This window comes from Helicobacter turcicus, from assembly GCF_019711685.1.
GTDB lineage: Bacteria > Campylobacterota > Campylobacteria > Campylobacterales > Helicobacteraceae > Helicobacter_D > Helicobacter_D turcicus.
This window is the reverse complement of sequence record NZ_JAIGYQ010000007.1, coordinates 1-57,671: the sequence shown is the minus strand read 5'-3', so window position 1 is coordinate 57,671 and position 57,671 is coordinate 1. Positions and strand designations below refer to the sequence as shown.

Below are 57,671 nucleotides of genomic sequence, written 5' to 3'. Positions count from 1 at the left end.
CTCATTCTCAATTAAATCTAAAATTTTTGATTTGATTTGTAAAGGTGCTGCAAGCAACACATTAAGTTTAGATTTATGAGAAAATCCAGAGAGATTATGGAAGAACTTTGTAGCATCTTGCGTAAATGCACGCTTAGAGGTCATAAAACTAATATCTGTATAAATTTTGGCTGTGCTAGGATTGTAATTTCCTGTGCTTAAATGCACATATTCGCGCAATTCCTTGCCTATGCTCTTAATCACCAAAGCAATTTTTGCATGTACTTTAAGCCCGGGCACACCATAAATCACATGCGCTCCAGCAGATTCCAATGCTCTAGCCCAATGCAAGTTATTTTCTTCATCAAATCTTGCTTTTAATTCCACTAATGCTGTAACTTGTTTGCCATTTTCTGCTGCTTCAATAAGTGCTTTTACAATGGGCGAGTTTTTACCTACACGATAGAGAGTCATACGGATAGAAAACACATCGGGATCTTTTGCTGCACTTTGGATAAAATTCACCACAGGGTCAAAACTCTCATAAGGTTGAAAGCTTAAAATGTCTTGACTATCTAGCACAGAAAAAATATTCGCATTAGAATCTAGTGGGGGCAGAATCTTGGAAGTATAATTTGGGAATGTAAGTTTTGCAAAATTTTTATTTCCCACAATCTCCCAAAGAATATTAGAATTCATAGGCACTTCACATTCATAAATATCCTCTGGAGTAACTTGAATGTATTGCGTGATAAAGTTTTTTAGCTCCTCATCATCAGTTTTTCCAATTTCTAAGCGGATAATCTCTCCTTTTCGACGTGATTTTAGCCCCTCTGTCATTAAAGCCATAAAATCATCACCCTCTTCTTCTTCAATCTCCATATCTGCATTTCTTGTAACCCTAAATGCAGTCCAACTTAACACTTTGAAGCTCGGAAACAGCTCATTTGTAAATTCTGCCACAATAGAATCGGTGTAAAAATAAGTATCGCCTAAGCGCACAAAACCCGGAAGCATTCTTGAAATGCGTGTCATTCCAAACTTAATTTCACTAGGATTGTCTAAATTTTGAAGTTTTAATGCTAAAACATAACTAAGGTTATTTAAGTGTGGAAAAGGGTGTGTCGCATCCACAGCAATTGGCACGACAATAGGATAAAGATGGTTTAAAAAATACTGCTGCAATTCTTGCTTTTCTTGCTTATTGCCTTGTGCATAAGTTTTAATGTGTAGCCCAAGCTTACCAAGCTCTCCTTTAATCTCAAAATAACAAGCCTCCAAGCACTTTTTTTCAGCTTTTAAATAACTTCTAATCTGCTCTAGCTGGTCTTTTGGAGTAAGCCTATCAGGACCACTCTCTGTAATATATGCGCTATAAAGACGTTTTAATCCTGCAACACGAACCATATAAAATTCATCTAGATTTGTGCCATAAATTGCGATAAATTTAAGGCGCTCTAAAAGCGGATTATTAGAATCTTGCGCCTCACTTAAAACACGCGTATTAAAGCGCAACCAAGACAATTCGCGGTTAATAAAATTAGTAGCTTTATTTAAAGTCGCTTGTGACATTTCAACCCCTTGTGTTTAATGTAGATTCGCTTCATTATATAGAGAATTGCGTTAAATTTGCCTTGAAAAATTACAGAATCACTAGAATTTGTAAGCTTTAAGTTGCTTTTGTGTATTATTGCACTAGAAATTTGTGCGGGATTAAAGATGGATAAACTAAATTATGAAGATTCTGGCGTAAATATTGCTGAAGGGAACGCTCTTGTAGAGGATTTAAAAGGACTTGTGAAGCAGACTTTTACCCCAAATGTGTTAGGTGGGCTTGGCTCTTTTAGTGGCGCATTTTTACTTCCTAGTGGTTACAAAGAACCTGTAATTTTAGCCGCTACTGACGGCGTTGGCACAAAACTAAAACTCGCTATTGATAGCGGAATCCTAAACTCTGTTGGAATAGATCTTGTTGCAATGTGTGTTAATGACTTAATCTGCAACTTTGCTACGCCAATGTTTTTTCTAGACTATTATGCCACAGGAAAACTTGATAGAAATGTGGCACTGCAAGTTATTAGCGGAATCACAAAAGGTTGTTTAGAGGCACAATGCGCTTTAATTGGTGGAGAGAGTGCTGAAATGCCCGGAATGTATAGGGACAAGGACTTTGATTTAGCAGGATTTGCAGTAGGGGTTGCAGAACGTGCTGTTGTAGAACGCCCTTTTCAAACAAATGTAGGCGATGTGCTAATTGCGCTTCCAAGTAGTGGAATCCATTCTAATGGCTATTCTTTAGTGCGCAAAATCCTAAAAAAACACAATATCACTTTAGATTCCAACTTTGAGGGCAAACCACTCATTGAAACGTTACTTACGCCCACAAGGATATATGTCCAAACCTTTAAAAAACTCCAAAACAAAATTAAAGCTCTAGCCCATATCACAGGAGGCGGATTGATTGAGAATTTACCGCGTGTGCTACCAGAGGGCGTATGTGCAAAAATCATAGAAAAAAACATTCAACAATTGCCTATTTTTGAAATGCTCTGTTATTACATCCAAGATACAGAGAGATACAGAACTTTTAATATGGGCGTTGGAATGGTGCTTATCACAGACTCTAAAGATGCAGATTTTGTCGCTAAAGAATCTAAGGGTTATATCTTAGGCACACTTGAACATGGCAAAAAAAGTGTCGCGTTTGTGTAAAATTACGATTTTTTGCTATAATCCGATTTCAAAATATTAAATAAAGAGAAATTAAGAAATACCAAAATGCTTGAAAGCTTCAAAAAAATTCTAAAAGTTTATCCTTTACCCGTTTTTGTATTATTGCTAACCTTTGTAGTGTATTACTCTGCTTTTGAATTACTAAAGAAAAAAGAATCCACGCAAAACCCTATATCTCTAGAAGAGTCCATGCAAAACATTGCAAATGTAGAGAATCCACAAGAGGCAGAAGCAGAGAGAGAAGCGCAAACACAAACCCCTCAAATTACCACAGAAGCACCACTAACAACGCCCCAACAACTTCCAGAAGCTAAGCCCATTGTTTATCTAACAAGTGCTGTAAAATCCCTAAATATCCGCAAGGATACAAGCACACAATCCCCCATTGTCGGCAAATTCACACCCACACAAATGGCTATAATCCTTGAAGAAAAAGAGGATTGGATTTTGCTTGCGGATTCTAATACTAGAGAGCCTATTGGTTGGGTGTTAAAGCATTTTGTTAAAGAAGTAGAAAACCCTGAAAATATAGAATCTAATGCGAATTACAACATTGCAGAATCTAAAGCACTAGAAACAGAAATTCCACTAAAAGTAGAAAATTCACAGCAAAGAGCACTCTATACTTCTAGAGTGTCAAGTTTAAATATCAGAGAAACCCCTAGCACAGAGGCTAAAATCCTAAACAAGCTCACACCAAATGATGCAGTTAGCATTGTAGAAGAGAGTGGAATTTGGGTAAGAATTCAAGATTTCAATGCTAGTGGTAAGGACGGATGGGTTGTCCGTCGCTCTTTAATCTTACGCAATTAAACTATGCAATTTGCAGTCATCGGCAATCCTATCGCCCACTCACTCTCGCCCATTTTACACAACCATGCATTTAGCTCCTTAGGAATAGCGGGATTTTATGGGCGCTACTTACTTCAAGAAAACCAATCTTTCTACCATCTAAGAAGTTTGCACTTAAAAGGAGCAAATATTACTGTGCCTTTTAAAGAAATCGCCTTTAACTCCTGTGATGAAGCTTTTGGGATTGCATACGAAATTCGCGCAATAAACACCATTGTTTTTGAAAAAGGCAAAATGCTAGGCTACAACACCGATGCACTAGGATTCTATCTTTGCATAGAAAATTTAGCATTAAAAAACGCATTAATTATCGGTGCTGGAGGCTCTGCAAAAGCCGTTGCACATATCCTAAAACAAAAAGGAATCTCTGTTACGCTAATTAACCGCTCTAAAGAGCGACTAAGGGATTTTTGTGATTTTGAATGTGCCACATTTGATACATTTACCCCAAAAAATACCTATGACCTCATTATTAATACTACACCAGCTGGACTTACAAACAATGATCTTCCCCTAAAAAAAGAATTCTTAAGCCCTCTACTTAAAAGTGCGAGCTTGGCTTTTGATTTAATCTATGGCAGAGAAACACCCTTTTTAACACTTGCAAAATCCCTAGACATAGCAACTTCTGATGGAAAAGCTATGCTAATTAACCAAGCAATTTTAGCCTTTGAAATTTTTATGGAATCCCAAAATATCGCATTTGATCCAAAAATTTTACGCCAAAGCATGCAAAATATCCTCTAATATACAAACAACGTCTATAAGGAGAGCAGATTGCACACAATCATTACTTCCCGTCACTTTGAGCTAACCGAAGCAATGAAGAACTACATTTTAAGCCTCACACAAAGCCTTGAAAAATATCAACTTGATATTCTAAACACACGCATTGTTGTAACCTACCAAGAAAAAAAGGGCAGCAAAAAGGGTGAAAAAAAGAAAAAACGTTCCTTTAGTATTAACATTACACTTTCTCTAGCGCACTCTAACACACCTGTAATCAACCAAACAGATAAGGATTTTTATGTTGCTGTGGATTTAGCTATTAGACGTATGCACAAGATTTTGCGCCGCTACCACGATAAACAAAACAAAAAATTTGCCACTCCAACAGAAGACTTAGTTACAATAACAATCTTACGCAAAGAAGACATGGCAAACAAAGGTAAAGATGGAATGCTAATGCATTAACCTTTAGATTAAAGATGCTCTAAAATGCTTAAAAGCAGCTTCAATTAGAAACTGCCAATAAACGATGGTCAAGAAATAACTTCTATCAAGCAAGACAAATACCATATAATTTTTACTTAAAGGGTCTAAAAATTGAAAATGTCTTTTAAAGGCTTTTTCATTGTCTATAAGCAATTTCTCCATGCAAAGATTGGTCTAATCCATTTTCTTCTTGAGTTTCTTCTACGCGTAAAGCAACAAAACAACACATTACTTTTAAGATAACATAACTCACGATTGCAGAGAGCAGAAAACATGCTAAAACCGCTACTAATTGCACAAAAAGTAAATTAAAATCTCCACTATAAAATAATCCCTCTCCTATGGCTTCTTCACGAACAATCGCATTAACAGAGCTTGTAGCAAAAAGTCCTGTAGCAATACCTCCCCAAATTCCACCTATTCCGTGCAACCCAAAGGCATCCAATGTATCATCATAACCAAATTTACTCTTTAAAAAACTGATAGCAAAAAAACAAATGGGCGAAGCCAAAAAACCTATAACAATACTTGCAAAAGGTGTTACAAATCCTGCTGCAGGGGTAATGGCAACGAGTCCTGCTACAATGCCAGTGATACTCCCTAAAAGTGTTGGTTTGCCATATTTTGTCCATTCTATAATCATCCAAGATAGCATTGCTCCTACCACAGAAAAGTTTGTTGTAATAAAAGCATTAACAGCAACAGAATTCACACTTAAAGCACTCCCTGTATTAAATCCTAACCAGCCCATCCAAAGCAAAATCGCCCCAATAAATGAAAGAGGCAAACTATGCGGCAAAAGACCTCTTTTAAATTTCCTCTTTCCTAGCATAATACAACCTATAAGTCCAGCAACTCCAGCGGCAATATGGACGACTCCTCCCCCTGCAAAATCCAAAGAACCAATCTTCATAAGCCAACCTCCTCCCCATACCCAATGCGCTAAAATATCATAAGCTAAACTGCTCCAACATAAAATAAAAACCAAAAGCACACCAAATCGCATACGCTCCACTAATGAACCTGTAATAATTGCCGCTCCAATAACCGCAAAAAGCATTTGAAAGAAGACAAAAAGTCTCTCGGGTATGTTTCCTACATAAGAATAATTCGTATCAGTTAAAAAGATATGGTTTAAACCCCCAATAATCCACCCCTTATCATCGCCAAAGGCTAAAGTATAGCCTAGTATAATCCACTGCAACGCAATCAAAGCATAAAGCATTGTGCTATTTAATATCGTATTTAAGGTATTATTGCGATTTACCATACCTGCATAAAACAAACCCAAAGCTGGCGTCATTAACAAAACTAAAGCCGATGAAGCAATTACAAAGAGAGTATCCACTGCAGAAATTTCTCCTTCTGCTCCAAAAGCAAAGCCACCACTTAATAAAATAATCCATAAACTTTTCACCTTTTCTCCTTATATAGCATCAATTCCCTCTTGTTCTGTGCGAATCCTAATAACATTTTCTAAAGGATAAAGAAGAATTTTTCCATCTCCTGTATTACCTGTATTAAGAGTTTTTTTAGCAATATCTATAATATTATTCACAAGAGTTTCCTTAGCAATAATTTCTACACGAATCTTTGGAAGCAAATCAATAGTCATCTCACTTCCTCTATACACTTCGGTTTTACCCTTTTGATTCCCTGCTCCCATAACATTACTAACGGTCATTCCCTTAATTCCTTTTTGCGCCAAAGCATCTTTTAAAATATTAAGCTTTTCAGGGCGCGTAATAATTTCAACCTTAAAAATTTTTTCCATAGAATCTCCTTTCTTGGAATGCAAAATTATAAATAATTAAAACTTAACTTAAAATAAATAATTATTTTTTATATTTAAGTTTTTAATTATAAAATAACCACAATAAAACTATCACCCCCATATTCCTAACTTTTTAAATTTCTTAGAAAATCACGATACAAACAAATTGATATTCTTTATAAACAAAATCTTTTAGCGCTAAACACTGGACGAGAATACATTACTTTTTTGAATAATTAAAAATCTTTGAAAGAATAATTTTAAAGGAATTTGTAGATTTATAAATGCTACTTTTGTAATTTCTTAGTAAATATTATTTTATTTAAAGAATATTTACTTTTAAAATTGGTAATATTTAGGCACACTTTTTGCTTGATATTTAACAAAATGATACTTAGGGGTATTGAATGCATATTAATAATCAAGCAAATATTTATTCTGATTATAGAAACTCTAGTGTTTTATTAAACAGAAGCGCAAATTCAACAATAAAAAACAAAGAGCAAAAAGTAGAGCTTTCTGATGCTGAGCTTTTAAAGCAAGTGCGTGAGTATAATAATTATCCTGTGCTTTATTCCTTTTATGATAATTATGGGCTCCGGCAACCATGTCTTGTTTCTCAGACATTTGTGATGACGATATATGCTTCAAGCACACATATATTAATACAAGAAATAGAAACAAAAGCAGCAGAATTGTCAAAGACAGCAACGCCAACTAAATATAAATACGAACAATCTTTGAGATTTTTAGAGCAACAAATGGATAAGATAATGGCAGAAATTGCAAGAGAAAATTATGATGTAATCCAATTAGCAAAACGAATTCTAAAGGTTGAATTTGCCGCAGGACAAGCACCAATATACTCACAAGAAGAAGAGGACTTCATATCTAGCAGATGCACGGTGAACTATGCGAGTTTGCTATACATTATGGGCGCATATCATTTCAGGGAGTTTAGAGAATCCACCAGCTATGAAACTCTCACAAGAACAAGCAGATCGCCTAGCTCTTAGTCATTGGAGTTATTCATCTCCAGAACATACTTATAGTCTATTCTTCTCGCATGTAGATGACATCAATAGACTTTCACCACAACAAAAAGAAGAGATTATAGAAGCTATAGCAAAAATGCAAGTCTATGAATATGAAAATGGGGTGCAAATTTATAATGCTGTGTTAAAGAAACATGCATTTAGAGATTGGAAAGTTTTGTCGCTCATAGACCAACCATTTGATGCTCAATCTTTTATAATGCTAAATTTTGCTTCCAACTTTGATTCCACCCAAAGCATTTTTGAAATCCTAGAACAAAAAGACAAACTAGAAAGAGAAAATCAAGAACTAAAAGAAGAATCAAAAAAGCAACAAGCCTTAAAAGATTCTGGAATCTCTAATACGACTTTTATTAAAACAGATTCTAAAAGTGATTCTATAATGCAAATATTGCTTAAGGATTCTAAAGATTTAAAAGAGGCTAAATCTATTTAAAAACCTCTCACTAGGAAACTCCAAATCTTTTATACTGGGTTTAGAGTTTTCTTTATCTGTAATAATTAAAGCAAATCCCCCTTCATGATTCCTATCCCAGATAGAATAAAACTCTTTCTTTGTTGCAATGTATTCTCCAAAGTTTGGGTCAAGAACTTTAATGAAATCTCCTTGATAATTTATAATCACTACAAAATGCGGAAATCTAGGGTCATTTTCTATTCTAACTAGTAAAGGATAAGAAGTTTGCTCTAAAACTTCTCTTTTGAGTTGGAATCCTTTTGTCCTATATCCTAGAGTATTTGCTGTTTGTTGTAATTCTTTAAAGCTTAACATATCTGTTTTTTGGTTTAAGAGATTTAATATATCTTGTTCTGCGTATTGCTTAAAGGTAAAAAGATTTAATAATGTCGCTAAAGCAGAAGCCCCGCAAGATTCTTCATATTGTTGTCTAATAACATTTTGATTATGTAGCTCTTGGAGAGATTTAACAGAGAAGGAGAAGCAAAAATTGATTGAGCATAGAACAATAAAAATAGCTTTATTCATCAAAAATCTTTGGGAGCAATTTTTAGATTAAACTTCTTTTTGTTACCTTCAGAATCCCTAAACATATCATTGTAGTCTAAGTTTTAAGCATCAATTTTTAAGATTTCTGCAGATTCTAGGGTAGTTTGTCTGCTTTCTAAGTTTTGTGCTAACTCTTGCACGATAGCAATAATATCATCTTCAAAGTTTGGATTCTTGAACAAATTATCTTTTAGTATTGTTTCATCAAGTTTTGTAAGTTTATGAATTGCTTGAAATGTGGAATCTTGGGCTATATCTCGTGTAGAAGTAGAATCTGTTTTTGTTAAAGATTTCTCATTGAAGTGTTTTTCTGTTTGCTCTCCATTAAATTTTTCTTGAATTTTTTCTTGAATTTCGCCTAAGACTTCTTCTTTTTTAGGAGATTCCATAATTTTTTTGAAAACTGCTTCTATGGAATCGTTAGCTTTTACATCACCTATTAGCAGATCGGTCTCATTAAGCATTTCATTTAGAATTTCTTTAAGCTGCTTGTCCCATTCCTTGAAAAAATCCATAATCGTGTCAAGGACTAATGAGGGGTCATAACCACCACTTCCAGATTCAGTGAATTCTTTTAAATACTCAAGAACATCTTTCGTTGATGCGATGTCTCCCCACTTGATACGACCATCCATATTTTTATCATATTGCAAAGTTTGATTAAGTTCATCGGCGATAGTATCTCCCATTTTGAATCTACTACCTTTATCGGAATTACTAAACTCATTAGTTGTTTTATACCGCAAAAATTCTGTTGGATAGATAGAATTTCCCGAAACAAACCCGCCTATACCAAAAAAAGAAGTTGTGTTTTTCTTCTCTTCCGCACTTAGGATTCCATTAAAATCAGCATCAGCTTTCAAATAGCCTCTTTTATAGGCAATATCTCCATACCAACCGCTTACAAACTCCTCTGCTTTACCATTTAAAATAGACTTGCCATTACCGATGCTTTCTACTGCGCTATCACCAAAGATATTCTGTATTTTTTTAAGGTTCTCCTCTGTGAGCTTCGCCCCGATAATCTCACCACTTATTATGTCTCTAAAATAAATATTAGAGATGTCTCCATCAACTTTTGGAATAGACCGTTCTTGTAATTTTGTCTCATTAAAAGATATTTTAGGAGACTGATAAACAGTTAAATTTCTTAATTTCGTAGCAACACTGTTGAGATTCCCATTGCCAAAATCATACATTATTTCCCTTATTTTAATAATTAATGGTAAGGTGGTTTATACCATTTCATAAACGCATTTGAATAAATTGCTTGATTATTTGTCTGTGGTCTTATATTTGCATTGTAATTATTACTAAGTGGCATAGTAACATAGGTGTAACCATAATTTGTGCCAAGATATCGAATTCCCCCCACAACCTTACGCATCTCCTCATCGTTTAAAACCCTAACCCCTAAAGAGCTTTCATTTAACTTACCATGTGTTGCAAGAGAGATTAAATCTAACTCTTCTGCATAGGAGATACTTATAAATCCAAAGCTTAAAAAGACTCCTAAAATCAGCTTTTTCATTGTTACCCCTTTTTTCTTAACCCTAATTTTTAAATTATAATCTGCCAAAACTTAAAAATAAAATGCAAAATATTTTTAACTTTTGCTTTTTTTAAAAAGTGTTACACAATCACTCAAAGAATCTTTTATGTATCCTTGCTTTTTTGAGAATCCTTAAGCAATGTTTGCATTATAGAATCACTTTTAGAATCTGTTTTAATAAAAGTTGTATTAGAGATTCCAGAATCTTTTAAGGCTTGTTGTTTTTTTGACTCTTCTTTTAGTTCTTGATTTTTTCTTTCTAGTCTGTCTTTTTGTTCTAGGATTTCAAAAATGCTTTGGGTGGAATCAAAGTTGGAGGAGAGAAAAGCAAGGAGTTCATCGGGCTTTTGATAAGAAATAGAGAAGCCAATGCCATCTAAAAATATATTCATTAGCATAGGGCATTCGTTAAAGGTGATAACATAATTTCCTACTTTAAAGGAAGTGTCTATGCTGCCACTTTGATTATACAAATATCTTTGCGCTACTTGTAAAGATTCTTGAATCTTAGCTTTGCTAGATTCTGAAATCGTTCCACATATCTCTGTAATATCAAAAAATTCCTTTAAAGAATGGGCAATAGATAAATTAGAGGCACTATACTCATTTAAAATTCCATCGCGGACTTTCTCTCCTTTTCTAACTTCCCCTGCAAACTCATCTGTGCATGCTTCTCCTACTAATTGTTGCAATAAATCTTGATTTGGATTGTTTTTTATCTGCGATAATAGCCCTAACAATTCCTGTTTGGTATTTTCTCTATTTTTTAAGTTTCTATTAATTGTGGCACCAAAATCTAATAAACATTTATTAATTTTCCATCTCTTGTATTAAATCATTTATCACTTCATTATATTTGTATTCTATTGGCAATGGAATGTCTTTTAGATTAGTTAATTTTGCATAAACGATTCTAATTGCGCTATGCTATCGCCTTGCACACTTGCTAACTCTCTATAATAAGAATACTCAAGGTAAAGTTTGATTTGCTCTGTTGTTTGATTGAGCAAATCTTGGACTACCTCTTTTGAATCTTTTTGTGCGGAATCGCAATTTGCTTGATTACTCCTTAATTCATTGATAAAGAGCAAACAAAATTTGTGCTAAATCTATTACCTGCGATAATTGGTATAGCAATAGCATTAATTTTATTTTTATTTTTGCTAAGTTATATGGGATTTAACCATCTTGAAAATATCTATATTATAGGTTTTAATTGTAAGAGTGTTTGCTTAGGCTATTTTAATTAATTTGGAATGAAATTTGCTAAGGATTGCATAGGAGGTTACTATGCAGCTTAACACAATTTCACATTATAAACCCCTAGAAATACAAAGTGATTATTCTGTTTCTAATGCTCGTAGAGAAATTTATATACAATCCTTGCAAAATGAATTAAAAAAGTCGGGGGTGGCTACGCAGAGTAGTATCCCTCTCCCAAATCTTAATATACAAACGCATTCCTATTTGACTTCAAATACTACTAACCTCCTTAGCTTCAAAAACACATTGGAGCAAGAACAAACTCTAGCTACAAAGGCAATAAGCCAAATGCAAGATTTTTTAACATTGCCAAATTTATCGGAGATAAACAAGAATCTTAATGCAAAAGATTCTAAAAATACTTTTGAGGGATATAGTGTAGATAAAAATGGCTTTATGGGAGAAGATTTTAATAAAGCAGCGGGCTTACCAAGTGATTATAAAATTCATAAAGAGACACTAGATAAAATGTATGCAAAATATGTAAAACCAAATACAATGCTTATCCCAAGCGAAGCAAGTAAGCATTTTACTCTTAAAAATGGTGTGTATTATTCTAGAAACTTACCACTTGCCAATGGACAAAGCCACTTTGACAAGCTTGATATTGCAAGCGTCTTTAAATGGGCTTACTCTCAATTAGAACCTTTAGCTAAAGATTTCACAAAAGATTTCTATACCATTAAAGAGTTAAACCAATATTTTCCAGCAGGTATCGCCTATGATAGCCAAAACAATGCAACAGGAGAAGTTACATTAAAACAGGTTTATCACTCTCAAAAAGAATTGGAATCTGCTTTAGAGAAAAATAAATCTTTATCTACATTTGCACTGGATAATGGGGCTAAAAATTTGTTTTGCTCCCTTGATAAAAGCAGTCCTATTCATAAAAATGATTTTTATCTGTGTGACGAAACCTATAGTATTTCAAAATATATTAATGATGACAAAATCTCAAAAGAGGGACTATTGATAGCCTTTATAGCGCAACAGGGGGCAGTATTCAAGGCACAATCCCCTGAAACAATAAAAAGTGAATATCAAAAAAGCTGGGAAAAGTTTGAGCAGTTTTATTATGGTGGAGATAGCATAAAAAATTATAGTGCAATAAAAGAAGGTATTTTAAGCACCAATGATTTTATACAATCTAGCATTGAATGCAATATGTGGCTTTATTACTATTTTATGAAAGGCAATAAAGAACCACATTTATTGCCTGACAATATTGATATAAGCAATTTTTTAGAATGGGAATATAAGACTCCTAATGCTATGCAATTAGCCTTACAAGACAAAGCTTTTATGGAATATGCAAACAGCACTATCTCATCTATCATATAGATTTTTATAGATTATAAGCTTGTTGTGTCATCTGTAATATTTTGTATAACCATAAGTCCGCTCAAATTTCTTTATAAATGGTTGCCTAATAACCCTATTTGTGCGATTATCTCTCACTTCTAGCCAACTCTTTTGATATTTTCCCGAATAAGACCAAGGATACTTCAAGTGGTATCTATGCACTAGATAAAGCGACTCTACATTTGGATTAATTGCCTTAATATAATCACTATACAATGGGCTACCAAAAGATTCGGTAATTAAATAATAATTATTTGAATACAAATTATATATTCTCTCGGTTTTAACATACGAAATTGCTCCCCCCACAACCTTACGCATCTCCTCATCATTTAAAACTCTAACCCCTAAAGAGTTTTCATTTAATTTACCATGTGTTGCAAGGGAGATTAAATCTAACTCTTCTGCATAGGAGATACTTATAAATCCTAAACTTAAAAATAAAATGCAAAATATTTTTAACTTTTGCTTTTTTTAAAAAGTGTTACACAATCACTCAAAGAATCTTTTATGTATCCTTGCTTTTTTGAGAATCCTTAAGCAATGTTTGCATTATAGAATCACTTTTAGAATCTGTTTTAATAAAAGTTGTATTAGAGATTCCAGAATCTTTTAAGGCTTGTTGTTTTTTTGACTCTTCTTTTAGTTCTTGATTTTTTCTTTCTAGTCTGTCTTTTTGTTCTAGGATTTCAAAAATGCTTTGGGTGGAATCAAAGTTGGAGACAAGAGGATTGTCAGGTTTTAGGAATGTTATTTGGACTGCTACATTGGAGTAAGGTTCAAATGGCTCCCCTCCATCCCAAGAAATAACCGCATTCCCTAGTTTAAAAGATTTATTGCCTAAAAATCCACCTTGATTTAGGGCATAGACTTGCATATTCTCTAAAGCACTTCCAATCTTGCTTTTTTGCTCCTGACTTAGCATACCCAATCCATCTGCAAAATGAAAAAAAGCGCTGACATTGAATGCCAATAATGAGGATTCAATCATGTAATTAAACATAATGTCATCAAAATCATTTAGCTTTGTTCCATTCTCCAAACTAGAAAGAGCTTCTAAGGCTGCACTTCTTTTTTGCATATATATATCCGTTGGTGCACGAAAGTTTTCTTTATCTCTGCCAATCATTAAATAATATGCAAGTAGATTCTTTAACTCTTGATTGTTTTCATCTTGCTTAATCCCTTGTATCAAGATTGTATCCATTTGCTTAGATAGGAAATCCAAATCTTGCAAAAATTCATCTTCACTTGGCATAGGTTTGTTTGCAAGTTTTTTTTCAATTTTATCAAATAAAAAAGTTCCCTCTACAGCTAAGTCAGTATTAACAATAAGACTATGATCAATAAGATTTTCCCTAAGGGCACGGGGATAATCACTTGTTATGTAATTTAATTTTTGCCTTGCTTCATCATCACTTAAAGTTTGCTGTTTTGAATTTTGTGTTGCATTTGCTACGCTACCTTGCATATACAAATGGGCATTTGTAACAGATGAGACCAACATTCATTTTCTCCTTATTAAATCCTATCTGAAATATTTAATATTACTTTTATCTGATTTTATCCAATCTCTTACTTGATTGAAATTTTTAATTTTACTTATGACATTGTTTTGAAAATTAATTGTTTTGACATCACTTGAATTATTGTTGTTAATTTTTACAACTTCAGTTGTGATTCTATTTGTTCTAAAATCATAAGTGGTTGCGACCGCTGCATAGTAATTTGAGCCAAGATTAAAATAGGGAGAATCTCTTGCATCTAATTCAACTTCATAATAAGCTGTATAATAGATATTCTGTCCAAAATTGCTAACTATGCCATAATCCTTTGGGATTCTACCGCTTAAATAAGCTCCCCCCACAACCTTACGCATCTCCTCATCGTTTAAAACCCTAACCCCTAAAGAGTTTTCATTTAACTTACCATGTGTTGCAAGAGAGATTAAATCTAACTCTTCTGCATAGGAGATACTTATAAATCCTAAACTTAAAAAGATTCCTAAAATTAGCTTTTTCATTGTTACCCCTTTTTTTAACCTTAATTCTTAAATTATAATCTGCCAAAACTTAAAGATAAAATGCAATCATAGCAATCTATAATGTCAGTTAACAAAGCATTTTTAAAACTTCCATAAACTTAAAACTTCTTCCACAAACTTATTGTAAAAACGCTATCAGGAGCAGATGAGCTTCCACCAGCAGTGCCAGATACGGAAATAGCAGTATCAGAATTTATACTATAAGTTGCGCCTAAAGAAAATGTAGGAATGGAATAGGAATTTGAAGTTTTTCTGCCTTCAAATTTAGAACTTGTTTGGTATCTTTGCCCTAATCCCGCATCTAAAGAAATCTTAGGACTTAGAATAACAGACATATCAAATCCAAAATTAATACTATTGCCATATTCTAATTCTCCATAATCAAAGTTTCTATTTGCATTATAAATTCCACCAATATAGATAGAGGATACAACAGGATCAGAATAGTTTTTTAATGCAAATTGTGCAGAAAAAGATTTAAAAGTAAAGTTTTTATTCTCGTTAAAGTGTTTTTCTCTTTGAAGTATTCCACTTTGTAATGTAACTTGTGGGACAAATACACCACCAATAGAATCTCCTGTATAAATCCCACCAATCCATAAAGAATCAAAATCAAAACTTCTTTCAGTATTGTAAGAAAACCCAAAATTACTTACATATTCATTTTGTTTATAGCTTCCATTACCAGCTATAAGAATATCAAATTTAGGTGCAATGGTATAGATAAAAGTTTGATTAATAGAGAGTTGTTTAGTATCTGTCCAAGTTTTTGTATCAGGTTGTGCTAGAAGTGTTGGATACATATTATAAATATAAGCATTACCACTACTTAAATAGCTGATACTTGTAATACTTCTTAAACCAATTTGTTTTTTAAAAAGTGAATCTAAAGTAATAGGATCAGAGGCAAAGCTAAGTGAAAATAAAATAAAAATAGAGAGTAAAATCCTTTTAAACATAGTGTTCCTTTTTGTAAAGTTTATCAAAGTATTATCCATACAAACTAGCAATAAATATTCCACTTTTATTAATTCTTTTGTTATAATCCATATAGAATATTTTAATAAGTAGGGTTACAACTATGATGAAAAGTTATTATTAACTTTATTGTTTAGTTTAGGATTTATAAGTATCTCCTATGCAGAAGAGTTAGATTTAATCTCCCTTGTAACACATGGTAAATTAAATGAAAACTCTTTAGGGGTTAGGGTTTTAAATGATGAGGAGATGCGTAAGGTTGTGGGGGGATTGTATGAAATTGGCAATCGTGTTATAACTCCAACTTTAGTATCAAAATATTATATTGTGCAAAATAGTGATTTAAATAATGATGGTGGATTAATTAGAGAAGCTAAGAGATTTATCCCTTATTGCTGCTTCTAGCAGGACACTTAAAGTGTTAAATCACAAATATAAATTAGGAGATTTTATGGAGAACATTAACTCAAATATCACTCCACTCAATCATACTCTATTTACATTATCTAGTGATTTTATTGTTCCAAGCAACTCCGAGAGCTTTGCAGATATGTTAAGCAAAGGCGGAGAGGAACTAAAAAGCCCAATGCCACTTCTAGGGGACAAACTAGATCCAAATGATTACCAAGAAGGTTTAAAGAATCTAGCACTAGCACAAATGAGAGATTTACAGAGGCTCTAAATACAACGCAAAGGAATGCTTTTTGCTTGCAAGGGATTGCAAATAAGGAGAATATTATGCTATCTAATGTAAAAACATTTCTTACAAACCCCTAGCAAACCCCTAGAAATACAAAGTGATTATTCTGTTTCTAAACCTCTTAGCAGAAGATTTTCTAATCCTCTTAGTCTTGTAAAAGTATGTTTGAAAACTTTGAGTTCAGGTTGAATTCCTCAAATATTACAAAATCCTAGATGTTTTGTTAATTTTGGATTCCAAAAATGTGAAATCCAAAATTACAAGAAGCAAAAGGTTGTATGCTAAAACGCGAAATCTAGAATATAAAAGCTACAAAAGGGGATTCCAACTTCTAAAGCCCTCTAGCGATTATCAATTTTCTCTGGATATAAGTCGTGGTTTAGTAAGCGGTATTCTGCCATTTGTGCGTATTTGGTGTTTGGAGTTCCATAGTTCGCATAAGGGTCAATGCTAAGCCCACCGCGCGGAGTAAATTTCCCCCATACTTCTAAATAACGTGGCTGCATAAGCTCCACTAAATCGTTTAGAATCGTATTGACGCAGTCCTCGTGGAATCCACCGTGGTTGCGGAAGCTAAAAAGATAGAGTTTTAGGGATTTGGATTCCACCATTTTAAGCGCAGGAATATAACTAATGTAGATTGTCGCAAAATCTGGTTGTCCTGTGATTGGGCAAAGGCTTGTGAACTCTGGGCAATTAAACTTTACAAAATAATCACGCTCTTTATGTTTGTTTTCAAAAGTCTCCAAAATGCTTTTGTTGTAGTTAAATGTATATTGTGTGTCTGCACCCAAATGTTTTAGAGATTCCATTTGCGCTCCAAGATTTAACCAAAAAATGGCAGTTTTAGCGAAGCACTAATTACGATTGCATTGATAAGGTCAATGAAAAATGCCCCAACAAGTGGAACAACAATGAATGCTGTGTGGCTTGGTCCATAGTGTTGTGTAACGGTTTGCATATTAACCATCGCTGTTGGTGTAGCCCCTAGTCCAAATCCACAATGCCCTGCGGCAAGAACAGCTGCATCATAATCTCTTCCGCAGAATCTAAAAGTAACAAACACTGCATAAAGCACCATCATTACAACTTGACAAGCAAGAATAATTAACATAGGAAGAGCTAAAGAGACGAGTTGCCAAAGGTTAATTGTCATTAGCGCAAAGCTAAGGAATAACGACAAGCTGACATTTCCAATCACTGAAACTTCTCTATCAAAAACTTGATGCACTTTTGTTGCTTGTAAAACATTGCGTAAAATTACCCCAACAAATAAGCACCAAACAAATGTCGGCAATGTGAAGCTCTCACCCTGAAAGAGTTTTTGGGCTTCTGTTCCAACAAAAAGCGCAATGACAATGAGCGCGAGAGATTCTATAAAAGAAGTCGCCGTAATTAAGCGCTCTTTTTCTGGTTTTTCAAAGCCTGTTGGCGCTTCTTCTTGCACACTTGCTTGAGGAAGCGTTAGGTTATGTTTTTGGATTAAGTAGTGTGCCACTGGTCCGCCTATGATTCCACCCATTACAAGTCCAAATGTCGCACTTGCTATGGCTACTTCTGTTGCTGCGCCAAAGCTATAAGGTGGATTTTTGAAAATATCCGCCCAAGCAGCACCTGTTCCATGTCCGCCACTCATTGTAACAGAACCACCTAATAGTCCAATTGCTGGATCGACTCCTAAAAGTGTCGCTACACTGATACCTACAATATTTTGTAGGAATAATAACCCTGTTACAATAAATAAAAATCCTATTAAAAGTTTCCCCCCTTTTTTTAAGGAAGCAAAATCTGCGCTTAGTCCAATGCTCGTGAAAAATGCAAGCAATAAAGGATCTTTCAAAGAGCCATCAAATTTTAATTCAATGCCTCCATAAGCGTAAAGAATAAAAATCAAAATTGCCACAATGATTCCACCAATTACGGGTTCTGGAATATTATAATCACGCAAAAACTTACTGCGATTAATGATAAATCTCCCTAGAAGCAGAACAAAAACCATCATAAGTAAAGTTGCATAAAAATTAAATGTCAATGCCATAAAATTACCTTCTTGTGTAAATGAATAGGTGTTATTTTAGAGTAGTATTTATTAGAATAGTATAAGGAGTTAAAGATTCTGTGTGTTTTTGTATCAAGTGAGACAAAATGAGAAAAAAAGCAACATTTTAAAATCCCAAAAAGGATTCTAAAATTTATAAGTTGTATTTATGCAAGTTGTGCCTTTAGCATCCAAATTGCTTTTTCTAGCTCTGCTACTTTTTCATCAGCGAGGGCAATTGTCGCTTTGTCATTAGCTTCGCCTGCAATGTCTGAAAGCTCCCTAAAAGCTTGTAAAAAATATTCATAATCTGGCAGAATTTTTGTCAAAATTGTTTTAGAATCAAAACTTGTCGCACTATCCTCTTGAATTTTACTTGTCGCTAACATATCTTTTAGTGTAACATAAGGCTTCTCTCCAAGCTGTAACACGCGCTCTGCTACGGAATCCATTTGTTCTGTTACCTCTTCATACATTTCTTCTAATGCCTTATGCACAGGGTGAAAATCCGCACCTTTAACATTCCAATGGTAATTATGTAGTTTGATGTAGAACACTGCAGAATCTGCTTGGATTTGTTTTAAGTTTTGAATAACTTTACTCATAGTCTCTCCTTAAATAAATTTAGTTTGTAAAATCATATTATAAAGAATCTTAAAAGAAAATTATTATTATTTAGAAACTGATTTTATTCTTGTATGCTTGTGCCATTGCAATTAGCCACCTGTCTGGTAAAAGGCGCGTTTGGAAATAGAATCTTCATTCCAATCGTTTTTTTCTGGTTTAGTTTGAATGCAGAGTTTTAGGCGCTCTAAAATTTCTTGCGTATTGCCTTGCAGCATTGCTTCTTTAATGTCAATTGCATTTTCATGATAAAGGCAAGGGATAAGCTTACCCTCACTGCTTAAGCGAATGCGATTACAAGTTTTGCAAAAGTCGTCATTATGAGGCGCAATCACCCCAAAAACATAATCTCTCTCTAAAATACAATCAAGCTTCTCTTTAAGGGATTGTTTTGGAATCTTAAAAAGAGTAGCGGGTCCAAAAATTTCTTTTTCAAAAAGACTTATTGGATATTTTTTACGGATATGTTCTAGGATTTCAGGGAGTTTTAATCCTACGATTCCACTTTTTGCATACGTGTTTTCCATAAATTCAATATAGCGCACCATTACGTCTAGTCGTATTGCATATTCTAAGATTTCTACTATCTCATATTCGTTGATTCCACGCAGTGGCACCATATTGAGTTTAATTTTTAATCCTACTTTGTGTGCTGCTTGTATGCCTAGCAGAATTTTATCTAACCCATCACGTTTAGAGATACACTTAATGTTATCTCTCCTTAGAGAATCTAAAGAAATATTAATGCGTTTTAATCCCGCATCTTTTAAGTTCTGCGCAAGAGGGGCTAATAAAAAGGCGTTTGTGGTTAGGGCAATGTCAATTTCTGGAGCAATTTTGCAAATATTAGCAATAAATTCCACGATTTTAGAACGCAAAAGTGGTTCTCCTCCCGTGATTCTGATTTTTTTTACACCTTCACTTATAGCAACTTTGATGAAGTTTAACACAGAATCTAAAGGCACATCTTGGCTTTCATCGCCAATATCCATTGGAGTATTTGGCATACAATATGCACAGCGGAAATTACAACGTTCCGTCACGCTAATGCGCATATAATCAATGGTTCGCCCAAAGCTATCAACTAGCACACGCTCTCCTAAATATAAAATGCGTAATCATACTAAAGCATACAAAAAAAAGCTATAATTTTACGAAAATTTTGTGCGCTTTGGAGGGATTTTGACAAAATTTACAATGCCTTGTGTGGTGTTAAGTGGTGGGATGGGGGAGAGAATGGGTGGTTTTAAACAAAATCTTCCTTTTTTAGACTCCACATTAGCAAATTTTCAAGCAAAACGTCTAAAAAATTGCTTTGAGTATGTGTATTTCTCTGCTAAAGTGCCAATTGTAAATGTCTTTGGTGTGGAGACAATTTTGGATTCTAATTGCGCATTTCAAAAAGATTCCACAGCGCCTATTTTTGGGCTATATAGTGCGCTAAAGGCATTGCAAAGTGATATATTTGTGTTAAGCATTGATGCGCCCTTTTTTGCTTGTGATTCTGTAACATTGCTAATGGAACAAGCCTCTAAAATCAAAAGTGTGTTTGCTAAAAACACCAAAATCCACCCACTTTTAGGGATTTATCGCTTTAGTGCGTTAGATTCCATTGAAGCGCAAATTTTAAAGCGCAATTTTAAATTAATGGATTTATTGAAGCTAATAGGAGCAGAGTTTATTGAGGTTTCAGTAGAGCAAACGCGAAATCTTAACACAAAGCAAGATTATGAAGAAGCTTGTAGGGTTGTAGGGTTTAAAGGATAGTTATGGCAGATGACGCAGAGAAGACCGAAGAACCCACCGCGCGGAAGATAGAGAAGGCGCGAGAAGAGGGTAATGTCTTAAAGAGTCCTGATGTTAATGCGTTTTTAGGGCTTGTTGTGGGGTTAGCACTTGTGTTTTTATGTTTTAACTTTTGGGTGCGTGGGCTTGGAGGTTTATTTGAGCAAATTTATCAAGGCTTTAATCAAGATTTTACGCGCTCTAATGCAATGACAATTGCGATTTCTTTGGTTCTTCAAGTGCTGTATTTGTTAGCACCTATTTTCGCAACTTTAATGGTAATAGGAATAGTTGCAAATGTTTCTCAAAGCGGGTTTTTATTAACAGGAAAAGCAATCCAACCAAAACTTCAAAAGTTAAACTTTATCACAGGAATGAAGAATCTAATCTCCCTTAAAAAGCTCCTTGATGGCTTTTTAATCACTTTTAAAGTGCTCACTGCTTTTATCATTGCCTTTTTTGTCTTTATCGGTTTTATGCATGAACTAACAACTGTGGCACTCTTTCCGCTTGGTGAGCAAATGCTGTGGTTTAGGGATAAGGCAATTATTCTAATTGGAATCCTTTTAGCATTTTTCTTAGTGATGGCAAGCGTGGATTATATGATTAAACGTTATCAATATTTTAAATCCTTGCGTATGAGTAAGCAAGAAGTTAAAGATGAATTTAAAAATCAAGAAGGGGACCAACAGGTTAAAGGAAAAATCCGCTCTTTAATGTTTCAAGCAGCTAGAAAAAGAATGATGCAAAATATTCCAAGTGCCGATGTGGTGGTTACAAACCCAACGCATTATGCTGTGGCTTTGCGCTATGATGGTAAAAAAGAGAACGCACCGCGTGTGCTTGCTAAGGGAGTGGATTTCTTAGCCCAACGTATTAAAGAAATTGCTAATGAACATGAGATTCCAATTATTGAAAATCCTCCTCTTGCAAGGGCATTGTATAAAGATGTTGAGCTTGACAAAGAGATTCCAGAATCCCTCTATAAAGCAATGGTAAGTGTGCTTCTTGAAGTGCAACGTATTAACGAAAGACGCAAAAGAGCATAGATTACAAAAAAGTTAGAATCTAAGAATTGTATAATGTTTCTGCAATATAAAACACGTTAGAATTGCGCTAATTTTTATCTAGCAAAAGGGGCTAAAATGAGTGCTTATGAAACGATTATCGGGCTTGAAGTGCATGTCCAACTCAATACAAAAACAAAAATCTTTTGTGCGTGTGCGACAAGTTTTGGAGAGGAGCCTAATAAAAATGTCTGTCCCACTTGTTTAGGCTTACCCGGGGCTTTGCCTGTGTTAAATCGTGAAGTGGTGAAAAAAGCAATTTCCTTTGGGAGCGCAATTAATGCAGAGATTAACCAAAATTCTGTGTTTGCACGCAAAAACTATTTTTATCCAGATTTACCAAAAGCTTATCAGATTAGTCAATTTGAGATTCCAATTGTTGGGCGTGGAAATATTGAGATTGAAGTTAATGGTGAGAAAAAAATCATTGGCGTAACACGAGCACACATGGAAGAAGATGCGGGTAAAAATATCCATGAGGGGAATCATTCTAAAGTGGATTTAAATCGTGCTTGCACCCCACTGCTAGAGATTGTAAGTGAACCAGATATGCGTAGTAGCGATGAAGCAATTGCTTATCTTAAAAAGCTTCACTCTATCGTGCGCTTTCTAGGAATTAGTGATGCAAATATGCAAGAAGGTAGCTTCCGTTGTGATGCAAATGTTTCTATCCGCCCAAAAGGAGATTCCAAACTTTATACTAGAGTAGAAATTAAGAATCTAAATTCCTTTAAATTTATCCAAAAAGCCATTGAATATGAAGTGGAACGACAAATTGAAGCATGGGAAGATGGAAATTATGAAAGCGAAGTTGTGCAAGAAACAAGGCTTTTTGATACCACAAAAGGCACAACGCGTTCAATGCGTGGTAAAGAAGAAGCTGCAGACTATCGCTATTTTCCGGATCCAGACTTGCTCCCTGTATTTATTGATGAAGTGCTAATGCAAGAGGGCAGGGAGATTCCAGAAATGCCTGATGAAAAAAGAGAGAGATACATTCGTGATTTTGGAATCAAGGCAAGTGATGCAAGTGTGCTAACAAGTGAGCTTGAAATGGCACTGTATTTTGAGTCTATGCTAAGTCTTGGGGCAAGTGCAAAAGGTTCTGTAACTTGGCTAACAACAGAGCTTTTAGGACGATTAAAGGGTGAAAATACTCTCCAAAATTGTGGAATAGATTCTAGTGTGCTAGCAATTTTAGTCAAACGCATAGATGAGGGTAAAATTAGTGGAAAAAGCGCAAAAGAAATCTTAGATGTGCTTGTACAAAAGCGCGGAGGAGATGTGGATGCGCTAATTTTAGAAATGGGATTGGAGCAAGTCAATGACGATGGAGTGATTTTAAATGCAATTGATTCTGTATTAAATGCAAATGCTAATAAGGTTGCTGAATATAAAAGCGGAAAAGACAAGCTTTTTGGATTCTTTGTTGGGCAAGTAATGAAGAGTGCAAAAGGAGTGAATCCTGCAAGAGTTAATGAACTTTTAAAAGAGAAGTTACAATAACAAGGACTAGTAGTGGAGAGTGTGCAAGTAGATTCTAGGTTAAGGAATGTGCAAGAGTATTTTGAGCTTGGAGGGCATGATTTTTTCACTCCGTATTTGCTAGGACTTGCATTTTTGCCTTTGTTGCTTGCTTTTGTTTTATTATGTGGAATCCTTTATGCCTTTGGTGTAGATTGGTATGCAGCTTTGTATGCGACTTTGCGTGTGGATTTTGGCTTTAGCAGTGCGTGGCTAACTTGGGTGCAATCCCTTTTTGATTATGTAATAAAAACTTCTGTGATTGTATTGTTTGCCTTTGGAGTGTTTGCTGGTTCGTTGTTAATCTCACTGCTTGTGTGTGCTTTTGTTACGCCTTATGTAGTGCGTTATATCCGTGATTTACATTATCAAAAGTGTAGTATTGAGGGAAATATGAGCTCTATTATGTCTTTGTTATGGCTTGTTAGCGTGTATCTGTGTTATGGGCTGTTTTTGCTTATGTTGCTGCCTTTTTACTTTGTCCCTTTTATTGGCGGTTTTGTGATGTTACTCCCAAGCTACTGGCTCTTTTCTAAGACAATGATTACAGATGTTGGCACAACAATTTTTAAAAAAGACACGTTTAAGAGTGTAAAAACCATACAAAAAGGCAAAATTAGAAGTGTTGTTCTACCTCTTTTTGGGATAAGTCTAATTCCTATTCTTGGCTTTTTCTCACCCGTATATGCTCTAAGTGTGCTTACACATTTATTTTTTGATATTAAGTTGAAGGAAAATTATGGAAATGCAAATCCAAATTGAACGTGCAGTTTTAAGTTCGATTCTCTTTGATTCTGAACGTTTAGACACATTGGCTGAATTGCTAACTCCGGAGGATTTTTCTTACACTCCACATAAAAATATTTTCTTTGCGATGTTGGAGTTACATCGCACCGATAGACCTATTGATGAAGAATTTATCCTAAAGCTCTCCACAAAAGCGCGTCCTATCACACAAGAAGAGCTTTTAAATGTGCTAACAACAAGTCCAATTGGAGATGTGAAAGCTTATGCTAATGAGATTCGTGATGCCTCTATTAAGCGCAAACTGCATTCTTTTGCTACAAAGATTCAAGAATCTACAAACGATGGAAACTCTAGTGTACAGGAGATCATGGATTATCTCCAAAGTGAGCTTTATAAAATCACAAATGTGCATGAAAGTCGTGAGTTTAGGAATGCAAAAGAAGTCTCGGAAGCCACAATGGAATATATTAATAAAATGAAAGCACGTGGAAATCACTTGCTAATTGGTGTGGATACAGGATTTGTAAGCCTAAATAAAATGACAACGGGTTTTGGCAATGGGGATTTAATTATCATTGCCGCTCGTCCTGCAATGGGAAAAACAACGCTTGTGTTAAATATGGTGCAAAAAGCACTTGATACCGGGCGTGGAGTTGCGTTTTTTAGTCTTGAAATGCCAGCAGAACAACTTATGTTAAGAATGCTATCAGCTAAAACTTCTATTGCCTTGCAAGTCTTGCGCGTGGGGAATTTACAAGATGATGAGTGGAGTAATCTCTCTCACGCGGTAGATGTGATGAGTAAAGCACCACTTTTTATTGATGATAATAGTATTTTGACCATTCACCAACTCCGCACAAAACTGCGTAAAATTAAGTCAAAACACCCAGAAATAGGACTTGCCGTGATTGATTATTTGCAGTTAATGAGCGGGGCAAGCAACAAAGATAGACACCAAGAGGTGAGCGAAATTAGTCGTGGTCTCAAAATGATTGCTAGAGAACTTGAGATTCCTATTATTGCACTCTCTCAATTAAATAGAAGTTTGGAGCAAAGAAGTGATAGGCGACCCATTCTATCGGATTTAAGAGAATCTGGCTCTATTGAACAAGACGCAGATATTATTTTATTTGTGTATCGTGATGCAGTGTATAAGCAAAAAGATGAAAAAGAAAAAGAGGAGGCTGCTAAGAAGGAGGGTAAGGAGTATAAAAGCACTTTTGTCCTAAAAAACGAAGAAGAAGCAGAGATTATCATTGGCAAACAACGTAATGGTCCAATTGGTGCAGTAAAACTCATGTTTCAAAAGCATTGCACACGTTTTATGGATATAAGTGAAGCAAATCCATCTATGCAAATTGTGTATGAAAATCTCTCTGAAAATACGCAGACCAAATTCATACCACCGCAAAATGACAAGGTAGAAGCACCAATTATTTAGATATTTTGTTTTTTTCTATACTTTTAGATTGACAATCGCAATTGCCACAACCGCAATTATTACCTTTTTTGGGATAGAGTTTGTAGGCTAAATAACCACTAGATAGTATAAAAATTACGGCAAGTAAAATAGAATCACTCATTATTGTTCCTTAATTCCATTAGCATAGCTAGCAATTCTGTGTTTTAAGATTTGCTAAGGCAGGAGGTATTTCTAACTAAAATTGCCATTAGTTTAGCTTAAAGTAAAAATAGCAATAAATAAAAAACAAAAAATAGAATCAAAATACAAAGAATAATGGAGAATCAAACAAATGTTGTGCTTGAAATGAAGTTAAATTAGAGTAAAAATAATTTCTTGCTCTTTAATGTCTTTTATTACTAATGAACGCGGTATAGATTTTATAACGAGGATTTTCTAGATTTTAGCGTTAAGCCATACCCAAAAGGCTAAATTTTTCTGCTAATTTTCTTTAGGGCTTTGCGCAGTGTTTTAATTTGTCTGCGCGGAATCACAATGGATTCTTCAGTCTGTTCAATGCCTTTTATATTATCATCAACTTTGACCTTAATGCAAACCCCGCCTTGATTATCCTTTTTCTCATCAACGTTTGGAATATCAAAAGTGGAAACCTCAATATAGCCACTCTCAATAAGGCTACTTTTTAAGGGGATTTTGTAAGAGAATTTTTTAATTTTTTGCTTCATTATTTTGCTTTGTAGATTTTTTCGGCTTTTTTGCTGCAACCTTGGCAAGTTTTTGCGCTTTTTTGCTTTCTTTTTTAAGCTTTTTATATGCCACTTTGGATTCTTTTAGTGCCTTGCGAATAGCCTTAATTTGCTTAAGTGGCAAATGAATTTTCCATGACTGCGCATCACCGATAGAGGCACAAATGCTAACTACGGCTTGACTATCTTCACCATAAGGCTCTTCAATAATTGCAAAATCTAGCCTTCCGTTTTCACTACCATTTAAAGGAAGTCTTTTGTAGATTCTCGTCTCCTTCATAACTGCCTCCGTTGTTTGGGATTTCTTTTCTCTTTATTAATGTAGAATATAATATGATAACTTAAATTACTCTTATAAATTAGAGACTAAGACTTTCTTAACATTTTCTTTAAGAGTGCTTGGAGCTTTAGCCAATCTTGAATCGGCAAGAGCGGATGTCCAGAGAATTTTCCATTTGCCGGTAAGCTTTTTGAAATTGCGCCACGCGCACCCACTTGCGTAAAATCACCGATATGCAAATGCCCAGCACTTCCGCACTGCCCACCAAGGACAACATTGCGTCCTGTTGAGGTAGATCCTGATATCCCAGCTTGTGAGACGATAATAGAAAACTCACCGATGTTACAATTGTGCCCAATTTGAACAAGATTATCAATTTTTGTGCCTTGTTTAATACGTGTTTCTCCAAATACAGCCCTATCAATGGTTGTGTTTGCGCCAATTTCCACATCATTTTCAAGCACAACTTTTCCATTGTGATAAATTTTAACATGGCGTCCGTCTTTTGTGTGTGCATAGCCAAAGCCATCACTTCCAATGACGCTATTTGCGTGAATTCTAACATTATCTCCAATCACGCAATCATTGTAAATGCAAACTCCGGGAAATAACACACAATTTGTGCCAATTTTGACATTCTCACCAATGGTTACATTAGCTAAAATTACGCAGTTTTCGCCAATCTCACTCCCCTTACCAATGCTAACATTGCTAGCAATTTGCGCACTTTCTGCAATCTTTGGTGATGTCTTTGCGCTAAAGAGCGGAATGGCAAAATATTCTGTTAAATACGCCATTGCAAGATAAGGATTTTCACATACTAATGCAAACGCAGATTTTGGAAGTGTATCCACATGGTTTTTGCGTGTCAAAATTGCTCTTGCCTTACTAGTTTTTATTTGTTCAATATAGCTGTCTTTTTCTAAAAAAGTAATGGAATCGCTAGTAGCGTTTTGGGGGGATTCTAGATTGAAAATAGGAGTAGAATCAAAAAAACTAGAATGCACTTCCCAGCCATTTTTATAGTGCATTACACACTCTAAAGCACTCTTGTTTTTCAAAATCGTAACAATTTCTTTTAGCTCCATATCTATCCTTTAGTTGTTGGATTCAATTGCTAGGATTCCACTGCGAGTAATATCCTTAGGTTTGTGGATTCTTAGCGCATTTAAAAGCGTATTAATGCGTGTGGGTGTATCACAGGCAACAAAAATCGCATATTTGTCATTTGCTTCCAAAAGCCTTCCATTAAAAGCATTAAAGAGTGTGCTAATTGCGCTTAAATTTCCTTCAATGTTAAATTTTGCAAGTAGGGATTCTTGTTCTATAATTTGCTCATCTTCAAGCACTTTTAACACAGGAATAAGTTTATGGAGCTGTTTAATGATTTGCTCTAGCACTTTATTATCCCCTTTTGTAGCAATAGTGATACGTGAGAGATTGGAATCTAAAATAGGTGCAACGGTTAAGGATTCTATATTATAGCCACGTCCAGCAAATAGCCCACTAATACGCGATAAAACGCCATGTTCATTAAGAACGGTCACCGTAATTGTGCGTTTAATTTCCATCGCCTACTCCTTATGTTCTAAAATCATATTAAATAATGCACCACCTGTTGGCACCATTGGCAAGACATTTTCCATTCTGTCAATGCGCACATCAAGCAAAGCAGGTTTATTAGAAGCTATTGCCTCTTGCATCGCATTTATAAAATCTTCTTTTGTATAACAAACTCTGCCATAACCACCAAAAGATTCCACAAGTTTTACAAAATCAGGTTGTTGTTCTAAATCTGTTTCAGAATAGCGGTCACCATAAAAAAAAGTCTGCCATTGCCTAACCATACCCAAATAATTATTATTTAGCACGATATTAATTACAGCAATTCCATACACTGCGCAAGTCATTAATTCTTGGATATTCATCAAAATTGAGCCATCACCACTAATATTAATAGAAATCTTGTTTGGATATGCCTTTTTAGCTCCCATTGCAGCAGGCAAACCAAAGCCCATAGTGCCTAAGCCGCCACTCGTGATAAATTGTCTAGGGTGCTTGAAAGGATAAAACTGCGCCACCCACATTTGATGCTGTCCAACATCTGTGCTAATTAGAGTTGAATCCCTCAGCATTTCTCCAAGTTTTTCAAGCACCCATTGAGGTTTTAGTGGAGTCGTGGAATCCTCATAGCTTAAAGGGTGAAGCTTGTTGTAGCGCTCTAATTGCTCTCTCCAAACAAGCGTGGATTTAGAATCATATTCTTCGCGCAAAAGAGGCAAGAGCTCTTCTAATACACTCCTAATATCTCCAACAATAGGATATGTTGCATTCACAATCTTACTAATGCTACTTGGGTCAATATCAATATGGATAATTTGCGCATATTTTGCAAACTCACTAAGCTTCCCTGTAACCCTATCATCAAAGCGCGTACCAAGAGCAATGAGCAAATCTGCTTCGCTCATTGCCATATTTGCCACATAGCTTCCATGCATTCCTATCATTCCTAAAAGATTTGGGTGATTATGCGGTAGGATTCCACGTGCCATTAGTGTTTCAACCGCTGGGATTTGCGTAAATTCACACAATTCTTTGATAATCTTAGCACTTCCTGATGCAATTGTGCCGCCACCAAGATAGAACAGTGGCTTTTTGGATTCCTTTATGACTTGAGCAGCTTTTTTGATTTGACGCACATTGCCTTTGTAGGTTGGCTTGTAAGTTTGGAGTTTAATCTCACTTGGATAGTTAAACTCGCCAACTATTGCACTAATATCCTTTGGTATGTCAATATGCACGGGTCCCGGGCGTCCGCTTCTTGCAATGTAAAAGGCTTCTTTTAAAATTCTAGGGAGTTCTTCAATACTTTTTACAAGATAATTATGCTTTGTGCAAGGACGCGAGATTCCCACTGCGTCAATTTCTTGAAACGCATCTGTTCCGATTAAGCTTGTTGGGACTTGTCCGCTAATAATCACTAAGGGAATGGAATCCATATAGGCAGTTGCGATTCCAGTAATTGTGTTTGTAAAGCCAGGTCCGCTTGTAACAATAGCAACGCCAACCTCACCACTTGCTCTAGCATAGCCATCTGCTGCATGCACAGCCGCTTGTTCATGTCGCACTAAGATATGTTCAAAGAAGTTTTGCTTATAAATTTCATCATAAAGGTTTAGTGCAGCACCGCCTGGATAACCAAAAACCACTTTCACACCTTCGTTTTTAAGTGCGTGCATTACCATTTCAGAGCCATTTAATTGCATAAAAAATCCTAATTATTTTTTGCTTGATTCTACTTTAACAAAACTTTAACAACGCTTTTAAGATTCTAAGTTTAGGTAGTTTGTTGTAGATTTTCCTACGCAAAATTCTATGGCTTTAGGGAGAAAATTTAGAATCTTTAAGGTAAGATTCTGCACAAGATTTAAGGGTTAATCCTTACTTTAGGAGTATTTATGAACAATATTGTAACGCGTTTTGCGCCCTCTCCCACAGGTTATTTACATATTGGTGGTTTGCGCACAGCATTGTTTAACTACCTTTATGCTAGAGCAAATGGAGGCAAGTTTTTGTTGAGGATTGAGGATACGGACTTAGCGCGCAACTCCATAGATGCTAAAGATGCAATTCTTCAAGCTTTTAATTGGGTGGGAATGGACTATGATGGTGAAGTGGTGTATCAAAGTCAACGTTTTGCACTCTATGCAAAGTATGTGGAACGCCTACTCAAAGAAGGCAAGGCGTATTATTGCTATATGCAAAAAGAGGAGTTAGAAGCAAATCGTAAAGAGGCGGAAGCAAAAGGGAAAGTGTGGCATTATGATAGACGTTATCGTGACTTTATCGGTACTCCTCCAGAGGGTGTAAAACCTGTCGTTAGGATAAAAGCTCCCCTAGAGGGTGAGGTTTATTTTAAAGATGGCATTAAGGGTGAAATGCGTATTTGCGCAAAAGAATTAGATGATTTTATTATCGCAAGAAGTGATGGAGTGCCAACTTATAACTTTGTTGTAGCTATTGATGACGCATTAATGGGGATTACAGATGTTATTCGTGGAGATGACCATTTAAGCAACACACCAAAACAAATTGTAGTGTATGAAGCACTAGGATTTCCTGTGCCACGTTTTTTTCATGTTCCTATGATTTTGAATCCAGAGGGCAAAAAGCTAAGCAAACGTGATGGCGCAATGAGCGTCATGGAATACAAAGCTTTAGGATATTTGCCACAGGCTCTTTTGAATTTCTTAGTGCGCCTAGGTTGGAGTCATGGTGATACAGAGATTTTTTCTATGCGAGAAATGCTAGAGCTTTTCAATCCAAACAATCTAAACTCAGCACCTTCTTCTTATAATGCAGAAAAACTATTGTGGCTAAATGCTCACTATTTAAATGCGCTAAATGCGGAATCTATAAATGCGATTCTGCCTTTTTATGGTGCAAGTGTGCCAAGTGTGGTAGTGCAAGAGGTTTTATATCCAGAAATTAAAGAGAGATCAAAGACTTTGGTAGAATTTGTGGAGATTCTAAAAAAGTGCTTAAACCCAGTGGAGTCCTTTGATAAAAAAATGCTCCAAAAGGTAAAAACTGACGAAAATATTCACTTTTTTAATGCGTTTATTGTGTATCTAAATACGCTTAAAAAACCTTTCCAAAGTGCGCAAGATGTAGAAGTGGAAATTGCGACATTTGCGGACTTTCACGGGCTTAAGGCAAAAAATCTTTTTATGCCCTTGCGTTATGCTTTGTTAGGAAGTAGTGGTGGGGTTGGAATCTCATCACTTATAGCAGCTTTGGGCATTAATGAGACAAAGGAGCGTATTTTAAAGGCATTAGAGAGTTTAAGGTATGCTAAAAGCATTGGAAATGAAACAGATTCTAAATAAAATATATTTTAAATAGAGAAAAGAGTATAATTTTTATTAGGAATTTTTTGGGATAGGAGATTTATGATGTTCCCGGTAAAAGGAAGAATAAGACTTGTTGGAAGTGCCTTAGGAATAGGTGTTGGTGAAGATTCCATTGTTTGTGTGGATAATTTTTATAATATCTCCAAATTCACAAAAGAACACTATGTAATAGATAGTGTGTTGCAACTTGCTAAAGATATTGAACCTTTACATCACTTTAGCAAAGCAGTAGCTGTTTCACATACTGCTCAAAGGGTTGCCTTAGGCTTTGCAAAATCCACAAAAGGTGTTGTGGTCAAAACCGATTCCAACATTGCTCCAATCGCACAGCTCACTTGGCAAAAACTCCAAATTTCTAAAATCGCATACTCCTATGATGATAGTCTATTAGCAACCGGTGGTGAGGATGGACGAGTGCTTGTGTATTCAGCCGATCATCATGAACTTATTCTAAGTCTTCCACCCCTACCAGATACAATCTCCTCTATTGTTTTTAGTGATGATGATAGTTTAATATTCTCCGCATGTTTTGGTAAGAGTGCTACGATTTTTAATATCGTAAAAAATACACAAGTTGCTACACTAAAAATGGACTATCTTATTGAAGATGCCTTTTTTTATGCCGACAACACACTCCTATTTTGTGTAACAAAAGAAGGCAAAATTTTAACCTATGATATTAAAGAGAATAAAATCATTAGAGAAACGTTACTACAAGGTGCTTGGCTAACGACTTGCCACAAGCTTCCGGGTGAAGAGTTTGCGATTGTTGGGGGCAAGGATAAGCAACTTAGAATTATCCGCTTAAGTGATGATGCGCTTGTAGATTCTATCTCTTTGGAGCAAAATGGAATTACAGCAATGCGCTTTTATGAGAATTTACTTCATTTGGGTTATTCTGATGGCGTGGTAGAGATTGTGGATATTGATGAAGCACGTGAAGAACTGCTAGAATTCTTAGATAAAGATGATTTAAAAGGCGCACTTGGTGTGATTCAGCAAAAAAATGTTTTCTTAAAAACACTTGATGTGTATTGCACGAAATTAGAATCGCAATGGAAAGAAGCTTTAGCAAAAGCAATTGATTTATTAGCAAAAGACCAAATACAAGAAGCAACAGCAATTATTGAGCCTTTTATGCTAGATAAAGCAAAAAAAGAAGAGTTTGATTATTATTGGCAACAAAAGGAATTTACAGCGAAGTTTATGGATGCCTTAGAAGCAAAAAATTATGCCGAGGCATATCGTTTGAGTGAGCAGCACCCCTATTTAAAAGATACGATTGCTTATGAAGAGATGGAAAGCTTATGGAATAAGACTATTGAAGTTTGCAAACACTTGTTATTTCAAGATCCACAAGGTAACCTAGCAAAAGCTCAAGATCTATTGCGTCCTTTTACTTTGGCAAAATGCAAAAAAGATTCCGCAATGATGTTGCTTAGAAATAGCGATAAATATGTGCAAGCGGATAAGGAATACCGCGCAAAAAATTTTGTGGAATATTTTAAAATGACCGAGCGCTTTCCGTTTTTAAAAGATGTGCTTATCTATAAAAGTGCGCTTTTAATTGGCGATCAGATTATCCAAAGGGTTAATACACTAGAGAATCAAAATGAGTTTGCAAAGGCACTTGAAGTGTGTAAATTGCTTGCCTCTATGGCTCCTTTTAAAAATGCTGCAAACTCTAAAGTTAAAATTATTCAACTCAAACAAGATTTCTCTCAAGTCTGCAAAGAGCGTAAGTTAAGCGAAGCTTTTAGGCTTGCAGAGGAACATTATGAGTTGCGCTCTATGCCTGAATATAAGCTTTTGTATGATACTTTCAAAAAGCATGAGAAAATGGCTTTTAATTTTGCTGTTGTAGGAAATGGCAAGAGTGCACTAGATAATTTAAAAGACTATTTGCATATTGAATGTTGGGTTGATAAGATTGCAGCGATTTTGAAGATTGCCTATTTAGCAGAATTTGCAAAGAATGCTCCGGGCAAAGAGGGTGCGCAAGAGAATATTTCATGGAAAGAAACATTTCAATATTACATTGAGCGCTATGGTAAAGATGAGGAACTAAAGAAGGTTGTAAGCGAAATGGGATTGCAACATGAGCTAGATAGTATTCCTTTTGATGGGAATCCTAAAGGTTATCTTACAACAATCATAGCAGATTCCTTGCTATCCATTGATGACCAACCTTTACACCAACATGAAGGAGAAAGTAAATAGTTGGAATCTCTAATTAAAGCACGTTATAAAACAAAACAAATTGCTGTGGGTAATGTGCTAGTAGGTGGTGATGCACCAATTTCTGTGCAGAGTATGGTGTTTAGTAAAACTGCAGATTTAGAAACAACAAAAGCGCAAATTGATTGTTTGCAACTTGCAGGGTGTGATATTGTACGTGTTGCTGTGAGTGATAGAGAAGATGCAAATGCACTCAAAACACTCAAAAATATGATTTCCTTGCCACTTGTTGCAGACATTCACTTCCGTTATAAATTTGCCCTTATTGCCGCAGAATCTGTGGATTGTATCCGTATAAATCCCGGAAATATTGGCTCAAAAGAAAAAATCAAAGCAGTAGTAGATGCATGTAAAGAACGTGGGATTCCTATTAGAATCGGAGTTAATGCGGGGAGTTTGGAGAGGCAGTTTGAAGAAAAGTATGGTGCAACTCCTAAGGGAATGGTGGAATCCGCATTGTATAATATTAAGCTTTTAGAGGATTTTGGTTTTACAAATCTTAAAGTTTCTTTGAAGGCTAGTGATGTAGAACGCACAATGGCAGCATATAGAATGTTACGACCTTTAGTGGAATATCCTTTTCATTTAGGCGTTACTGAAGCAGGGGATTTGGAATCTTCTATGATTAAAAGCTCTATGGCACTAGGTGGGCTTTTAATGGAGGGGATTGGAGATACAATGCGCGTTTCTATCACGGGAGAACTAGAAAAAGAGATTGAAGTTGCACGCGAAATCTTGCGTTTTAGCGGGCGACAAAAGGAAGGGATTACTTATATTTCTTGTCCAACTTGTGGGAGATTACAAGCAGATTTAGTGCCGATTTTAAAGGAAATAAAAGAACGTATGCCAAAAATCATCGCCCCAATGCAACTCTCTGTTATGGGCTGTGCAGTCAATGCTTTAGGGGAGGCAAAGCATGCTGATGTTGCCATTGCTTTTGGAAATGGAGATGGGCTTGTGATTAAAAAGGGTGAAATTGTTGGAAAATATAAGCAAGAAGAGTTGATTGATGTGTTTATTAAAGAAGTAATAAAGACAGAGCAAGAAATGCTACAAACCCAAAAGAAAGGTGAATAAAACTACACTAACCCCTGAAGAGTTTTGATGTGTTCTAACGTAGTATTGAAAGATTCCGTATCTAATTTGTAGTGACGTATGTATTGCAAGGCGGTGTTGATTTGTGTTTGGTTTGCAATACTAAAAGGACTAATTAGCGCATTGACTACCCTCAAAGGATAAATGTAAGGCTCTAAGTCTTTTGGAACTTCATCTTCTAAGAGATGATGTGCAACTTGCACCATTGTGTGCTCAAAATTCCAATGCTCAAACAAAAGCTCCAAAATTTCAAATTGATTGTATCCGATGAGTGTATTTTCAGAATCTATAAAGGCTTGAGGATCAAATTTTTGCATAAAGTTTTGTTCTTGATTTTTCTTTTTTATACAATCTGTAATTATAACCATTCCAATATGCATTATAAGTGCGCATGGCATTAGGATTCCTAATAATTCCTTTTTATCTTGATACCAATGGAGCAAAAACGCACTTTTTAAGTTTGCAGCATAGACAAATTGCCTTGTGCTAATTTTATAAGGACTTAAATCAATTTGAAAACTTGATTTTACCGCACTAGCAATAGCTAACCCTTTTGCTGTGGAGATTCCAAACATAGAAACAGCTTGAAAAACAGAGTGAATCTTGCGTGTGTAACCATAAATAGGAGAGTTTGCATATTTAATCAATTCTGTAGTCAAAAAGGGGTCTTTTCCAATAACGTTAGCAACTTGCTTTGTTGTTGTTTCTTCGTTTAGGCAAATTTTCTGAAGTTCAGCAATAGTCTGTGGCAGTGGAGGAAGTGCTTCTATATTAGTATCAATAAGATTTTTCACAACAAGGACTCTCAAAAATATGCAGATATGCTAATACAATAAAATTTTTATAAATATAACATAAAATACGCATTTTTGTGCCTTGATTTGCGCAATATTATGCGGTTTTTGTTATAATTGTGAGAGTTTGTTTTAAAAATTTGTTGTTTTAAAAATTTTAGGAGATAAAATGCAATATATTGATGATTCCCTAGAGGGTAAAAAGATTCTAATTACTGGTGGTGCAGGGTTTATTGGCTCAAATTTAGCACTTTATTTCCAAAAATACCATAAAGCTGAAGTAGTTATCTTTGATAGCTTTAGGAGTGAAAAAACTTTTAGTAATGGGCATTTCAAGTCGCTTGGGCATTTTAAAAATCTGTTAGATTTTAAGGGGGAAGTGATTGTTGGGGATATTACAAGCAAAGAAGACTTAGAGCGTTTGGAGAGCTTCAACTTTGATTATATCTTTCATCAAGCAGCTATTTCCGATACGACCGTGATGAATCAAGAGGCAGTTTTGCGCGCAAATGTGAATGCGTATAAAGATTTACTAGATTTGTGTGTGCGCAGTAATGCAAGAATGATTTATGCTTCAAGTGCGGGCGTGTATGGCAACTCTCATGCTCCAAATAGTATAGGAGATGGTGAGATTCCAGAAAATGTTTATGGTTTTTCAAAACTAATGATGGACAATCTTACGCAAAAATACTTGCAACGTTATCCAGAACTAAAAATTGTTGGGTTGCGTTATTTTAATGTTTATGGCGAAAATGAAGTGCATAAAGGCAAGACAGCTTCGATGATTTTGCAACTTAGCTTACAAGCCTTAAGACAAAAAAAAGTGCGCCTTTTTAAAATGGGTGAACAAAAGCGTGATTTTGTATATATCCAAGATGTGGTGCAGGCAAATGTTAAAGCAATGGAATCCAAAAAAAGTGGCGTGTATAATGTTGGTAGTGGCAATGCACGTTCTTTTAATGCCATTGTTGCATGTTTGAAAATGGATTTAGGTGAGTTTGCAGTAGAGTATATTGATAATCCTTATACATTTTTTCAAACACATACAGAGGCAAATATTGTGCTAACTAAGGAATTTCTAGGCTACACGCCACGTTTCTCCTTAGAAGTTGGGGTAAAAAACTATTTACCAAGCATTAAGGCGATTCACGCAAGTGGCGTATGGAGTGAAATTGTGCAGGAATAGGTCGGTGAAGCCAAATATTTTAGTTGTTGGGGATTTGATTTTAGACCATTACATTTGGGGGAATTGTGAGCGCATTTCTCCAGAAGCACCCGTACAGGTGATTGATGTTAAAAAAGAATCACTAAAATTAGGTGGTGCGTGCAATGTAGCAAGCAATCTTGTTAGCTTAGATTCTAATGTTTGGATTTGTGGAATGGCAGGGAGTGATAGTGCAGGAAGCACACTAAAAGCAGAGCTAGAGCGACTTGGTATTAACACGGATGGAATCTTTTACCATACAAATCGCCCAACCACGCAAAAATCCCGCATCATTGCTGGACATCAACAGGTAGTACGTGTAGATAGAGAGGATAAAACGCTAATTTCTAGAGAGGGAGAAGAATTTATCTGCAATTTCACAGAATCTTTAATTTTGGATTCTAACATTGCGTGTATTGTGCTAAGCGATTATGAAAAAGGTGTGCTAAGTGTTGAACTAACACAACGTCTAATCACTCTAGCAAGAAGTAAAAAGATTAAAATTCTAGTCGATCCAAAAGGCAAGAATTATACAAAGTACAAGGGTGCAACGCTTCTAACACCAAATAAAAAAGAAGCCACAGAAGCCACAGGGATTGTAATTTCTGATACAAAGAATCTAAATGAGGCTCTTGTGTGTTTGCAAAATTTGTGTGGTTTGGAGATTTCACTCATCACGCTTAGTGAAGATGGGATTGCTTTTATGGAAAAAAGAGAGAATCAAGGAATTGCTACGCAACAACAAAGCAGCAAAAGAAGAAAAAATGCTAAAAAGGAAATCCCTCAAGCACAGAAAATTCCAACTATTGCGCGTGAAGTTTTTGACGTAACGGGCGCGGGAGATACGGTTATTGCCTCTTTAGCCTATATGTTAGCCCTCGATAAGCCTATTGCGCAAAGTGTATATTTTGCAAATGCAGCAGCTGCAGTAGTTGTAAGCAAGTTAGGCTCTGCAACAGCTAGCAAGCAGGAGATTTTGGCATATTTGAAGCGCAATAATCTTTTAGATTCTACCCTTGTGAATGCCGAGTTTCTAAAGGTTTTTGATGTTCAAAAAGAGAATTTTGGTTTTAACTCGCAAATTAGCAAAATTTTAAAGCGCAAGATGCTTAATCCTTATGAGGATAAGTGGATTAAAGAGAGTGAGTTTGGGCTTTTTTTGGAGAGTTTAGAGCAGTTAAAGCAAGAGGGATTTAAGGTGATTTTCACCAATGGTTGCTTTGATATTTTACATTTAGGACATTTAGACTATCTTCATAAGGCACGTAAATTAGGGGATTTATTAATCGTTGGACTCAATAGTGATGCTTCCATCAAGCGTCTAAAAGGGAATGAGCGTCCAGTGAATTGTGAAAGTGATAGAATCATACAATTATGCGCCTTAGAGTGTGTGGATTTTGTAGTGGTATTTGAGACAGACACTCCTAAGCAGTTGATTGCTAAGATTCGCCCTGATGTATTAGTAAAGGGCGCAGACTACGTAGAGAAGGAAGTTATTGGAGCAAACTTTAGCAAGGAAGTGCGTTTAATTGACTTTGTGGAGGGCAAAAGCACAACCAGCCTAATTCAAAAAATTAAAAATTTAAAGGAATCTAAATGCAAGCAGTGATTTTAAATGAAATTAAAGCACATTTACATAGTGCGCAAAAAATGGAATCCTTAGTGCCAATCTTAGAAATTGCAGCAAAAATGGCAATTGATACGTTAAAAGGGGGAAATAAGATTCTGCTTTGTGGCAATGGTGGAAGTGCTGCAGATGCGCAACATATCGCGGCTGAACTTACAGGACGTTATAAAAAAGAACGTCAAGGGCTTAGTGCAATTGCTCTTACAACAGACACAAGTGCGCTAACGGCAATCGGTAATGACTATGGCTATAATTTTGTATTTTCTAGGCAGTTTGAGGCACTAGCTAGAGAAGGGGACATGTTGTGGGGAATCTCAACAAGTGGCGAGAGTAAAAATGTGCTAAATGCTTTAGAATGCGCACGTAAAATGGGCTGTAAGACTTTGGGTTTTAGCGGTAGAGATGGTGGAACTATGCAAAAACTTTGCGATGTGTTGTTGATTTCTCCAAGCAATGACACACCACGTATTCAAGAAATGCATATTTTAATGGGACATATTCTTTGTGATTTGATTGAAAAAAGTTATTAAAATGTTTTTTGAAAAAATCATTGCTGCATGTTCTGATGATGGGTTCCGCCTAGAATCTGCGCTTTTTAAGCAGCTCCAAAATGGTGGAATCAAGGCGGATTTTTCTGATTTAAGCGCAGATAGGAAAGGAATCTATTTTTACTATCCTAGTAACAGGTGTCAAAAAGTCTTGCTCTATCAAGCAAAAATCCAAGAAGCAACCTTTAGAAATCAAGGCGACCCTTATGTGCATTTATGTGGCTGTAAAGCTTGCTTAGAAGGACTTAAGAATTCTGATTTTCTAGCCGTAGTCGCTTATGACTTGCGTTTTTTTTTAGGGATTTATTCGCATAAAGTGCAAGTTAAATTCTTTCATGATAAGCCCTTAGCTTTATGTCCAGAGTGCCTGAATATTGCAGAGTTTAATGGAGATTTAAAGACGTTTTTAACCTAGGATAAAAATCATTTTTAAACATATCTTAAAAATACAGAATTCCTTTTAAGATTCTAATTTTTTCTTTTAAGATGTGTGCCTTTATAGCACTTGGGCTAGGTGTATTTTGTGCAATCCATTCTTTTGGAGAGTAGGCTAGAAGTGCTTTAAAGGCATTCAATAGCATTGTGCGGACTGCAAAAAAGTTGGAATCTGAAAATTTCTGTTGTGCCTCAAAACTTATGCTCCCTTGTTTATCGGCTAATAATAAGGTAATTTGAAGTTCTAGCAATGTGGAATCTTTTTTGTAAGATTCAAAAAAAGCTACACATTTTGCAGGGCGCATTTTGGAGAGAAGATAGATTTTAATGTGGTTTTGGATTAGCAAGAGCATGGGGGTTTTTATCGCATTAGGTAGCGCAATATCAAGCAGTGGTGTAACAATTTTTAAATTATCATGTCCTTTGGAGTTTCCAAAATTACGATAGCAATATGGTTTTGCAATGTCGTGGTAAAGGCTTGCAAATTTTAAAATCAAGCGGTGTTTATCACTTTTTATATTTTTGGATTCTACTAACTTTAACACTTCCATAGTATGGGCAAATACAGAAGCTTCTAAATGGTGTAAATTACCCTCTTTTAACGTGGTTAGCGCATAAATGCTAGGAAAAATCACATCAAGAACGCCTAATTCAAAAAGGCTCTCAAAGAAAAGGTGAGAATTCTGTTCCAAAAGTGCGCCTTCTACTTCCTTATACACGCGATTTGATTCTAAAAAGTGTAATTCATCACGCATTTTGTAGATTAAAACCTTTGTGCTTGGGTGGATTTTCCATTCTCCACCAAGTCTAGCGCGAAATCTCGCTATTCTAAGCACACGCAAGGGGTCTTCACAAAATGCCTCACTGATATGACGTAAGGTTTTATTTTCTAAATCTTGGATTCCATTAAAGGGATCATGATAGGTTTGTGTGGCTTCATCAAAGGCAATGGCATTAATGGTCAAATCACGACGTTTTAAATCTTCATATAAGGAGACTTGCTGTATCTCTATGCTAAAGCCATTGTAACCATGCCTTATCTTTTTTTCTCGCCTTGCAAGAGCAATTTGAGAACCATCTTTTTGGAGAAAAACAGGAAAACTCTTGCCAACTTTGTGCAAATGTTTAAAATCATTCTCGCTAAAGCCAACAGCAACATAATCTCTATCTTTAATCGGTATCCCTAAAAGCTTATCACGCACGGCACCACCGACAAGATATATCTGTTTAGTATAATCTGTATTTTCTAGCAATTCGTTTGTAAATGCCATATCTTTTAAAATCCTTGCCAATACTATGTTCAAGCCAAGTGAATTTTCCTAAATTTTTCGGAGATAATTTCTTTATATTTTATTTAAAAAATATGCATCAAAATAATCATTTTGTTTTTTCATCGCTACACCATTGATATATTTTAAATACACTTTCTGCCTTAAAAAATAAAACTCAAAAAATAATTCTATTTTTTAAACCCTTATAAGCCTATTAGATTCCACAACAAAGCATTGTGGATTTAAATAAGCCTATCTGCTCTGCACTCAATTCCTTTGGGCATGTTTGCATCAAGAGTACGCATTTTTTTACATTTTTACAAAAGGTAGCAATTTATTAAGCTTTGCTTAAACAAAACCTCTCCATGTTGGCAAAAAAATTTTTGCGCTTTAGTGTGATCTGAATTTGCCTATGACGATAGTATATGTGCGGTTTTTGGTGTGGTCGCACTAGTTTCCTTGCATAGCCCACAAAGTAGTTACACTTCAAGCAAGATTTGGACTAGTTAGAAATTGTTTCAGCAACTTTGCTTCTTGCAAGAACAGAGAGTTTAGTCAATATTTAAATATTTTAGAAATTAATACGACAAATTACACTGCTACAACCTTACAGCGCACGTAGTTTTGCAATTTCATCACGTAGTCTTGCAGCCTCTTCAAACTCTAAAGCCTTAGCGGCTTCTTGCATCTGCTTACTTAATTCTTTTACAAGTTTTTCTCTCTCACTCTTTGGCATTTTCTCCTTGCTTGCCTTCTTTGCCCTCTCATAAAGCATTCCTAAATCTTGGTTTTTCAAATCTGTATCAAGCTTTCTTGAAACACTCTGTGGTGTGATATGGTGCTTTTTGTTGTAGGCTTCTTGCTTAGAGCGGCGATAGTCTGTAATCTCCATTGCTTTTTGCATTGAAGACGTAATCTTAGAGGCAAAAAGCAGCACATGTCCATTGACATTTCTAGCAGCTCTCCCCATAGTTTGGATTAAACTTGTCTCACTTCTTAAAAATCCCTCTTTATCCGCATCTAATATTGCCACTAAGGACACTTCAGGCAAATCCAACCCCTCACGCAAGAGGTTAATCCCTACTAGAATATCAAATTCCCCCTCTCTTAATGCGCGAATGATTTGGTTACGTTCAATTGCATCAATATCAGAGTGCATATAACGCACCCTTAATCCTAAATCATTGTAGTATTTTGTTAGCTCTTCTGCCATTTTTTTAGTCAATGCTGTAACTAGCACTCTCTCCCCTCTTGCAATCACTCCCTTTGCTCTATCATAAAGAATTGCGACTTGCTTTTCCGCATCTAGCACTTCATACAAGGGGTCTAACAATCCTGTTGGGCGAATTAACTGCTCTGCTATGTGTTCTTTGCTTAATTCTAGCTCTTTTTGTGCGGGTGTAGCAGAGACAAAGAGAAAATGCGGGGCTTTAATAATAAATTCTTCATATTTTAGCGGACGATTGTCTAACGCACTAGGTAGGCGGAATCCATATTCTACAAGCACTTCTTTACGGCTTCTATCTCCTGCATACATTCCACCAAATTGTGGCAAACTCACATGGCTTTCATCAACAATTAGCAAATAAGGTTGATTTTTTTGCGCAAAGTAATCCAGCAAGGAATAAGGTGTTTCTCCGGGTTTTTTACCTGTTAAATGACGTGCATAATTTTCAATTCCTTTACAAATCCCTGTTGTTTGTATCATTTCTAAGTCAAACTCCGTGCGTGATTTTAACCGCTCATATTCCACCATTTTGCCCTGCTCTTTAAAAAACTTTAAGCGCAAATGCAATTCTTCTTCAATGTTTTTAATTGCTACCTTTAATCTATCTGCACTCACGATAAAAGGATTCGCCGCATACAGCACAAAGGAATCCAACTTTTTAAGCAGCTTTTTATCCACAGAATCTAAAAGCGCAATAGATTCTAACGCATCACCAAAAAACTCCAAACGCACAATTTCTTCCTCATTATATGCAGGAAAAATATCAATCACTTCTCCATTAACCCTAAAGTCTCCTCTATCAAAAAAATTATCATTGCGCTTATATCCCATATCCACAAGACGCAACAGCAAGGATTTTTGATGATATTCCTGCCCAACTGCAAATTTCTCAATCATCTCCAAATACTCTCTAGGGTTTCCCAAACCATAATTTGCCGACACGCTTGCTACAACAATACTATCATCATAAGCTAGAAGCGAAGTTGTCGCACTCAAGCGCAATCGCTCTAATTCTTCATTAATACTAGAATCTTTTTCAATAAATAAATCCTGTCTTGGAATATAGGCTTCAGGCTGATAATAATCAAAGTGTGAGATAAAGTATTCTACATGGTTTTTTGGAAAAAAGCCTTTAAACTCGCTATAAAGTTGTGCTGCAAGGGTTTTATTATGCGTCATAATTAAAGTTGGCATTTGTAATTCTTGGATAATATGCGCCATTGAGAAAGTTTTTCCGCTTCCTGTTACGCCGATTAATGTTTGGTATTGACTGCCCTTTTTGATAAAAGCACTTAGAGTTTTAATTGCTTCTGGCTGGTCGCCTGATGGCTTAAAAGAAGAATGTAAAGAAAACATTATAAACCCTTAAAAATTGCGTATTTTACCTTATCTTTGAGAAAAATTACACCCAATTTAACAAAAATATTCCCCTAAAACTTGATTTTAAAATCAAAGCTTTATATATTATTAAATATCTTGCTTTTGAATGCTTTTAGAATATATAATTACACATTCTACAAATACGGAGGGTTTAGAATGAAAATTTTCATTGTTTGTTTATTTTTTGCTACAAGTTTATTTGCAAAAAATACCGGCTTTAGCGATGAAGTTTTGTCGCTATTCTTACACAAAGATGATAGTAAAGTTGCAGGAAGATTGCTTCCTACAAATGCTTTTTCTATCCTTGAAAGTGATGGGGCAAGGGTAAAGGTTAAAGTAGATGGATTTGTTAATCCAAAAGCGCCATATGTGCTGTATCTCAATGATAGCCAAAGAATCATTGTAGCAGCTTTTAGCAAAAATACTCAGCTAAAATTTACACGAAGAGTTGCGGGTAAAAATGGCAAATGGGACAAGGTGAGTATTGAAGTTTGGACAGACAAAAAAGAATTTGCAAAAAACAATAAAGAAATGCTTGCAAGAGCAAAAACATTGTATGCAGAAAATTGCGGAATCTGCCACACTGCACACAAAACACAAGAATTCACAGCAAATCAGTGGCCAAGCACTTTTAGATCTATGGTAGATAGAACAGGAATTGACAAAAAGGACAGATGGCTAGTCATTGAATACTTACAAAAAAATGCAAAAGACTTTAAGGAGACAAAATGAGCGTAGATAGAAGAAAGTTTTTAAAAATCGGTGCTGGGCTTAGTGCATTACCTTTAATGCCAAGTTTTGTGGGTGCAAAAAATCCACAAGCAACATCTATCAAACCCGGACTTATCAAAGATGGTAAAGTTATTACAGCTGCACACTGGGGCATTTTAAATCTAAGCATCAAAGATGGTAAAGTTGTAAAATCTGAACCTTATGAAAAAATTACAAAAATGGACAATCCTCTGCAACACTACACAGCAGATATGATTTACAAATCAAGAGTCAAATACCCTTATGTAAGAAAAAGCTACTTAGAAAACCCGGATAATCCAAAAAGAGAGCTTAGAGGTAAAGAAGAATTTGTGCGCGTTAGCTACGAAGATGCAATTAAATTAATCGCAAGAGAACTCAAAAAGACACGCGACACAAAAGGGGCAAGCGCAATCTTTGGTGGAAGTTATGGTTGGAAATCAAGTGGAAATATGCAAAACTCACGTATTTTGCTCCATAGATTCTTAAATGTTACAGGTGGTTTCGTTGGTGTTACAGGAGACTATTCTACAGGTGCTTCACAAGTTATTATGCCTTATGTTGTTGGAAGTATTGAGGTTTATGAACAGCAAACTTCTTGGGAAAATATTCTAAGTGATTCTAAAGTTGTTGTAATCTGGGGAGCTAACCCAATCTCTACACTAAGAATCTCTTGGACTGCCACAGAACAAGAAGGTTTAGCTTACTTTGAAAAACTTAAAAAGAGTAAAATTAAAGTTATCTGCATAGATCCTGTGCGCACAGAAACTTGTAAATTCCTTGATGCTGAATGGATTGCTCCTCGCCCAAATACAGATGTGGCTTTAATGCTTGGAATGGCTTATCACCTTATTTCTGTCAAAAAAGTTAATTATGAATTCTTAGAAACTTACACAACAGGCTTCAATGAGTTTAAAGCGTATCTAGATGGAAAAGGGGATGGGGTCGTAAAAAATGTAAAATGGGCAAGTGAGATTTGTGGCATCAAAGAAAGAAAAATCAAACAACTTGCAGAGCTCTTCTATGACAACCCAACAATGCTAATGAGCGGCTGGGGAATGCAAAGAGCTCATCATGGAGAGCAACCGCACTGGATGTTAGTAACACTAGCTTCAATGTTAGGACAAATCGGGACAAAAGGTGGTGGTTTTGGACTAAGTTATCATTATAGCAATGGTGGTGTTCCTACTTGCAAAGGAGGCGTAATTGGAGGTATGACAGCAGGACCTGTTGGAATTTGGAAAAACGGAAAATTCCGAGGATTACCAAAAGATACTTCCACACAAAGCGGTGCTGAATGGCTTCAAAATGCAGCGACCTACTCTTTTCCATTAGCTAGAATCGCTGATGCCCTTTTAAATCCGGGTAAAAAAATCCAACACAATGGACATGAAATCACTTACCCTGATATTGACTTTATCTATTGGGTTGGCGGAAATCCACTAGTGCATCATCAAGATACAAACACAAATGTTAAAGCTTGGAGAAAACCGCGCACGGTAGTAGTTAATGAAATCTATTGGACGCCAACAGCAAAAATGGCAGATATTGTTATGCCTGCAACAAGCTCTTATGAAAGAGATGATATTACAATGGTTGGGGATTACTCTAATATGTTTATTGCGCCAATGAAACAAGCTGTTTTACCAGTAGGAGAAAGTCGTGATGATTATGAAATCTTCTCTGATTTATGTAGGGTTTATGGCAAAAATGTATATAACGCATTTACTGACAATGGCAAAAAAGCTAAAGATTTCATTAAAGAATATTACAATAGCGCACTTGCACAAACACAAGCTTATGGGGCAGAGTTTGCAACACCCATGCCAAGCTTTGAAGAATTCTGGGCAAAAAATGAACCTATTAAATTTGCAGCAAATATTGAAAGCTTAGAATGGACTAGATTCAAAGACTTCATAGAAGATCCTATCTTAGAAGCTTTAGGAACAGAATCTGGATTAATTGAAATCTATTCTAAAACCATTGAAACGTATAACTATGATGACTGCAAGGCACACCCTGCTTGGTTTGAGCCTATTGAATGGCTAGGAAATGCAACAAAAGAAGCTCCATTCCACCTGCTTACAAACCACCCAGCAGACAGACTACACTCACAAATGTGCCACACTAGCCTAAGGGAAACTTATGCTGTAAATGGTAGAGAGCCAATTTTAATCAACTCAAAAGATGCTAGAAAACTAGGTATTAAAAACGGCGATGTTGTGCGTGTATTCAACAAAAGGGGAGAAGTTCTAGCAGGCGCGGTAGTCAATAATGACATTATGTCGGGTGTAGTAATGTTGCACGAAGGTGGATGGTATGACCCAAATGAAGAAGGAATGTGTAAATATGGTAGCGCAAATGTCCTAACCCTTGACATTCCAACATCTAAACTAGCAAATGGAAATATTGCACACACAGGGCTTGTAAATATTGAAAAATTTGAAGGGGAACTTCCAAAAGTTACTGCTTTCTCCGCTCCAAAAGGTGCTGAATAATCTTTCTGCTCTCCTTTGGAGAGCGAAATCTTACAAATAAACTTTAAGCAACCTTTAGTCTTTAATATTATATTTTTGTTTGATAAAATACATTTAAAATTTAAAAATTACAAACAATACAATCTTTAAGGAAAGGATATGGTTCAAATCACAGGGCTTGGTATGCAATACGTCACAAAAAAACTTTTTGAAAATGTAAATTTAAAATTAGACAAAGGCAAACGCTATGGGCTTATTGGCGCAAATGGCGCAGGAAAATCTACTTTTTTGAAAATCTTAAGCAGGGAAATAGAGCCAACTAGCGGAGAAATCTCCTTTGATCCAAATGCGCGTCTAGGTGTTCTTGGGCAAAATCAATTTGCCTTTGAAGACTTCAGCATTAAAGATTGTGTGCTTTATGGTAACAGACGCCTTTATGATGCAATCAAAGAGAAAGAAAGGCTTTATAATGAGGGCGATTTTAGCGATGTGGTTAATGAGCGTTTGGGTGAGCTAGAGATGATTTGCGCAGAGGAAGATCCAACTTATGAATACGATGTGCAAATTGAAAAAATTTTAGAGGATTTAGGATTCCAAGCTAGCATTCATAATAATCTTATGCAAACACTAACTAGTGGGGATAAGTTTAAAGTTTTACTCGCACAAGTGCTATTCCCAAAACCTGATATTTTATTTTTAGATGAGCCTACAAACAACTTAGATTTGAAAACTATCGGCTATTTAGAAGAACAATTAAAACGACATGAAGGCACACTTGTTGTGATTAGCCATGATAGACATTTTCTAAATAGCATTTGCACACATATTTTGGATTTAGATTTCAAAAGTGTGCGTGAATTTAGCGGTAATTACGATGATTGGTATATTGCTTCTACTTTAATTGCAAAACAGCAAGAAATGGAGCGCAATAAAAAACTCAAAGAAAAGGAAGAGTTAGAATCCTTCATTGCACGCTTTTGTGCAAATGCAAGCAAAGCAAAACAAGCCACTTCTCGCCAAAAGCAACTTGACAAGTTAGATATTCAAAACCTTAAAGTCTCAAGCCGTCGAGACCCTAGTATTGTTTTTAAAGCAAATCGCTCTATTGGTAATGAAGCCCTAACTCTTGAAAATCTTAGCTTCAGTTATGGGGATTTGTGTGTGCTAAAGGAGCTTAACTTAACAATTCTACCCGGAGATAAGATCGCACTTATTGGACGCAATGGAATCGGAAAAACAACATTCTGTGAGTTAATTTGTGAAAATCTAAAACCAGCAAGTGGGAGCATTAAATGGGGAGCAACGATTGAACGCGGATACTTTCCACAAAACACAACCGAACAAGTCAAAGGTGAGGAAACGTTATATGAATGGCTACGCGGATTTGATAAAAAAAAGGAAACTAGTGAGATTAGAAATGCACTTGGGAGAATGCTTTTTAGCGGAGAGGAACAGGAAAAAAGTGTTTATGCGCTAAGTGGTGGCGAAAAACATCGCATAATGTTAAGCAAACTCATGCTAGAGGGTGGAAACTTTCTTGTGCTTGATGAGCCTACAAACCATTTAGACTTAGAGGCAATTATCGCACTTGGTGAAGCACTTTATAAATACGATGGAAATGTGATTTGCATAAGCCATGATAGAGAGTTAATTGGAGTGTATGCAAACCGCATTATTGAATTTAAAGAAAATAATGAAATTATAGATTTTCGCGGAAGTTATGAGGAGTATTTAGAATCACAAGCCTAAAATTAACTTGACTATTTTCATTTTTTATGCTATCAAAGATAGGGACAAATTTTTTAGGAGGATTGATTATGAATTTCCTTAGTCATTTAAGTATCCGTATTAAAATGTTTGCACTTGTTTTGTTGCCCATGTTGGCTTTGGTGCTAATCTCTACTTTCTTTATTAAAGGGCAGTATGTAGAGTATAAAAGTGCAGAGTTGCTAGAGAGGGGCGTTATTCTCTCTGAAAAAATCTCCCTAGTCATTCACGAACTACAAAAAGAAAGAGGGACCTCAGCGGGCTTTTTGGGTTCAAAAGGAAGCGCATTTGGAGAGAACTTAAAACAACAGAGGAATTTAACCAATACAAAGATTAAAGAGCTCAATGACTTTCTAGCAACTTTTCCTACAAGCATATATCCGCAATCTATGCAAAATTCCTTAAAAATTTTCTTAACTCAACTCGCAAATATCTCCCAAATCCGATCTCGTATAGATTCCTTAAATGTAAAGATTGGCGATATTCTAGGATACTACACAGGCACAATTGCACACTCCATTAATGTAATTATTGAAGTTACTGGGGTTAGCAAAAACGACAGAATGACAAAAGAGCTAATTGCTTATATCAATTTCCTAAAAGCAAAAGAAAGCGCAGGACAGGAACGCGCAACCCTCTCTAACACATTTAGTGCAAATAAGTTTGCTGATGAAATCTATGAAAAATTTATAGCACTTATTACTGCGCAAGAGGTTTATATTGACAGCTTTTTACGATATGCCTCAAGCGAAAATCAACAAATCTACAAAAAACTTCAACAAGACAAAAGCTTTACAGAAGTGCAAGCTATGCGTGATATTGCTATTAAAAATAGCGATGAAGGAAACTTTGGGGTAGAAGGTCCATATTGGTTTGCTACAATCACTAAAAAAATTGACCTACTCAAAGAACTTGAAGATAAAATTGCAGCCGAACTCATTGCAGATATTAAAAATATCAAAAGTAGTAATGCCTTTGGATTTTGGGCAACACTTAGCGGAATTGGCGTTATTATATTTTTTACAATGCTTTTAGGATTCCTTATTTTGCAGGATATCACACAACGTATCAAAAAAATGCAATATTATCTAATAGGACTCAAACAAACCAAAGATATTGCCTCTATGCCTAATTTTATGCGTGATGGTAAAGATGAGATTAGCATTATTCTCTCTGCTATTTCAGACTTCTTAAGCTTAATACGCGAAATCTTTGCAGAACTCAATACCCAAAGCAAAGAAAATGTCCAAACCTCAAAAAATCTATTGCATGGGGCACAAGAAGTTTTAACGCGCACAAATCAAGGTTTTTTGCTCTCCAATGAAGCAAGCACTATTAGTCAAGAAGTGGAATCCTCTTTAAAAGTAAATTCACAAAAAAGCACCACTACAATGGAAAATATAGAAATTGCTATTAAAGAGCTTGAAAATGCTGTAGATTCCATTGTTAAATTTTCAGAAAGTGTTTCTAATAATGCACAAAGACAAGAACAACTTGCACAAAATGTATCCCAACTCAACCAAGAAGCAGAAAACATCAAAATTGTTTTAACCACTATCACAGACATTGCAGACCAAACAAATCTTTTAGCACTCAATGCCGCTATTGAAGCAGCAAGAGCAGGAGAACATGGAAGAGGGTTTGCCGTTGTTGCAGATGAGGTAAGAAAACTCGCAGAACGCACACAAAAATCTCTCAATGAAATCAACATAACAATAAATGCAATCACACAAAGCATTGGAGATATAAGCACACAAATCACACAAAGCGCAAAAAGCTCCTATGCTTTTATGGAAGATTCTCAAAAAATACAAGATTCCATTCACCTTATCACAGACAAAATGCATGTTGTCAATAATCTAGCACAAGAAACCGCGCAAAGCTCTAATCTCTTGGAATCTCACACGCAAAAACTTCTAGATAATAACAAAATCTTAAACCATAACCTACAAGAAATCGCTAAAGAGATGGACAATGTCTCAAACTCTGCAAATGGATTAGAATCTAAAGCCACAGACATTGAAAGAAAGATTAATGAATTTAAAATCCATTAGGCGATGCTTCATTAGCCATCGCCAAAGCTCTATTCCTCAACTTGATTGCAATGGCAAGTGTAGCGAACAATTCGGGACTTGAGAAAATAGACGGGAGAGGCTTATTATGAATTTTGATTCCAAATTTTCTGCTTTTGTTAAAGAAGTAAAATCTGCGTGTAAAGAAGTTTTTGAAAGTTATTTGTTACGTTATGCTTTTGGCGTGGATGCAAGTTGTTATAACTACACGCCCAAACTTGTGATTAATGCTTTAAATGAAGAAGAAGTTCTTAGTGTTTTAGCTTTAGTGCGCAAATATGGAATCGCTATTACTTTTAGAGCAGCGGGAACAAGCCTTTCAGGGCAAGCAAGTTCAAATAGTGTTTTGCTTATTGCAAATAAGGGGTTTAAAGGCATAAAGCTTAACGAAGACGCAAGCATTATTGAGTGTGAGTGTGGAGTAATAGCTAGTGAGGCTAATGAAGTTTTAAAGCCTTTTGGTAAGAAAATAGGACCTGATCCTGCCACTATAGCAACGGCTTTAATGGGAGGAATTTTAAACAATAATTCAAGCGGAATGTGCTGTGGGGTCTCTCAAAATAGTTATCACACCATACACTCTTTAAGGGTAGTTTTGCTTGATGGAAGCATACTTGATACAGGTGATGCTTTAAGTTGTGAGAATTTTTGTAAAACTCATAAGAATTTGATAAAAACACTCTTTTCTTTAAGAGAGGGAATTTTAAAAGACGAGGATTTAAAAAAGCTCATCAAGAATAAATTTAAGATTAAAAACACAACGGGTTATAGCATTAATGCTTTGCTTGATTTTAGCGAAACTAGAGATATCATCAATCATCTTTTTGTAGGAAGTGAGGGAACTTTAGGTTTTGTGAGTAAAGTGCGGTTAAAGACTATAAAAGATAGTGCTTTTAAAGGTTGTGCTTTGTTGTTTTTTAAAAACTTAGAACAAACTTCAAGGGCAGTTGTAAGTCTTGCAAGACTTCCTTTAGTTAATGCTCTTGAAATGATGGATTATGCTTGTTTGAGTGCAGTTAAAGACTATGAAGGAGTGCCAAACATACTTAAGGAATGCAAAGAGGGTTACACCTGTCTTTTGCTCCAAAGCATAGCTGATAGCGCAAAAGAACTTGATAAGAATTTAACAGAGCTTAAAGAGCATTTAAAAGATTTAAAACTTGCTTTTGAACCTCTTATTTCAACAGAACAAAACGAATTTGATAGCTGGTGGAAAATCCGCAAAGGACTTTTGCCAATAGTTGCTGGGGCGAGAAAAAAACAAACAACGGTCATTACAGAGGATTTGTGTTTTAAAATAGAAGATTTTTGTGAAGGGGCAGAGCTTATAAAAACTTTATTTGAAAAATATGGCTTTGAAGGAGTAATTTTTGGACATGCTTTAAGCGGAAACTTGCATTTTATCATTACACCAAATTTAAACGATCAAGTGCAATATGAAAATTTTAGTGCTTTGGTTTGCGAAATGAGTGAAAAAGTTAGCTTGATGCAAGGCAGCATAAAAGCTGAACACGGAACGGGCAGAATGGTTGCACCTTTTGTGGAGCTTGAGTGGGGGTCAAAAGCTTATGAGATTAACAAAGCCATAAAAACAGCTTTTGATCCTTTGAGACTTTTAAATCCTGATGTTATTATTAGCGATGATAAGGAAATTTATAAGAAAAACCTTAAGGCTATGAATGCTATTGAAAATTTACCCCTTGAGAGTGAGCTCATTAATCGTTGCATGGAATGCGGCTTTTGTGAAAAGAATTGCCCAAGCAAAGATATAACCCTTACTCCTCGTCAAAGAATAGCGGTTTTAAGAGAAGTTTCTAGATTAAATGCACTTAATGACTTTTCAAAGGCAAATCAACTTTTAAAAGAATACGAATACTACGGCGTGCAAACCTGTGCTGCTTGTTCAAGGTGTTTGGATCTCTGTCCTTTAAATATAGATACAGCAAAAATTGCTCTTACTTTGCGCAAAAGCCTAAATGCTAAATTTTTGCCTTTGGCGCAAAAAGCTTATGAAAATTTTGATCGCTTACTTAGCTTTGCTAAATTTGGCGTTTCTTTGACAAATGGTGCTAGTAGGATTTTTGGTGAAAAAAGGCTTAGCAAAATAAGTAGTTTTGGACACAAATTTCATCTTCCTTATATCCCCGAAAAAATGCCTTTAGCAAATTCTTATATATTGGAATCAAAATTTGAATTTGATGAGAAAATCGTCTATTTTAGTGCTTGTTCTAATCGCATCTTTAAGCCGAATTTAAAATCTTTTCAAGATCAAAGAAGTTTGCAAGAAGTTGTAGAAAGTTTGTGTTTGAAGGCTCAAATTTCCGTGCTTTATCCTTCAAATTTATCTAAAATGTGTTGTGGAAAGTTTTTTGAAAATTTTCCCAGCATCAAGGATAAAAATTCAGAATATTTAAAAGCAGAACTTTTTGAGCTTAGTTTAAAGGGTAAGCTTAGGATTGTTGTTGATCATTCAAGTTGTTTTTATGAGATGTTTAAGAATTTTAAAGACTTGCAAGTGCTTGATTTAAGTGAATTTTTATTTAGCATCGCCTCTAAGCTTAAGCTTAGAAAGGGTGATAAAAGGATTTTAGTGCATAAGCTTTGCTTGCTTAAAAAACTTGATAAAGCCCATTTTATAGAAGATTTAGCGAGGCTTTGTAGCGACGAGGTAGGAGTGATTAGAAGTTTTGAGTGTTGCGGCTTTGCTGGAGACAAGGGCTTTTTTACGCCCGAGCTTAATCAAAGCGCAACAAGGAATTTAAAATTTGAAACTAAGGATTATGATTTGGGTGTGAGTTCAAGCTGCACTTGTGAAATTGGTTTAAATTCTTATTGTGAACTTGATTTCGTGCATATTGCTTATTTATTAGATGCTTTAAGCACTTAAAAACTCTAAATTATTTTTAAAATCACTGCACATAGCACCCAATCACATTAAGGATAAGCTATGAAGCTTTAAAGAATTGCAATAAGCGACAAATACCCTAGGATATAAAAAAGGATTCAAAAAAACTTAATTCCTTATCTTTATGCAACCATCCTCATAAAAATTATTAAAACTTCATTAGTAGATTTCTAGCTTTTTCCCTCCCAATGAATGAAATGGGACTTTATAAAAACTATGATTCTATCCATGCAAACGCCTGTTAAACCAATGATAATTACTCCAGCAAACATAATATCAATAAACATAAACTTAGAAGAATCTAGCACAATCCAACCAATACCACTTTGACTAGCTACCATTTCTGCTGCTACTAGTGCAGAATAACTAGCCCCGATACTAATTCTAATCCCTGTAAAAATATCTGGCAGAGAATGGGGTATAATCACACGCCAAAAAGTTTGCCACGCATTTGCTCCAGAATTTTTAGCAGAGTGGATAAAATCTTGTGGAATCTTATGTGCTGCAGAATAGCTTGCAATAAAAAGCGGTGCAAATCCTGCAAAAAATAAAAGCAATACTTTGCTTAACTCATCAATCCCAAACCATAGAATCAAAATACTATAATACCCAAGTGGTGGAAGAGGCTTTAAAAACTCTACTAAAGGCTCAAATAATGCCCTTACAAATTTATTGAACGCGCTAAATAATCCTAATGGAATCGCAAATAAAGCAACGCTAAGAAAAGCTAGAAATAACCGCCTTAAACTCGCATAAATATGCTCCCCCAAACTACTTCCCTTATAACCATCTTGGAACAATTCCACAAAGGCACTAACTACATCTTTTGGACTAGGAATTAAAAGAGAATGCATAGCAATTGCCACAATCTGCCATAAAACAACAATGCTTACTAAAAATACCAGCACTAATAATTTGTGATTTTTTAAGAGTTTCATTACTGGCTTCTATTGGCTATTGTGTCGTATTTTTTTGTGATTTCTTTTAGCTTTATCTCACCTAAACCCACAGGATTTATATAAGGCATTAACAAATCCCCTACGCGAAGTGCTTCTTCTAAATGCGGATATCCAGATAGCACGAAAGTATCCACACCTATATCAATATATTCCTTTAGCACTCTTAGCACACTTTCTACACTTCCTACGATAGCAGTTCCAGCCCCAGCTCTAACTAGCCCAACACCTGCCCAAATATTTGGATAAATCACTAAATCATCATTAATGTTTTCAAACAATGCATTCATTCTTTGTTGTCCCACAGAGACATAGGAATTCATATCTTTTCTTGCTTGTTTTATGGTTTTTTCATCAAGCTTAGAAATAAGCTTTCTTGCTGCTTCCCAAGCCTCTTCTTCACTTTCTCTAACGATAATATGAAATCTTGCTCCAAATGTAACTTCACGCTCATGCTTTGCTGCTTCTGCTTTCACCGCATCAATTTTTTCTTTCATTTTTGATGGAATCTCACCCCAACTTAGATATTTATCAACATATTCTCCAGCTAGCTTGTGTGCAATTTCACTAGATCCACCAAAGAATAATGGCGGATAGGGTGTTTGTAGTGGTGGATGAAAAAGTTTAGCATCTTTAATATTGTAATATTTCCCTTTAAAATTCACACATTCCCCACTTAACAAAGCTTTCCAGATTTTTGTAAATTCTGCGGCTTGTTCATATCTGTCCTTATGATTTAGAAAAATCCCATCGGCTTGTAAATCCTCCTCATCACCCCCAGTTACAAGATTAAAGAGTGTTCGCCCACCACTTAATCGGTCCAGTGTAGCAGAGATTCTTGCTGCAAAGCTAGGCGAGATAACACCCGGACGAAGTGCCATTAGGAATCTAAAAGCTTTTGTAGCATTAAAAAGTGCGCTGCCTACGATATAAGATTCTTCACAGCTTCTCCCAGTGGGTATCAATGCTCCCAAAAATCCTGCATATTCCGCAGCTTTCGCCACTTGCGTAAGATACTCTAGTGTAATTTTTCTAGCACCGATATTACTCCCTAGATATGCCCCATCACCATAAGTTGGTAGAAACCAAAACAAATTTGCATTTAATTTTTCCATTTTTACTTCCTTTATATAATATAATTTGCTTCATTATCTCTTAATAATTCCAAGATTCTTGCCCTAAGCCTTGCAAAGTCTTGTTGAGATTCCACATTGTTTTCGCCAATTTTATTTGTAAAATTCACGCTAAATTCTGCGATGATATTTTGATTTTTTATCTCATAAGGCTTTAACAGCAGGATTCTAGTCCCAAGCCTTAAGGCTTCATTGACATCATGCGTAATAAGAATCATCGTTTTTTTATAAAGCACCCAAATGTTTCGCACAAGATTTTGCATATTTTCCTTTGTGAAAGCATCAAGCGCACTAAAAGGCTCATCAAGCAAGATTAACTCTTTGTTATCACAGAGAATCTTTGCTAGAAACGCCCTGCTTTTTTGCCCACCACTACATTCATAAGGATATTTTTTTTCAAAAATTGCTCCACCCAATCCAACAGAATCTAAAAATTTTCTAGCAATTTCAAGACGCTCTTTTTTTGGTTTTTTATGTAACCCAAAACTCACATTATCTACAAGATTTAGCCAAGGAAAAAGGGGGGAGTTCTGAAAGCAAAGTCCAATACCGTTAGCCTTATTTTCTATCTCTCCGCTTTTTTGCTTTAAGATTCCTGCAATGATTCTTAAAAGTGTGCTTTTGCCACAACCAGAATCCCCAAGTAACACAATGAATTCCCCGCGATTTACCGCTAAATTAAGATTATCAAACACCTTAAGATTGCTATATTCAAAACAGAGATTATTAATATTTAAAATTTGCATAAAATCCTCACTGCAAAAATGAAGGATTGATATAGCTATCAAACTTAATGCTTTTTGGAATCTTTCTTAATACTCCTTGTGTATGTAAAAACTCCGCTACGCCTTGTATGGTTTTATAATACTCTCCTTTTTGCGTTGGGGTGCCTAAAAATTTAGCTTCTTTTAATGCTTTAGAATCTAGCCAAAGTGCCTTTTTTTCATCAATTAATCCCTCCACAATCTCAGGGTTAAATTTAAAATGCTTCGCAAACACTTCCACAGCTTCTTTTCTGTTATTAATATATAAGTCATAAGCTCTATCAAGTGCTCTAATGTAAGCCTTTAGTGCTTTTTCATCTTTATACTCTTTTCTTACGGCACTCACATCACTTAAGATAATCCCAACATTTAGCAAATCTTCATCACTATAAATGATATTTGCATTTTCTAAGTCGCTTAAATAAGTATCCCAAACAAATGCCGCATCAATATCACCTCTTTGCCATGCTGCAAACAAATCTGTAGGATTTAAATCTAGCAATTTTACTTCATTTTGTGCGATATTATTGACTTTTAGTGTAGAGAGGAGTGCATAATGCGCACTTGTGCCAAAAGGGACGCCAATCTTTTTACCTTTAATATCGCCAACACTTTTAATGCCACCATTCTTTTTGACTGCTAAACCTTCATTTTGTTTGCTAACAAAACTAATATGAATAACATCTGTTTCTAGCCCACCTAGGATTCCAGCAACATAGGGTGTAGTGCCTAAAAAGCCCACATCAATACTTTTAGAAGCAAATGCGTTATTAATATCTCTTCCAGTATCAAAGCTAAACACTTCTAGCTTTATTCCAGCCTGTTTTAATTCCTCCTCCAAAATCCCGCTTGCAATCGCTAATGTTTGCGTACTAGGAATACTCTGTATTCCGACTTTTAGAGTTTGAGCAAAGAGCGTTTGCGTAACTCCAACTAAAGCCAATAGCAATAATGCTAATCTTTTTATGCTTTTCATTTTGCATCCTTTTGTTAAATGTAAAAATTTTTTATTCAAAAATTTCGTTCCATTATAAAGATTTAAAAGATAAATGTCAATAATTTTTTAAAATACAATATGTATATTAAAAAATTTTGCTAAAAATAAATCTAAAACAATAAAACATAAAAATATTTTAAAGAATAGAAAGCGCACAAGATAATAAAAATAGAAAAGACAAAGACGTATAAGCCTTTGAAATAAAGTTTTTAAAAATCCCTTTATAAATCATATTTCTCAAACACATAACACCCCCCTTGAATAACCCTGCAACAACCGCTTAAAAAATTTGAAAAGTGCAATTTTCAATAGTAAATAAAAATGAACAAAGGTTTTAATAAGCCTGCATAAAGAGAAGGATTAGAGTGTT

General features: G+C 35.5%; 55 protein-coding genes (1 of these 55 running past the window's edge). 26 read left to right on the top strand and 29 right to left on the bottom strand.

The features are described from left to right. Window positions 1-1,551, bottom strand: partial view of an RNA degradosome polyphosphate kinase gene (locus K4G57_RS06135; RefSeq protein WP_221532701.1) — the 5' portion only. 555 nt of this gene lie to the left of the window's left edge; only the first 1,551 of its 2,106 coding nucleotides appear in the window; it begins with the start codon at window positions 1,549-1,551; its stop codon lies beyond the left edge, outside the window. Between the two features lie 147 nt (window positions 1,552-1,698). Between K4G57_RS06135 and purM the strand changes: the two genes are divergently transcribed. From purM to hpf, 4 genes are all read left to right on the top strand, one after another. Beyond that, a complete protein-coding gene (gene purM / locus K4G57_RS06130) occupies window positions 1,699-2,691 on the top strand; it encodes a phosphoribosylformylglycinamidine cyclo-ligase (protein WP_221532700.1) in 993 nt (330 codons plus the stop codon). A 66-nt stretch (window positions 2,692-2,757) separates the two neighbouring features. Beyond that, window positions 2,758-3,525: an SH3 domain-containing protein gene (locus K4G57_RS06125; RefSeq protein WP_221532699.1), complete on the top strand. Its 768-nt coding sequence runs from the start codon at window positions 2,758-2,760 to the stop codon at window positions 3,523-3,525. A 3-nt stretch (window positions 3,526-3,528) separates the two neighbouring features. Continuing rightward, complete coding sequence (locus K4G57_RS06120; protein WP_221532698.1) at window positions 3,529-4,311, top strand: shikimate dehydrogenase; 783 nt, start codon at window positions 3,529-3,531, stop codon at window positions 4,309-4,311. 30 nt (window positions 4,312-4,341) lie between these two features. Next, on the top strand, window positions 4,342-4,758 hold the full coding sequence (gene hpf, locus K4G57_RS06115; RefSeq protein WP_221532697.1) for a ribosome hibernation-promoting factor, HPF/YfiA family: 417 nt from the start codon (window positions 4,342-4,344) through the stop codon (window positions 4,756-4,758). A gap of 157 nt (window positions 4,759-4,915) precedes the next feature. Here the strand turns inward: hpf and K4G57_RS06110 are convergent, their stop codons facing one another. After that, window positions 4,916-6,136, bottom strand: a complete 1,221-nt coding sequence (locus K4G57_RS06110) for an ammonium transporter (protein WP_221532726.1) — start codon at window positions 6,134-6,136, stop codon at window positions 4,916-4,918. A 69-nt stretch (window positions 6,137-6,205) separates the two neighbouring features. Then, on the bottom strand, window positions 6,206-6,553 hold the full coding sequence (locus K4G57_RS06105) for a P-II family nitrogen regulator (protein ID WP_236033287.1): 348 nt from the start codon (window positions 6,551-6,553) through the stop codon (window positions 6,206-6,208). Between the two features lie 407 nt (window positions 6,554-6,960). Here K4G57_RS06105 and K4G57_RS06100 point away from each other — a divergent pair, with 407 nt between their 5' ends. Both K4G57_RS06100 and K4G57_RS06095 read left to right on the top strand, forming a co-directional pair. Then, window positions 6,961-7,569, top strand: a complete 609-nt coding sequence (locus K4G57_RS06100; RefSeq protein WP_221532696.1) for a hypothetical protein — start codon at window positions 6,961-6,963, stop codon at window positions 7,567-7,569. After that, complete coding sequence (locus K4G57_RS06095; protein WP_221532695.1) at window positions 7,529-8,044, top strand: hypothetical protein; 516 nt, start codon at window positions 7,529-7,531, stop codon at window positions 8,042-8,044. Before K4G57_RS06100 ends, K4G57_RS06095 begins: the two co-directional genes overlap by 41 nt. Here the strand turns inward: K4G57_RS06095 and K4G57_RS06090 are convergent. The 5 genes from K4G57_RS06090 to K4G57_RS06070 all read right to left on the bottom strand — a co-directional run bounded on the left by K4G57_RS06090 (window position 8,021) and on the right by K4G57_RS06070 (window position 11,257). Continuing rightward, entirely contained in the window at window positions 8,021-8,593 is a 573-nt protein-coding gene (locus K4G57_RS06090) for a C39 family peptidase (protein WP_221532694.1), read from the bottom strand. The genes K4G57_RS06095 and K4G57_RS06090 overlap by 24 nt on opposite strands. 83 nt (window positions 8,594-8,676) lie before the next feature. Continuing rightward, on the bottom strand, window positions 8,677-9,813 hold the full coding sequence (locus tag K4G57_RS06085; RefSeq protein ID WP_221532693.1) for a hypothetical protein: 1,137 nt from the start codon (window positions 9,811-9,813) through the stop codon (window positions 8,677-8,679). 20 nt (window positions 9,814-9,833) lie between these two features. Then, window positions 9,834-10,145, bottom strand: coding sequence for a hypothetical protein (locus K4G57_RS06080; protein WP_221561813.1), 312 nt, complete (start codon window positions 10,143-10,145; stop codon window positions 9,834-9,836). Between the two features lie 125 nt (window positions 10,146-10,270). Continuing rightward, window positions 10,271-10,906 carry a hypothetical protein gene (locus K4G57_RS06075; RefSeq protein WP_221532247.1) on the bottom strand — a complete coding sequence of 212 codons (636 nt, stop codon included), beginning with the start codon at window positions 10,904-10,906 and terminating at the stop codon, window positions 10,271-10,273. 153 nt (window positions 10,907-11,059) lie between these two features. Continuing rightward, entirely contained in the window at window positions 11,060-11,257 is a 198-nt protein-coding gene (locus K4G57_RS06070) for a hypothetical protein (protein WP_221532248.1), read from the bottom strand. Between the two features lie 199 nt (window positions 11,258-11,456). Here K4G57_RS06070 and K4G57_RS06065 point away from each other — a divergent pair, with 199 nt between their 5' ends. Further along, window positions 11,457-12,770 carry a Cj0814 family flagellar-dependent secreted protein gene (locus tag K4G57_RS06065; protein ID WP_221532249.1) on the top strand — a complete coding sequence of 438 codons (1,314 nt, stop codon included), beginning with the start codon at window positions 11,457-11,459 and terminating at the stop codon, window positions 12,768-12,770. Window positions 12,771-12,797: 27 nt separating this feature from the next. On the opposite strand, the gene K4G57_RS06060 is transcribed toward K4G57_RS06065, so the two are convergent. The 4 genes from K4G57_RS06060 to K4G57_RS06045 all read right to left on the bottom strand — a co-directional run bounded on the left by K4G57_RS06060 (window position 12,798) and on the right by K4G57_RS06045 (window position 15,794). Further along, on the bottom strand, window positions 12,798-13,112 hold the full coding sequence (locus K4G57_RS06060) for a hypothetical protein (protein ID WP_221532250.1): 315 nt from the start codon (window positions 13,110-13,112) through the stop codon (window positions 12,798-12,800). Between the two features lie 187 nt (window positions 13,113-13,299). Further along, complete coding sequence (locus K4G57_RS06055) at window positions 13,300-14,298, bottom strand: hypothetical protein (protein WP_221532251.1); 999 nt, start codon at window positions 14,296-14,298, stop codon at window positions 13,300-13,302. 21 nt (window positions 14,299-14,319) lie between these two features. Continuing rightward, window positions 14,320-14,814: a hypothetical protein gene (locus K4G57_RS06050; RefSeq protein WP_236033246.1), complete on the bottom strand. Its 495-nt coding sequence runs from the start codon at window positions 14,812-14,814 to the stop codon at window positions 14,320-14,322. A gap of 119 nt (window positions 14,815-14,933) precedes the next feature. After that, window positions 14,934-15,794, bottom strand: coding sequence for a hypothetical protein (locus tag K4G57_RS06045; protein ID WP_221532252.1), 861 nt, complete (start codon window positions 15,792-15,794; stop codon window positions 14,934-14,936). A gap of 148 nt (window positions 15,795-15,942) precedes the next feature. Between K4G57_RS06045 and K4G57_RS06040 the strand changes: the two genes are divergently transcribed. Together K4G57_RS06040 and K4G57_RS06035 are read left to right on the top strand one after the other, a co-directional pair. Continuing rightward, window positions 15,943-16,218, top strand: coding sequence for a hypothetical protein (locus tag K4G57_RS06040; protein ID WP_221532253.1), 276 nt, complete (start codon window positions 15,943-15,945; stop codon window positions 16,216-16,218). 46 nt (window positions 16,219-16,264) lie between these two features. Then, window positions 16,265-16,495, top strand: coding sequence for a hypothetical protein (locus tag K4G57_RS06035; RefSeq protein ID WP_221532254.1), 231 nt, complete (start codon window positions 16,265-16,267; stop codon window positions 16,493-16,495). A gap of 359 nt (window positions 16,496-16,854) precedes the next feature. Here K4G57_RS06035 and queF read toward each other — a convergent pair whose 3' ends face one another. The 4 genes from queF to moaA all read right to left on the bottom strand — a co-directional run bounded on the left by queF (window position 16,855) and on the right by moaA (window position 20,266). Beyond that, window positions 16,855-17,325 (bottom strand): preQ(1) synthase, encoded by a 471-nt coding sequence (gene queF / locus K4G57_RS06030; RefSeq protein ID WP_221532255.1) that lies wholly within the window; start codon window positions 17,323-17,325, stop codon window positions 16,855-16,857. Window positions 17,326-17,339: 14 nt separating this feature from the next. Then, entirely contained in the window at window positions 17,340-18,551 is a 1,212-nt protein-coding gene (gene gltS, locus K4G57_RS06025) for a sodium/glutamate symporter (RefSeq protein ID WP_221532256.1), read from the bottom strand. A gap of 167 nt (window positions 18,552-18,718) precedes the next feature. After that, window positions 18,719-19,156: a Dps family protein gene (locus tag K4G57_RS06020; protein WP_221532257.1), complete on the bottom strand. Its 438-nt coding sequence runs from the start codon at window positions 19,154-19,156 to the stop codon at window positions 18,719-18,721. Between the two features lie 111 nt (window positions 19,157-19,267). Then, a complete protein-coding gene (gene moaA, locus K4G57_RS06015; protein WP_221532258.1) occupies window positions 19,268-20,266 on the bottom strand; it encodes a GTP 3',8-cyclase MoaA in 999 nt (332 codons plus the stop codon). Window positions 20,267-20,357: 91 nt separating this feature from the next. Between moaA and K4G57_RS06010 the strand changes: the two genes are divergently transcribed. The 5 genes from K4G57_RS06010 to K4G57_RS05990 all read left to right on the top strand — a co-directional run bounded on the left by K4G57_RS06010 (window position 20,358) and on the right by K4G57_RS05990 (window position 25,739). After that, complete coding sequence (locus K4G57_RS06010) at window positions 20,358-20,942, top strand: molybdenum cofactor guanylyltransferase (RefSeq protein ID WP_221532259.1); 585 nt, start codon at window positions 20,358-20,360, stop codon at window positions 20,940-20,942. 2 nt (window positions 20,943-20,944) lie between these two features. Beyond that, on the top strand, window positions 20,945-22,009 hold the full coding sequence (gene flhB, locus K4G57_RS06005) for a flagellar biosynthesis protein FlhB (RefSeq protein WP_221532260.1): 1,065 nt from the start codon (window positions 20,945-20,947) through the stop codon (window positions 22,007-22,009). A gap of 96 nt (window positions 22,010-22,105) precedes the next feature. Then, complete coding sequence (gatB, locus tag K4G57_RS06000) at window positions 22,106-23,533, top strand: Asp-tRNA(Asn)/Glu-tRNA(Gln) amidotransferase subunit GatB (protein WP_221532261.1); 1,428 nt, start codon at window positions 22,106-22,108, stop codon at window positions 23,531-23,533. 12 nt (window positions 23,534-23,545) lie between these two features. Further along, window positions 23,546-24,313, top strand: coding sequence for an EI24 domain-containing protein (locus K4G57_RS05995; protein WP_221532262.1), 768 nt, complete (start codon window positions 23,546-23,548; stop codon window positions 24,311-24,313). Beyond that, the gene (locus tag K4G57_RS05990) at window positions 24,297-25,739 is read left to right on the top strand and encodes a replicative DNA helicase (RefSeq protein ID WP_221532326.1); all 1,443 of its coding nucleotides are present in this window, start codon (window positions 24,297-24,299) and stop codon (window positions 25,737-25,739) included. Before K4G57_RS05995 ends, K4G57_RS05990 begins: the two co-directional genes overlap by 17 nt. On the opposite strand, the gene K4G57_RS05985 is transcribed toward K4G57_RS05990, so the two are convergent. From K4G57_RS05985 to K4G57_RS05960, 6 genes are all read right to left on the bottom strand, one after another. Beyond that, the gene (locus K4G57_RS05985; RefSeq protein ID WP_221532263.1) at window positions 25,732-25,881 is read right to left on the bottom strand and encodes a FeoB-associated Cys-rich membrane protein; all 150 of its coding nucleotides are present in this window, start codon (window positions 25,879-25,881) and stop codon (window positions 25,732-25,734) included. The genes K4G57_RS05990 and K4G57_RS05985 overlap by 8 nt on opposite strands. A 307-nt stretch (window positions 25,882-26,188) precedes the next feature. Then, entirely contained in the window at window positions 26,189-26,446 is a 258-nt protein-coding gene (locus K4G57_RS05980; protein WP_221532264.1) for a hypothetical protein, read from the bottom strand. After that, a complete protein-coding gene (locus K4G57_RS05975; RefSeq protein WP_221532265.1) occupies window positions 26,430-26,747 on the bottom strand; it encodes a hypothetical protein in 318 nt (105 codons plus the stop codon). The genes K4G57_RS05980 and K4G57_RS05975 overlap by 17 nt, the downstream gene beginning before the upstream one ends. Before the next feature lie 86 nt (window positions 26,748-26,833). Then, window positions 26,834-27,778, bottom strand: coding sequence for a UDP-3-O-(3-hydroxymyristoyl)glucosamine N-acyltransferase (gene lpxD, locus K4G57_RS05970; RefSeq protein WP_429913082.1), 945 nt, complete (start codon window positions 27,776-27,778; stop codon window positions 26,834-26,836). A 66-nt stretch (window positions 27,779-27,844) separates the two neighbouring features. Further along, window positions 27,845-28,318 (bottom strand): acetolactate synthase small subunit, encoded by a 474-nt coding sequence (gene ilvN, locus K4G57_RS05965; RefSeq protein ID WP_221532267.1) that lies wholly within the window; start codon window positions 28,316-28,318, stop codon window positions 27,845-27,847. Between the two features lie 3 nt (window positions 28,319-28,321). Next, window positions 28,322-30,013 carry an acetolactate synthase large subunit gene (locus K4G57_RS05960; protein WP_221532268.1) on the bottom strand — a complete coding sequence of 564 codons (1,692 nt, stop codon included), beginning with the start codon at window positions 30,011-30,013 and terminating at the stop codon, window positions 28,322-28,324. A 192-nt stretch (window positions 30,014-30,205) separates the two neighbouring features. Here K4G57_RS05960 and gltX point away from each other — a divergent pair, with 192 nt between their 5' ends. The 3 genes from gltX (at window position 30,206) to ispG (ending at window position 34,975) form a co-directional block, all read left to right on the top strand. Next, entirely contained in the window at window positions 30,206-31,636 is a 1,431-nt protein-coding gene (gene gltX, locus K4G57_RS05955) for a glutamate--tRNA ligase (RefSeq protein WP_221532269.1), read from the top strand. Window positions 31,637-31,699: 63 nt separating this feature from the next. Next, window positions 31,700-33,880 carry a WD40 repeat domain-containing protein gene (locus K4G57_RS05950; protein ID WP_236033247.1) on the top strand — a complete coding sequence of 727 codons (2,181 nt, stop codon included), beginning with the start codon at window positions 31,700-31,702 and terminating at the stop codon, window positions 33,878-33,880. Window positions 33,881-33,892: 12 nt separating this feature from the next. Continuing rightward, window positions 33,893-34,975, top strand: coding sequence for a flavodoxin-dependent (E)-4-hydroxy-3-methylbut-2-enyl-diphosphate synthase (gene ispG / locus K4G57_RS05945; RefSeq protein ID WP_221532328.1), 1,083 nt, complete (start codon window positions 33,893-33,895; stop codon window positions 34,973-34,975). A gap of 2 nt (window positions 34,976-34,977) precedes the next feature. Here the strand turns inward: ispG and K4G57_RS05940 are convergent, their stop codons facing one another. Then, complete coding sequence (locus tag K4G57_RS05940) at window positions 34,978-35,787, bottom strand: HDOD domain-containing protein (RefSeq protein ID WP_221532270.1); 810 nt, start codon at window positions 35,785-35,787, stop codon at window positions 34,978-34,980. A 169-nt stretch (window positions 35,788-35,956) separates the two neighbouring features. On the opposite strand from K4G57_RS05940, the gene rfaD reads away from it, so the two are divergent. From rfaD to K4G57_RS05920, 4 genes are read left to right on the top strand one after another with little or no spacing between them, the layout of a single operon-like run. Next, window positions 35,957-36,973: an ADP-glyceromanno-heptose 6-epimerase gene (gene rfaD, locus K4G57_RS05935; protein ID WP_221532271.1), complete on the top strand. Its 1,017-nt coding sequence runs from the start codon at window positions 35,957-35,959 to the stop codon at window positions 36,971-36,973. Further along, window positions 36,954-38,600, top strand: a complete 1,647-nt coding sequence (gene rfaE2 / locus K4G57_RS05930) for a D-glycero-beta-D-manno-heptose 1-phosphate adenylyltransferase (protein WP_346727937.1) — start codon at window positions 36,954-36,956, stop codon at window positions 38,598-38,600. Before rfaD ends, rfaE2 begins: the two co-directional genes overlap by 20 nt. Beyond that, the gene (gmhA, locus tag K4G57_RS05925; RefSeq protein WP_221532272.1) at window positions 38,588-39,148 is read left to right on the top strand and encodes a D-sedoheptulose 7-phosphate isomerase; all 561 of its coding nucleotides are present in this window, start codon (window positions 38,588-38,590) and stop codon (window positions 39,146-39,148) included. Before rfaE2 ends, gmhA begins: the two co-directional genes overlap by 13 nt. Window position 39,149: 1 nt before the next feature. Next, window positions 39,150-39,581, top strand: a complete 432-nt coding sequence (locus K4G57_RS05920; RefSeq protein WP_221532273.1) for a hypothetical protein — start codon at window positions 39,150-39,152, stop codon at window positions 39,579-39,581. Window positions 39,582-39,606: 25 nt separating this feature from the next. On the opposite strand, the gene K4G57_RS05915 is transcribed toward K4G57_RS05920, so the two are convergent. Continuing rightward, complete coding sequence (locus K4G57_RS05915) at window positions 39,607-40,872, bottom strand: tRNA nucleotidyltransferase/poly(A) polymerase-related protein (protein WP_221532274.1); 1,266 nt, start codon at window positions 40,870-40,872, stop codon at window positions 39,607-39,609. A gap of 607 nt (window positions 40,873-41,479) precedes the next feature. Continuing rightward, the gene (uvrB, locus tag K4G57_RS05910; RefSeq protein WP_221532275.1) at window positions 41,480-43,456 is read right to left on the bottom strand and encodes an excinuclease ABC subunit UvrB; all 1,977 of its coding nucleotides are present in this window, start codon (window positions 43,454-43,456) and stop codon (window positions 41,480-41,482) included. A 180-nt stretch (window positions 43,457-43,636) separates the two neighbouring features. Between uvrB and K4G57_RS05905 the strand changes: the two genes are divergently transcribed. The 5 genes from K4G57_RS05905 to K4G57_RS05885 all read left to right on the top strand — a co-directional run bounded on the left by K4G57_RS05905 (window position 43,637) and on the right by K4G57_RS05885 (window position 53,433). Further along, window positions 43,637-44,212: a cytochrome C gene (locus K4G57_RS05905; RefSeq protein ID WP_221532276.1), complete on the top strand. Its 576-nt coding sequence runs from the start codon at window positions 43,637-43,639 to the stop codon at window positions 44,210-44,212. Beyond that, the gene (locus tag K4G57_RS05900; RefSeq protein ID WP_221532277.1) at window positions 44,209-46,728 is read left to right on the top strand and encodes a molybdopterin guanine dinucleotide-containing S/N-oxide reductase; all 2,520 of its coding nucleotides are present in this window, start codon (window positions 44,209-44,211) and stop codon (window positions 46,726-46,728) included. Before K4G57_RS05905 ends, K4G57_RS05900 begins: the two co-directional genes overlap by 4 nt. A gap of 138 nt (window positions 46,729-46,866) precedes the next feature. Further along, a complete protein-coding gene (locus K4G57_RS05895; RefSeq protein ID WP_221532278.1) occupies window positions 46,867-48,456 on the top strand; it encodes an ABC-F family ATP-binding cassette domain-containing protein in 1,590 nt (529 codons plus the stop codon). A 68-nt stretch (window positions 48,457-48,524) separates the two neighbouring features. Beyond that, the gene (locus K4G57_RS09255; RefSeq protein WP_221532279.1) at window positions 48,525-50,528 is read left to right on the top strand and encodes a methyl-accepting chemotaxis protein; all 2,004 of its coding nucleotides are present in this window, start codon (window positions 48,525-48,527) and stop codon (window positions 50,526-50,528) included. A gap of 106 nt (window positions 50,529-50,634) precedes the next feature. Further along, window positions 50,635-53,433, top strand: a complete 2,799-nt coding sequence (locus K4G57_RS05885) for an FAD-binding and (Fe-S)-binding domain-containing protein (RefSeq protein ID WP_221532280.1) — start codon at window positions 50,635-50,637, stop codon at window positions 53,431-53,433. 188 nt (window positions 53,434-53,621) lie between these two features. On the opposite strand, the gene K4G57_RS05880 is transcribed toward K4G57_RS05885, so the two are convergent. From K4G57_RS05880 to K4G57_RS05865, 4 genes are read right to left on the bottom strand one after another with little or no spacing between them, the layout of a single operon-like run. After that, entirely contained in the window at window positions 53,622-54,389 is a 768-nt protein-coding gene (locus K4G57_RS05880; protein ID WP_221532281.1) for an ABC transporter permease, read from the bottom strand. After that, on the bottom strand, window positions 54,389-55,522 hold the full coding sequence (gene ssuD, locus K4G57_RS05875; protein WP_221532282.1) for an alkanesulfonate monooxygenase: 1,134 nt from the start codon (window positions 55,520-55,522) through the stop codon (window positions 54,389-54,391). Before ssuD ends, K4G57_RS05880 begins: the two co-directional genes overlap by 1 nt. Window positions 55,523-55,533: 11 nt before the next feature. After that, on the bottom strand, window positions 55,534-56,286 hold the full coding sequence (locus K4G57_RS05870) for an ABC transporter ATP-binding protein (RefSeq protein ID WP_221532283.1): 753 nt from the start codon (window positions 56,284-56,286) through the stop codon (window positions 55,534-55,536). A gap of 7 nt (window positions 56,287-56,293) precedes the next feature. Continuing rightward, entirely contained in the window at window positions 56,294-57,280 is a 987-nt protein-coding gene (locus tag K4G57_RS05865; RefSeq protein ID WP_221532284.1) for a taurine ABC transporter substrate-binding protein, read from the bottom strand. Window positions 57,281-57,671 lie beyond the last annotated feature (391 nt).

Coding starts and splice junctions, on each gene's coding strand:
- purM (WP_221532700.1), top strand. CDS start 1,699: ATGGATAAACTAAATTATGAAGATTCTGGCGTAAATATTGCTGAAGGG.
- K4G57_RS06125 (WP_221532699.1), top strand. CDS start 2,758: ATGCTTGAAAGCTTCAAAAAAATTCTAAAAGTTTATCCTTTACCCGTT.
- K4G57_RS06120 (WP_221532698.1), top strand. CDS start 3,529: ATGCAATTTGCAGTCATCGGCAATCCTATCGCCCACTCACTCTCGCCC.
- K4G57_RS06105 (WP_236033287.1), bottom strand. CDS start 6,553: ATGGAAAAAATTTTTAAGGTTGAAATTATTACGCGCCCTGAAAAGCTT.
- K4G57_RS06100 (WP_221532696.1), top strand. CDS start 6,961: ATGCATATTAATAATCAAGCAAATATTTATTCTGATTATAGAAACTCT.
- K4G57_RS06095 (WP_221532695.1), top strand. CDS start 7,529: ATGAAACTCTCACAAGAACAAGCAGATCGCCTAGCTCTTAGTCATTGG.
- K4G57_RS06090 (WP_221532694.1), bottom strand. CDS start 8,593: ATGAATAAAGCTATTTTTATTGTTCTATGCTCAATCAATTTTTGCTTC.
- K4G57_RS06085 (WP_221532693.1), bottom strand. CDS start 9,813: ATGTATGATTTTGGCAATGGGAATCTCAACAGTGTTGCTACGAAATTA.
- K4G57_RS06080 (WP_221561813.1), bottom strand. CDS start 10,145: ATGAAAAAGCTGATTTTAGGAGTCTTTTTAAGCTTTGGATTTATAAGT.
- K4G57_RS06065 (WP_221532249.1), top strand. CDS start 11,457: ATGCAGCTTAACACAATTTCACATTATAAACCCCTAGAAATACAAAGT.
- K4G57_RS06060 (WP_221532250.1), bottom strand. CDS start 13,112: ATGCGTAAGGTTGTGGGGGGAGCAATTTCGTATGTTAAAACCGAGAGA.
- K4G57_RS06055 (WP_221532251.1), bottom strand. CDS start 14,298: ATGTTGGTCTCATCTGTTACAAATGCCCATTTGTATATGCAAGGTAGC.
- K4G57_RS06050 (WP_236033246.1), bottom strand. CDS start 14,814: ATGAAAAAGCTAATTTTAGGAATCTTTTTAAGTTTAGGATTTATAAGT.
- K4G57_RS06045 (WP_221532252.1), bottom strand. CDS start 15,794: ATGTTTAAAAGGATTTTACTCTCTATTTTTATTTTATTTTCACTTAGC.
- K4G57_RS06035 (WP_221532254.1), top strand. CDS start 16,265: ATGGAGAACATTAACTCAAATATCACTCCACTCAATCATACTCTATTT.
- queF (WP_221532255.1), bottom strand. CDS start 17,325: ATGGAATCTCTAAAACATTTGGGTGCAGACACACAATATACATTTAAC.
- gltS (WP_221532256.1), bottom strand. CDS start 18,551: ATGGCATTGACATTTAATTTTTATGCAACTTTACTTATGATGGTTTTT.
- K4G57_RS06020 (WP_221532257.1), bottom strand. CDS start 19,156: ATGAGTAAAGTTATTCAAAACTTAAAACAAATCCAAGCAGATTCTGCA.
- flhB (WP_221532260.1), top strand. CDS start 20,945: ATGGCAGATGACGCAGAGAAGACCGAAGAACCCACCGCGCGGAAGATA.
- gatB (WP_221532261.1), top strand. CDS start 22,106: ATGAGTGCTTATGAAACGATTATCGGGCTTGAAGTGCATGTCCAACTC.
- K4G57_RS05990 (WP_221532326.1), top strand. CDS start 24,297: ATGCAAATCCAAATTGAACGTGCAGTTTTAAGTTCGATTCTCTTTGAT.
- K4G57_RS05985 (WP_221532263.1), bottom strand. CDS start 25,881: ATGAGTGATTCTATTTTACTTGCCGTAATTTTTATACTATCTAGTGGT.
- K4G57_RS05980 (WP_221532264.1), bottom strand. CDS start 26,446: ATGAAGCAAAAAATTAAAAAATTCTCTTACAAAATCCCCTTAAAAAGT.
- K4G57_RS05975 (WP_221532265.1), bottom strand. CDS start 26,747: ATGAAGGAGACGAGAATCTACAAAAGACTTCCTTTAAATGGTAGTGAA.
- lpxD (WP_429913082.1), bottom strand. CDS start 27,778: ATGCACTATAAAAATGGCTGGGAAGTGCATTCTAGTTTTTTTGATTCT.
- ilvN (WP_221532267.1), bottom strand. CDS start 28,318: ATGGAAATTAAACGCACAATTACGGTGACCGTTCTTAATGAACATGGC.
- K4G57_RS05960 (WP_221532268.1), bottom strand. CDS start 30,013: ATGCAATTAAATGGCTCTGAAATGGTAATGCACGCACTTAAAAACGAA.
- gltX (WP_221532269.1), top strand. CDS start 30,206: ATGAACAATATTGTAACGCGTTTTGCGCCCTCTCCCACAGGTTATTTA.
- K4G57_RS05950 (WP_236033247.1), top strand. CDS start 31,700: ATGATGTTCCCGGTAAAAGGAAGAATAAGACTTGTTGGAAGTGCCTTA.
- rfaD (WP_221532271.1), top strand. CDS start 35,957: ATGCAATATATTGATGATTCCCTAGAGGGTAAAAAGATTCTAATTACT.
- gmhA (WP_221532272.1), top strand. CDS start 38,588: ATGCAAGCAGTGATTTTAAATGAAATTAAAGCACATTTACATAGTGCG.
- K4G57_RS05920 (WP_221532273.1), top strand. CDS start 39,150: ATGTTTTTTGAAAAAATCATTGCTGCATGTTCTGATGATGGGTTCCGC.
- K4G57_RS05915 (WP_221532274.1), bottom strand. CDS start 40,872: ATGGCATTTACAAACGAATTGCTAGAAAATACAGATTATACTAAACAG.
- uvrB (WP_221532275.1), bottom strand. CDS start 43,456: ATGTTTTCTTTACATTCTTCTTTTAAGCCATCAGGCGACCAGCCAGAA.
- K4G57_RS05905 (WP_221532276.1), top strand. CDS start 43,637: ATGAAAATTTTCATTGTTTGTTTATTTTTTGCTACAAGTTTATTTGCA.
- K4G57_RS05900 (WP_221532277.1), top strand. CDS start 44,209: ATGAGCGTAGATAGAAGAAAGTTTTTAAAAATCGGTGCTGGGCTTAGT.
- K4G57_RS05895 (WP_221532278.1), top strand. CDS start 46,867: ATGGTTCAAATCACAGGGCTTGGTATGCAATACGTCACAAAAAAACTT.
- K4G57_RS09255 (WP_221532279.1), top strand. CDS start 48,525: ATGAATTTCCTTAGTCATTTAAGTATCCGTATTAAAATGTTTGCACTT.
- K4G57_RS05885 (WP_221532280.1), top strand. CDS start 50,635: ATGAATTTTGATTCCAAATTTTCTGCTTTTGTTAAAGAAGTAAAATCT.
- K4G57_RS05880 (WP_221532281.1), bottom strand. CDS start 54,389: ATGAAACTCTTAAAAAATCACAAATTATTAGTGCTGGTATTTTTAGTA.
- ssuD (WP_221532282.1), bottom strand. CDS start 55,522: ATGGAAAAATTAAATGCAAATTTGTTTTGGTTTCTACCAACTTATGGT.
- K4G57_RS05870 (WP_221532283.1), bottom strand. CDS start 56,286: ATGCAAATTTTAAATATTAATAATCTCTGTTTTGAATATAGCAATCTT.
- K4G57_RS05865 (WP_221532284.1), bottom strand. CDS start 57,280: ATGAAAAGCATAAAAAGATTAGCATTATTGCTATTGGCTTTAGTTGGA.